A 55,127-nucleotide genomic window follows, 5' to 3' on the forward strand; every position below is an offset into this window, starting at 1 on the left:
CGGCCGATCCCGAAGAGAAGCAAGGACCCGCGAAAGACGTCAAACACCCGCAGAGCGGAAAGCTCGAAAGCGCTTGACCTCAACACGCCGAATAGAGAAGAACCAAACTGTCTTGCCGGCCACGCGCGTCCTCTGGAGCCAGATCATCGTCGTTCTCCTGATCGTGCTCGGCACGATCTGGGTCGCGACGCAATGGACGGCGTGGCGGCTTGGTTTCCAGCCGCAGCTGGGGTCACCCTGGTTCGAGCTCGCCGGCCTGCCGATCTATCCGCCGCCGGCGCTCTTCTGGTGGTGGTATCTGTATGACGCCTATGCGCCGCAGGTCTTCCTCGAAGGCGGCGCCATTGCCGCATCGGGCGGGCTGATCGCGATTGCCGCCGCTATCGCAATGTCGATCTGGCGGGCGCGCGAGGCAAAAGACGTCCACACCTACGGTTCCGCCCGCTGGGCCGAACGTGACGAGATTGAAAAGGCCGGGCTCCTTGGCGATGACGGCGTCGTGCTCGGTCGCTATGACGACGCCTATTTGCGCCATGACGGCGCCGAGCATGTTCTATGCTTTGCCCCGACCCGATCCGGCAAGGGCGTTGGTCTCGTAGTGCCGACGCTTCTGACCTGGCCGGGTTCGGCCATCGTCCATGACATCAAAGGCGAGAACTGGGAACTGACCGCTGGCTTCCGCGCGAGGCATGGCCGGGTGCTAGTCTTCGATCCAACGAACCCCAATTCCGCCGCCTATAATCCGTTGCTGGAGGTCCGAAAAGGCGAGTGGGAGGTGAGGGACGTCCAGAATGTCGCCGATGTCCTGGTCGATCCCGAGGGCTCTCTCGAAAAGCGGAACCATTGGGAGAAGACCTCCCATTCGCTTCTGGTCGGCGCGATCCTGCATGTCCTCTATGCCGAGAAGGACAAAACGCTCGCTGGCGTTGCCGCCTTCCTCTCCGATCCGCAACGCCCGATTGAAACCGCCTTGTCAGCGATGATGACGACGCCGCATCTCGGAGAGAAGGGGCCGCATCCGGTCATTGCCAGTGCGGCGCGCGAACTGCTCAACAAGTCCGACAATGAGCGCTCCGGTGTGCTGTCCACAGCCATGTCGTTCCTCGGGCTCTATCGCGATCCGATCGTCGCAACCGTCACCCGCAAGTGCACTTGGCGGATTGCCGACATTGTCGGAGGGAAGCTGCCGGCGACGCTCTATCTGGTCGTGCCACCCTCAGATATCTCCAGGACTAAACCGTTGATCCGTCTCGTTCTCAATCAGATCGGTCGGCGCCTGACCGAAGACCTCCACGCGCGCGATCGACGCCACCGCATGCTGATGATGCTCGATGAGTTCCCGGCGCTCGGCCGTCTTGACTTCTTCGAAAGCGCGCTCGCCTTCATGGCGGGCTACGGCATCAAAGCCTTCCTGATCGCGCAGAGCCTCAATCAGATCGAGAAGGCCTATGGTCCGAACAATTCGATCCTCGACAATTGCCATGTCCGGGTAAGCTTCGCCACCAATGACGAGCGCACCGCAAAGCGCGTGTCCGACTCGCTTGGAACAGCGACCGAGATGAGGGCCATGCAAAACTATGCCGGCCATCGACTGGCGCCATGGCTCTCTCATCTGATGGTCTCCCGCTCCGAGACCGCGCGACCGCTGCTGACGCCGGGCGAGGTGATGCAGCTTCCACCGGACGACGAGATCGTCATGGTGGCTGGCATTCCTCCGATCCGGACAAAGAAGGCGCGGTATTATGAGGATGCGCGGCTGAAGGCAAGATTGTTGTCACCGCCGGCGGACGGCAGGCCCGGCAATGAAATGCCTGCGGCGGACGATTGGTCGGATCTGGTCCCGCCAGAAACGAAACAAATTGATGATCATCGCGCTGCCGATGTGGAAGGTATCCAGTCAGTCGCTATCGAGGAAAGCGACGATGAAGCCAATGCTGGCCTTCGCCGAGAACCTGGCCTCGAGACGCACAAGGAGATCGCTCCCGAACCGGCAACCGCTTCACTCAACGAGTTCGATCTGGATGGGGAAGAGCTCGAGCGGGATGCTGTCTCCGCACGCGCACTGACGCGCCGCATGCGTCAGGTCGCCCGGCAAGCTTCCATGGATCGAAATGACGGTGTGGAGCTCTGACTTGATCGTAAATTCGGAAAAGAAGCAACGATTGTCCGTATACCTTGAGCCCGATCTAAAGCGGCGGATTGCAGACTTTGCTGATCGACGCGAGCAGTCCACTTCCCTTATTGCGGAAGCTGCCATCGCGTCCTTTCTCTCGCCGGATCCCGATGAACGGAAGGAAGCGACGATCGTCAAGCGGCTTGATCGCATTGATCGCAGTCTTCAGCGGATGGAACGAGATTTGGAGATCACGAGCGAGACGTTGGCGCTATTCGTACGCTACTGGCTCAACGCGACGACACAATTGCCGGAAGAAGGGCAGGCGGCAGCCCGCGCGAGAGGGGCCGAGCGGTATGATCAATTTGTTGCGGCTCTTGGTCGGCGATTGTCCCAAGGATCACTCTCATATGACAGATAACTAAGGAGAAATTCGAGCTGGGGGCGTTGCCAATTGCGCGCTTCAGGGCCTAACCCTATGAACAGAGGCTGTAGTTACACGCAAGCGTGCAGGAACCTTGAGAGGACCCCATGACTAACGCATCCGACAGGCGACGCCTAATGGTCGAGCGTGCCCGCAAAACCGGCTACGTTTCCTCGAGGGCGATTGAGGATGAATTTGGCGTCGATAGCTCGACGATCAGAAGAGATCTCGCGCGCCTGGAAGCTGATGGGCTGATCATGCGGACGCAGGGAGGCTTTCTTCCGATCGAAAACAAGGAAAGCTTCGACTACCCTTACGGGCCCCGGCGACAGTTCCGCTCATCGGCCAAAAGCAAACTGGGGCAATATGCAGCCACGCTGGTCAAAGACGGCCAGACTGTACTGGTCGACAGCGGCTCTACCACCTGGCATGTGGCAAACAGCCTGAAGTCCAAACAGAACCTGACCGTTATCACAAACGATCTCCAAATTGCACTGCTGCTGTCGGAATGTAGAAATATCAATCTTCATGTGACAGGGGGCGTACAAGTGGACACGGTCTACACGCTCGTGGGCCCGAACACCGTCGATTACATTAGCAAGATCCACGTCGACATCGCGTTTATTGGTGCGGAGGCTGTTGATGCGGAGTTTGGAGTGACCAACGTGAATGTCATCGAAGTTCCCGTAAAGCAAGCGATGGTCCGGGCGGCCGACCGTGCGGTGCTGGTCGCTGACAGTTCGAAGTTTGGGAAAAGGTCTTTCGCCAGGGTGTGCGGCATTGAGGAGCTTTCCGAAGTTGTTACCGACAGCCGTTTTGGAGCGGAGCAACGCAAAGCATTCGGAAAAAAGCTCAAGATTGTTGACGTTTAACGCGCTGTCTTTCATTACTTTTGACTGTTAGTCTTGGTAAATGGGCGACGTGAACGCCTGGCTTCAAGTCAGCTCTCTAGTCCATAGCACGCACTTATCTGTGCACGCGGGGCAACCGTCCTCCTCAAGCCCTCTGGAAGCTTCTGCCAAGTCAGCCTGCGGCCGCGCACCCGTTGTTGCCCGCAGCCCCCTTTTTCGCTGCGTGTAATGCACGATTTCGTGCATTTTGTACTTGACTGCACGATACCGTGCGTGCTTCATAACCTCACACAATTTCGATCCATCGTTTCGGAGAGCGAAGTGACAAAAGAAAAATTGAGACTCGGGGTAATCGGCTGCGGGCGCATCGCTCAGGCGGCGCATTTTCCTGCCGTACAGAAGGCGAAGAACGTCGAACTGGCCGCCGTTTTTGACCCTAGCCCGCTATTGGCAGAAGGCGCGGGTCTGCGGCTGGGCGTGCAGGCCTATACCGACCAGCAGGAGTTTCTGAATGCCGAAATCGATGCGGTGCTGATCGCGATTCCCGACCGCTTTCACGTCCCCGTGTCAATCGCCGCCCTCCAGGCCGGCAAACATGTTCTCGTCGAAAAGCCGGTCGCTGTGACCGCGGCGGAAGCAGAGACGCTGATCGAAATCCTCCAGAGAAGCGGGCTGCAGTTGCAGGTCGGCAGCATGAAGCGCTTTGATCCCGGCATCGCCCGCGCTCAGCGCGTAATCGCTGAGGGCGGGATCGGCCGGATCCTTAGTGCGCGATGCTGGTATCGGGTCATGTCGGAACTTCGGCCGCCGGTCGAAGCGACGCTGTTTCCTGCCATGCTCGTGGATCAGGATGTGCGGAACCGGGAGACGGCGCTCAAGGCGGCCAACCGCAAAACCCACCTTCTTGCGACACATGGCATTCACACATTCGATCTGATGCGCTTCCTGCTCGGGGATATCACGGTCTCCGCTGCGACTATGGCCGTTGACGGCGTCGATCATTCTTGGCACGGCATTGCGACCACGGAAGGGGGAGCAGCGGCATCCTTCGAAATCACGGCGAGCGTTCACGCCGAATGGACCGAAGGCTTCCAGGTCTACGGCAGCAAGGGGCACATCAGCGCCGAAATTCCGTTCCCGTTCTCCCGAGCGGCGAGCCGGGTGCGCATTTTCCGGGTCGACGAGTCCAGCTACGAGGAGCCGATTTTCGGCGACACAGATGCTTACAAACTTCAGGTCGAAGCCTTCGCAGCTGCAATCCTCGGGGGCCGACCGGTCGAACCGAACGCGGGGGATGGCCTAAAGGCGCTGGAGATCGTCGAGGCCGTCAATTTGCTCACCGCTCGCGAAGAGCTCGATCAGCGCAAGACTGCGTGAACGACAATGGGGAGCACGAAGGCAATCGCCGTCATCGGAAACGTCCAGGCCGATCTTGTGCTGCGGCCTGTGGCGGCCTTGCCTCCTCCTGGAGAGGAAAGGTTTGTCGATGATGTCAGCTTCCGTCCAGGCGGAAGTGGCGGCGTAACCGGGATGGTGCTCGCGGCAGCCGGAGCCCCCGTCCGCTTGTTCGGCACGCTTGGCGGGGACCGGATAGGCTCGCTAATCCGATCGATGCTCGCCGATGTCGGAGTTCCGACATCGGATATTCGCGCCGTCGACTTGCCGACGAGCATTACCGTCGCGCTTGAAGCGGCGGAACGGGAGCGTTGCTTCCTCACATCGCGCGGACATATGGATGCCTTTTCGAAGGACGATCTCGCGGATGAGGCGCTCACTGCGCCCATCACGCTTTTGACCGGCTTTTTCACGACGCCTGCACTTCAAGCCGATGTACCGGCACTTGCCGCCGGCGCACGCGCAAATGGCAGCATCGTGCTCTTCGATCCAGGATCCGACCAGTTCGGCTGGTCGGATCGGGTTCGCGAGACAATCTTCTCGATAATCATGGAATGTGACTGCTTCCTCCCGAACGAGGCGGAACTCCTAGCACTCACAGGCAGCCGCAACGTGGCCGATGCCTTGGCAAGACTGCGGCAGCGTTTCGAGGGTGTGCTCGTCGTGAAGATGGGCGCGAAAGGCTGTCTCATTTCGGAAAGCGCGATCAGCGCCCCGTTGGAAATTCGACCGGTTCCTGTCGAGGCGCCGGATACGACCGGCGCCGGCGATAGTTTCAACGCGGGGTTTGCTCTCGGACTGTCCCGCGGCCTCGATTGGCTCGAATCGGCGGATCTTGCGAGTGCGCTTGCTTCGGAGATCCTGAGGCAGCCGGCTTGGCGCCGCTACCTCATGCCTGCGGATCTAGAAAAGCTTGCTCCTCACCTGGTTAGGATTGCCCGGGCGGCTGATGAAGCGGTGCGGGCGTCGAGCATGTAACGCGGACTGCCCTTGCGGTCCGCCCTCCCGGGGGGATGGCGCTTCACCTGTTGCGCCATCCCTTCGCAAGACTCAGAACGTGGAGCTCGACTAGGGTTGGGCTGAAACTTGAATACCGCCTGGATACCGCGGCAAGCCAAGTTCCTGTCGTGTCCTGATTTCCTCAAGAGGCTTCTCGACCACGCGATCTTCACTGTGGCTTCGTGAGCGCCGAGATTGTCCTTGGGATTTTAACCGCGCTCCTGGTGCAGCAACGCTTTGTCGGTCCCACGTTGTAGTAGGCACTGATGATCCTGCTGACGGTGCTCAACGCGACGTTGTGGCGGTTGGTCTATATCCCAAAAACTGCGATGGCTCTGACACAAATCGGCCCGTTGGAAAGCTATCATCGGAGCTTGTTCAACCGTCTTCGAGGTCGGACATATAGGTTCAGTTCGGCGCGAAAGCGGCCTCACCGTGCTGGAAGACGCGGCGCATGGCATCTTCCAGCGGTATTCGCACGCATTCGGATTGGCCTTGCAGTCCTTGGTCGAGGCCGCCATGAAGTCCCGTGCCTTGAGGCCGCCGTCACTCGTTGGCGTCAGCACCAAAAGTGAGCCTGATAGCCACCCCTCATTCAAAACATGACCACGGTTCTGACGCCTTCACCCTTCCGCATGGCGGCAAAGCCTTCATTGATCCGCTCCAGCGGCAGTGTTGCAGTGATCATCGGGTCGACCTGGATCTTTCCGTCGAGATACCAGTCGACTAGTCGCGGCACATCTGTTCGTCCCTTCGCCCCGCCAAACGCGGTTCCAAGCCAATGCCTGCCCGTGACGAGTTGGAAAGGGCGAGTGGAGATCTCCTTGCCGGCACCAGCCACCCCGATGACCACGGATTTCCCCCAACCTCTATGCGATGCCTCAAGAGCCGCACGCATAACGTCGGTGTTTCCGGTGCAGTCGAAGGTGTAGTCGGCGCCGCCAATCATGTCGTCGCCGCGTTTGGTAAGTTCCACGAGGTGGGGTACCAGGTCATCCCGGTGATCGGCTGGATTCACGAAGTGGGTCATGCCAAAGCGCTCGCCCCAAATTCTCTTTTCGACATTTAGATCAACGCCGATAATCATATCCGCGCCCGCCAAGCGCAGCCCTTGGACAACATTTAGACCAATGCCGCCAAGACCAAATACGATAGCAGTGGATGCTGGCTCGACCTTTGCGGTATTGAGAACGGCGCCGACGCCGGTCGTAACACCACAACCTAGGTAAAAGACGGTTTCGAATTTTGCTCGCTTATCGATTTTGGCGAGTGCTATTTCTGGAAGAACCGTGAAGTTAGCGAAGGTTGAGCAACCCATATAGTGATGGATAATCTTTCCATCCTTGGAAAAACGCGACGTTCCGTCGGGCATGAGGCCGCGGCCTTGGGTGCCGCGGATCGCGGTACACAAATTAGTCTTGCGTGACCGGCAAGAATAACAAGAACCGCATTCCGGGGTGTAAAGGGGGATCACGTGGTCCCCTTTTGTCACGGAGGTCACCCCTGGTCCGGTGTCGATCACAACGCCAGCGCCTTCGTGTCCCAGGATTGCAGGGAAAAGACCCTCGGGATCGGCACCCGAGAGCGTGAAGTCGTCGGTATGGCAGATCCCGGTCGCCTTGATTTCAACGAGTACTTCGCCGGCTTTCGGCCCTTCCAGTTGAACAGTCGTGACTTCAAGGGGGTTACCGGGCTCAAAGGCCACTGCAGCACGGACGTCCATTTATTCTTCTCCCTGTTCAACTGCCGATCGGTTCCAAACTTCGGCGACCCGTTCCCGAAGCAAAAGCGCTTCGTTCCATCTGTCAGTTGTGTCCTCACCGTCTCTGCCGGTTATCGCATATGGCTTTGGCCCCAACTCACATGTAAAGGCTAAGGTATCATCCGGTGCAGCCCGTCGACGCCAACTTCGGAACCCGTACTCCCACCATCGTAGGAACTGATCGAGCCACATCTGGTGTTGTGGAAAGCTAATCTCGATCTGCACTTGTTCGCGACTGGCGACACGGCCGTGGAAGGCCCAGCAACTGTCTAGAATCTGTCGGATATATCCATGGTTTTCGTCACTGATTGGCCAAGCAAATTCCCTGCCGACCAAATAGTGAGAAATGTCACCGACCAGCCTGAGGCTGGGCATTGCTTCCAACAGATCTAAGGTGAAATAGAGATCCGTCGTCATCCGATCTCGGTGCGTTTCAAAGTAGACGGGGAAATCAACTTCCTCGGCTAGGCGCTGCCATCCCTCTAACAGGGTGATGCAGTCCTTGAGCTTTCGAGGCTTTGCGTTCGGCTGAATATTCAAGTGATGGATCTTGAATTCGGTAGCATTCTCAAGCACCGGTTTCAGGTCATCCACAGTGTCGGGATAGCATTGACCTTCGGCAGTGAGACCCTTCGCTTTCAAAAAGTTGTAAACGCGTCGGGCGTCGTCGCGATTGTCCCAATCTGCAGAGGCACCATCGTATCCTGCCGAGGCTATCAGTTCGATGTTCTCTTCAAGCGAGCGTTCCGGATGCATAGCGCTACGTAGCTCCATCGCCCAAAGCGATTGGAAGAATAGGATGTTATTCAAGTTACCTCCTACATCATGGTCGAAAAGTTGCGGCTCAAGCGCCCAGGCATCTCGGGTGGATTGGATGGATGCATCCAGATGACGCCGCGTGACAATCCACAGCAGCTAGCGCTACTCAGCGGCCAAAAGCGCTCGCTTTCCCGGCGCCTTTTTAGCCCCTCAGAAGGTGCTTAATGTTGAAATTAGGGTCGGCAAGTGCAGATTCATCTAAAGCTACGCCTTTTGCGATGAGCATTTCAGCAAGCCGAATGTCTTTGGCAACAGCATTGTCGGTGCCGATGCCTGCGGCGGACACGAGAACGCCATCTCCGTTGAGTTCGAACAAAATTAAGGTGCCCTTTCCGTTATCGCGCCGAACCGTTCGGCCAGTACCAGGGAGTCCGGCAACCTGGAGGGTCAAGTCATACTGGTCCGACCAGAACCAAGGCACGGCACCATAGGGGTCAGCGCAACCAAGCATCGCACCTGCAACATGGTTGGCATGATCATACGCCGCCCGCCAGCTTTCGAGACGCACACTTCGGCCGTGATATGGAAAGCTGCAGCAGTCTCCGGCGGCAAAGATGTGAGCATTTGAGGTTGCAAAGCAGCTGTCAACGACAATCCCGTTATTTACAGCAAGACCTGCTCTCTCGGCCAGAACTGTGTTTGGCGTAACGCCAACTCCGGCAATAACAAAGTCACCGCTTATCACTTGGCCGTTAGACAGAATTACCTTGCTTCCTGTCGCGTGGGCGACCCCGCAGCCAAGAATGAAGGACACACCTTTTTCACGATGTTTCGCTTCAGCGATGTTGGCAATTTCCTTAGGCACCGCTCGTGCCATCAACCGGTCGGCAGCTTCGATCACTGTTACCTCCGCTCCGGCAGCGCGCGCCGCAGCTGCGAGTTCAAGTCCGATGAAGCCGCCCCCGATGATGATTATATGCGCGCTGGGGACAAGCCGACTGTGTACGGCTTGTCCATCTTCCAGGGCGCGGAAAGTCTGCACGCCTTCCATACCAGGAAACAATCTTGGAGATGCCCCAGTTGCGAGAAGAAGCTTGTCGTACGGAATGATCCTTCCATCTTCCAACTCGGCTACCCGATTTTTCGAGTCTATTTTGCTGACCGATATTCCTCGGATGAATTCTATCCGGGCATCCTGGAACGCCTGCGCCGCAGCGACGAACTTGAGGTCGATTTTTACCGACTTCGACAGCGGAGGTCGTTCATAGGGGAAATGCGGCTCCTGGCCGATTAACGTAACACTCTCCATATAGCCGCCTTCACGCACAGCGAACGCCGCCCGCGTACCACATTCGCCCGCGCCAACAATGACAATGCCCGGGGTAGTCATCACTTGACCCGCACAAAGACAGTGCCATTCTCGACCCGTGTCGGATAGACATTTAGGTTTACGCAAGCTGGTGCGCGCTTAGCCACGCCCGTGCGGTAGTCGAACTGGCCGTTGTGCCTCGGGCACTCGATCACGTAGTCCATTACCAACCCGTCCGCTAGACCTACATGTTCGTGCGTGCAGGACCCGTCGGTGCAATAAAACTCGTTGTCGGGCGAGCGGAAGATCGCAAAGCTGCGACTGGCGTACTCCCAACTCACAACATCCTCAAGCTCAATGTCATCGGTGGCGCAGGCGGCAATCCAAGGGGCGTCATCGTCATGTGATCCGGGCGTTGACTTAACTTTTCCAATCATACGAGTGTCCTTTCCGGAATAGACAGGTGCAGATCCTCACGGTAGGGCTGCGCGGTGGGCGGCAGCTCGCGACGGAAATAGTATCCGGGCTCGCGGCGCTGTCGCATAACCGCACGGAACATTTCGCGGTACGCGTTCCAGATTGAGGAATTAGCCGGAGGAAGATCGTGCTTGATGGCCTCGTGCAGCCGTGGCAGTGCGTGATAGGGAACCATCGGAAAGAGATGGTGCTCAACGTGGTAGTTCATGTTGCAGTATAAGAACCGGCTAATCGGGTTCATGTAGACTGTGCGTGAATTCAGACGATGGTCGAGAACATTCTCCGCCAGACCACCATGTTGCAGCAGCCCAGTCATTACACCGTGCCAACAGCCGTAGACCCGCGGGCCGCCAATCAAGAGCAGCGGAATTGCTGCCTTCCAGCCCATGCCGGCGAACAACATAGCAAGCGATGTCACGATCATTGCAACATAGATTGTGATGTGCAGGCGAGCCCAGAACACGACCTTTGGCCAATCGCTCTCGAGCGTGTAGTCCTTCTCGTCGGCTGTAAGTGTGCCACCGCCCTGGCGGATCAGCGTCTTGAGATTGAAATAAACATCGACAATGCCGACGAACATCAGCGTCTTCAGCAGCAGCTTGATGGGGTGCTGCCAATCAATTTCTGGGTCACGGCCAACAATGATCGTATCCGTGTGATGGCGGACGTGGCTCCATCGCCAGCTTATCGGGTTCCACATCACCTGGAATGACGCGATGTGATAAACGAGATCGTTCATCCAGCGCGTGCGGAACATGGTTCCGTGGCCGCATTCATGCCAACGCGAATCGCAACCTGAGCCATAAATCAGGCCATAAGCGAACCAGAAAGGAACCGCCCACCAAGTTCCCCAAAACCAAATTCCGCCGAAAGCGAAAGCAAGGTGGAGCGAGAGCCACAGCAATGTATGGCGAATTGCGGGCTGATCACTCCGCTGCATCAACTCCTTCATGAGCTTTCGCGGAATTTCAGGATGATACCAGTCGGCGGCTACAAGGCCAGCTTCGATAGCCTGTCGGGCTGAACGGCCAGTAAGGCTGTAATCGGGCAAGCTTAAGTCAGCGGTGGCATTTTCGATACGATTTGTCTCGACACTCATAGGGTTTGTTTCCTTGCCCCTACGGCACGCGTCTCCCTTTCCTACTCGGAACCCATTGAGCCTATCCAGCTCGGCTGAAGTTGGAATGGACAAGCGCCGCGTGGGTGACTGCGTGTTAGGATTATTTCAGTCAACCTGACGCGCAATCCCCTAGGCAGAGGTCCAGTGAAGCGATGAGAACAAAGCCTTCATGACGTCTTACTTTCTAATGGCGAAGTCGAGCTTCTTGGCTAGCGCCGTTGCGACACCGTCCAGCACAACCGTGTCCGAACGATGTCGCCGAAGTCATCCAACCGCCTCTACCCGATCCATCGAAACGTGTTCACCTGTGATGATATCCTCAACATCCTGTATCGAACACGTCGACGGGCTAAGATTATCAGCAACAACTGTGCCGCGCCTCATTACAACCATGCGGTCCACAACCTGGATTACGTGATGCATATTGTGTGCAATGAAGATACAGGAGTGTCCGGTGTCCCTGGCCTCTCTGATGAAGCGGAGCACTCCCTGCGTTTCCGCTACGCCCAGGTTGTTTGTGGGTTCGTCAAGAATGATCAGGTCACTATCGAAGTGCATTGCACGGGCGATCGCTACCGCCTGCCGTTCGCCTCCCGAAAGCGATGCTATTGGGGTTGTTGGAGGGATGTTCTTCGAGATGCCTACGCGCTTCAGAAGATTACTAGCGACGCTGTTCATCCGATCGTGGTCCAAGCGATCTAAGAAAGCTGAGCCCTTTCTCAACTCGCGCCCTAGAAACAAGTTTCGGGCGATAGAAAGCTGAGGTACCAGCGCAGAGTCCTGGTAGATAGTCTCGATACCGCAGCTGATGGCGTCGTTGGTACTTTTCAGAACAACATTGCGGCCCTTTATTAATATCTCACCTGAAGTGTAGGGAATTGCGCCGGACAGAACCTTAATCAAGGTGGACTTTCCAGCCCCGTTGTCTCCGAGCAAGCCAACAATTTCACCTTTTCGGATGGTCAGATTAACATCACGAAGCGCATGAATGTGCCCGTAAGACTTCTCAATGTGCCGCATCTGTACGAGGATTTCTGCACTAGTCATTGGTTAAACCCCCGTGTTGTGGCGACGTTCCAGGCCGGCGTGAAGAGCCATCATCGCCAAGATAATCGCACCGATGAATATGTTGTACGCCAGTCCAGGCACACCGATCATGACGATGCCGTTTCGCATCAGTCGCAAAATCAGGACGCCGATCACTGTTCCAAGAATGGTGCCGCGGCCACCAGTGAGCACGGTTCCCCCGATTACAACCATGGCAATGACCTCCAGTTCATAGCCCATGCCAGCGTTTGGATTTGCCGCCGAAACTCGTATCGACGAAATTACACCGGCAAACGATGCCAGAGCCGACGAAAGCATGAAAAGGCTCACCTTCACGCGTCGCGTGGGAACTCCTCGATTGCGTGCCGCGCTGGGGTTGCCGCCGGTCGCCTGAATCCAGTTACCAAAACGTGTCTGATTCAATAAATAGTGCAGGGCAAAGGCAAGCAAGATGAACCAAATCAGGCTCATGAACACGCGCAAGCCGCCAATATAAAAATCGCCTACCAAGACCGTAGCCAGCCACTGGCTGCCCGCCTCCCAGGTGCGTTGAGGGAATCCCGCAGTCATGGACAATGCGGCACCCCGCACGACCAACATGGTGCCTAGCGTCACAAGGAAGGAAGGTATAGCAAGGCGCGTGACGAAGATACCGTTGAACCATCCGACGGCCAAGGCGACTGCGATCGCCGCCAAGAAAGCCAAGGGGAGTGGCAACCACCCGGCATTGAATAGACTCCACATCACAACTGGCGCAAACCCGAAGACAGATCCTATGGATAGATCGAATTCGCCAGAAGTCATCAAGAGCGTCATGGCAAGCGCCATCAGGCCAAGTTCAACTGTGAAGGTAAGCGCGTTGCCGACGTTGGCGAGCGACATGAATGCTGGATTGATTGCGGTGAATACAACAAGCATTACAACCAAAAGGATCATCGGTCCGAATTCGGGCTTACCTACGAAGGATCGCAGTAAATTGGTTTTTCTCGAAGGCCTTGTCAGAGCTTCTGTGTTGGAAGTTATCATTGTGCTCGCTTGCTCCTAAATTTGAACCGGCGCCCGCGGCCCCAAGACCGCCGGCGCCATACAGGACCTTATTTGCCACCCATAATCTTGGCATAGAAAGGTGCCTGGCCCGCCTCAAAGAGAGCACCGGTAGTGATGTCAAAGTTGATTGGAATGCCGCTCGACTCGGCCATCAGCGCGGACAGACACATGTACGAGGTTGCTTGCGGATCTTGCCACATGGCTGCATTTACGTAGCCCTGAACCATTTCCCGGGTCGTATCGAGCGAGTTGCCCCAGCCCACCACCGCAATTTCGCCTGGCTTCACCCCGGCCTGATCCCAAACGCGCTTCACTGATCCCGTCACCATGTCGCCCAAACCGATCACAGCTTTGATTTTCTGACGGTTCGCCGTTAGGTAGTCTGTCATCCGATTGATGACCTCTGCTTGGTCATAGGACGCGTCCTGGATTTCCCACGTGATACCTAGGGGCTTGAATACTTCGTCGACCCCCTCCGCAGCCTGTTCGCCATATCCAGCTCCCGGGACTTCCAGAGGCATCCAGACGAAATCGCCTTTCTTCACTAGGTTATGATCGACCAAATACTTTGCCCAAATACGGCCAACGACTTTGTAATCGACGCCCACATAGGATTTCCAAGCCGGCTTGGCATCTTTCGTGTCAAAGTTGATGATCGGAATATGTGCTGCCTGAGCCTCACTCACGACATCCACGAGCGCCCCCGGGCCCGGACTTGATGTGCAAATGCCGTCCGCACCGGCAGCGATAGCGGCGCGAATTGCTTCCAGCTGGCCGGGCACATCGTTTGAGTGAAATGAGGTGTTAATCTTGACGCCGGTGTCTTTGCCAAACTGCTGCGCTCCCTGCAGCGAGTAGGTCCAGACCGGATCGCTAGGTGAACCGTTGGAGATCCAGTAGAACGTCTTTTCTTTGGCACTTTGCGCCGTAGCGGCCGTCGACAACAAGATCGCCATCAAGCTGGCCGCAATGAATGATCCTCTACGCATAAGTTCTTCTCCTCTGAGGTTTAGGCCATTAGCAGCCTTATTATTGTATCCATTTTCCATAGATGCACATTTTCGTGCAGTCAAGAGCAATATGCGCGAATTCGCGCATATTGCTCTGAAATACGTCAGCGGGACAAAGGCGGCTACCAGGTCCACGGAAAGCGTGCTTTTCGCCAAAAGCCTTGCGGCGGCTTCAATCCGAACCCGAGCGTTAACGGAACAAACAGATGCACGTTATCGTGCATTCGCTGCGAGATGGTGAGCCGGCGGCGCGACCGAACGATTCGCCCGTCAACACCGTGGAAAAGGCCTCCCGAGCCGATCTCCGCTAAAACGCGCTAGTCCTCCTGCGGCCGACGGCGCACGTCCCCGGCAATGACGAGTTCCACCTTTGCTTCCTCCAGAGCGCGAGCAAGATTTTGGGGCGGAGGCGCGTCGGTAATCATAAGGTCGAGCATCTCCAGTCCGCCCAGGCGGACAGTTGAGGTCTTGCCGAACTTGCTGCTGTCGACGAGCGCTATGACTTGATTGGATTGAGCGGCAAAGGCCTGCTTGACCTCGGTGTCTTCTATCGAAAAATCATAGAGACCAGTTTCGTCGACGGCCGAAAGACCCAGGAATATCTTGTCGAATCGGTAGTTTCCAAGCTCGCGGATCGCTCGGCCGCCAGTGATCGACATCTCGAGCGGGCGAACCTGGCCCGTCGGCACGAACACGGAAACGAGGCTATCAGCAAGTGTCATGGCGATGCGCAGGCTGTTCGTCGCCGCACGGAGATTGGGAAAGCCGATGATCTCCTTCGCGAGCATCAATGTGGTGGTGCCAACATCCAGCCCGATCATTTCGTGCTGCCGGATGAAGCCAGCGGCGGCTCTTACGATTTTCCGCTTTTCATCAAGATTTTTTACCTGCCGGTCCCGGAAGGGTTGTTCGGCGCCGAGGGGTTCGGCCTCCGGCAGAACTGCGCCGCCATGAGCACGCTCAAGGCTACCATCCTTATCCAGCGCTTTGAGATCACGCCGGATGGTCATCTCCGACACGCCGAAATGCGCTGCCATTTCGGCGACGGTTATGAAGTCACGCGACTTCACCATCGCAACCAACGCCCTCTGGCGTGCGGTTTGAAGCTGCCGGCCGCTGGAGTGCTCTGTGCCTTGGTCCTGCGCCTCGGTCTCGGCCATGTTTTCACCGTGTTCGTTCATGTTTGCTCTTGTCATATAATGTTCGATCGTGTTAGTGCTTGTCAAGTGGTCGTTTGGCTACAGCTAAGAAAGGCTCTGCGAGCCTCGTCCCCATTGGCAAGCCATTCGACGAGCACTCGCCTACACAAACATCGGAAATTTGCAGCCCGACCCCCGCGGTTCTTCAGCAGGCGGTCTTCTGAACGGACGAAAAAATTGATCCAACTGGGTATCTTCGCCAAGACATTCGAGCGCAACACGAGCGCTAAGCTCGCCGACGCCATCGCGCTGGCCGGTTATGAATGCACACAATTCAACATGGCAAGCATCGGTCTCGAAACGTTGCCTGCGAGCTTGGACCATTCCCGCCTAAGCACCGTCAGGCGCGACTTCGAGGCCAGCCGCGTGGCAATTCCGGTCATTTCTGGCACCTACAACATGATTGCTCCGGATCCGAAGGTGGTCGAGTTGGGCAGGAACGGGTTCCGGGTGCTGGCAGAGGCCAGTCAATCACTCGGGTACTCGACTATTACGCTGTGTACCGGGACACGAAATGCCGAGGATAAATGGCAACCTCACCCAGATAATGCCGGTGAGGAAGCGTGGCGGGATTTCCGGGCTGAACTCGATCGGCTGATCGAAATTGCCGAATCTTGCGACGTGACGCTTGGCGTTGAACCTGAGCCGTCCAATGTCATCTCGTCACCACAGGCCGCACGCAGGTTGTTGGACGAGGTTGGCAGCGAGCGCGTGAAAATTGTCTTTGATCCCTTCAATCTGGTCGATTGGCACAAGCGGGATCATGCCTCCGAAACTCTGCTTCGGGCCTACGATCTCCTGGCGGACTCAACCTCGATTATCCATGCGCAGGATATGCGCAATGATGGAAAGCCCTGCGCGCCAGGCGCTGGCTTCATCAACTTTGAGCGGCTGCTGAACCTGTTTTTCCGGGGAGGCTTCTCAGGCCCGATCATCGCGCATGGCTTCGCGGAGACCGAAGCCGCCTCCACCGCCCATTTTCTGCGTGACCTTCTTCCGACATCGAAGGCGACGCCCTGATGGCCAAACCAGGCTCACGTCACCTTTTCCTTTCGCCGCATCTCGACGATGTGCCGTTCAGCTGCGCCGGTCTCATCAAGAAACTGACGCTCGCGGGTGACGATGTCGTTTTCTCCACTTTTGTTACCGGAGACGCGGATGGGCCCCTCACGCCTCTCGGTCAGCGATTCCACGGGGTCTGGAACCGCGGTGATCGCCCTTATGATACCCGGCGTGAAGAGGATCGGCGGGTCGCCGATTTCCTGGGCGCGCGTCTCCGGCACGAGGGATTTCTCGACGCCATTTACCGCAAGGATGAACACGGAGATGCGATCTACAGGGATATTCCAGAGTTGTTCGCCGGCTTGAAACCGGAGGATCGAGCCAATGTCGCAGCCATCGCCGCCAGGCTCGCCGAGATAGTCGCCGAGGAGCAGCCCGATGTCGTCTATGCCCCGATCGGTATTGGTCGGCACGCCGATCATCTCAGTCTTGTTGAGGCAGCCCAGGAGGTTTGCCTCGGGAAAATGCCCCTGCGCCTTTACGAGGAATTTCCTTATGCGTTGGGCGAATTCCCAGCCGAGCGTCCCATAACGGTGAAACTCGGTTTGGAACTCTCCGGCTGGAAAGAGGCAGTATCCGAATTCATCGATGTCGACCTGGCGGTACGGATTGGCGCCGCACGCCTCTACCCGAGCCAGGTGCCACAAATCTTTGGCAGCAATGCGGGGATGATCGAAGCGATGCAGCGGCATGCGAAGCAGTATGAAGCGCATTCAGGGAGGGAGAGACTATGGACACCAATCGCAACGCATTGAGTGACGCTTCAACCCAGCGGGATAAGAGCAAGAACGCAACTGCCCTGAGAGTTCTGGCGGTCGGCGTGGGACACATGGGGATTTCTCATGCCCGGGCAATTACTCATATCGATGGATTCGAGCTGGTCGGCATCTGCAGCCGCTCCGTGCTGGGTATGGAGCTGCCGCCAGAGCTATCCTCTATCGCCCGGTTTAACGACTTCGATCAAGCCCTTGGGGCGCTCAAGCCGGATGCAGTCATTGTCAGCACCTATCCTGACACCCATGCCGAATTCGCGATTAAGACGATGCGGGCCGGGGCTCATGTCTTCGTCGAAAAGCCGATGGCCCGAAGCGTGGAGGAAGCCGAGCGGATGGTTGCGGTCGCAAAAGAGACTCAGCGTACCCTGTACATCGGCTATATCCTCAGGGTCCATCCGTCCTGGCGCGAACTCATCCGCCGCGGAAAGCAACTCGGCAAGCCGCTGGTGATGCGCATGAACATCAATCAGCAGTCGATTGGCGACGCCTGGACGTGGCACAAGAACCTGATGATGTCACTGCCCCCCCTCGTCGACTGCGGGGTCCATTATATCGACGTCATGTGCGAGCTGACGGGAGCAAAGCCGGTTCGCGTCCATGGTATCGGCGCCCGCCTCTCCAACGAGATTGCCGAAGATCAATACAACTACGGCCAGCTTCAGGTGATGTTCGATGATGGCTCGATCGGCTGGTATGAGGTCGGCTGGGGCCCAATGATGAGCGAAGTTGCCTATTTCGTGAAGGACGTTGTCGGACCGAAGGGCGCCGTGAGCATCACCATGAGCGAACAGGGCGATGCCGCCGGAGAAGGCGCATCTACGACCGCGTCCTCGGACATTCTCAATCACGTCAAGACAAGTGCGCTGCGGATCCATCATTCCGAACTCAATCCGGACAACTCCCTGAAGCATGCCGACGAGATCGTCAAGATGGCAGATGAGCCTGATCACGACGCGCTCTGTGAGCTCGAGCAGCGCGCCTTCCTAGAGGCTATTCGCTCCGGCGACGTCGATACGCCAGATCTCGCGGCGGCGGTGGACAGCCTCCGCGTTGTGCTTGCCGCGGACCAAAGCATTCGCACCCGCCGTCACATCGATCTCTAGGCGCAGCTGAGAAAGGTTACACAAGTTGGCGACCGAACACTTTATCCCCTCCGCGACAGGCGGTGCGCGCCTCAGCGTTACCCTGCGGGGCAGTAGCGGACTTCCCGTGTTGTTTCAGCACGGCCTAGGTGGAGATGCGCAGCAGGTTGCTCGGATCTTTCCGCAGAGCGACAGGTTCAACTTAACCACGATCGAGTGCGCAGGCCACGGCGGCTCGACCGACCCCGAGCCCCGCGCATTTTCGCTGGAGTCGTTTTACCGAGACTTAGACATCTATACGGCCGAACATTTCCCTCGCGGTTTCGTTGCTGGAGGCATCTCCATGGGGGCAGCGCTGGCCCTCACTCTTGCGATCCGAAAGCCCGCCAGCATTCGCGCGCTCATTCTGGTTCGGCCGGCATGGTTCCTCAGTAAGTCTCCCGCCAACCTCGAGCCCATACGCCTCGTCGGCGAACTGCTGCAACGCTATACGCGGAAAGAGGCGTTAGGAATGTTTCTTGAGAGTGATCTCTGCAGCCAAATTAAGGAGTCGAGCCCAGACAACCACGGCACGCTCATTGACTATCTCGGGGACCATCAGCCGAAATGGCTGGGGAAACTGCTGACGGACATTACAGGTGATGGATTTGAGCTGTCCGCGACGCAGCTCGAAGACATCAACGTCCCGACATTCATCATCGGTGTTGAGGCAGATGAAATTCACCCTCTCGCACTCGCCGAACAGTTCCATCGCCTTATCCCTGGCTCGCGGTTTGCGAAGGTCCCGAGGAAAGACGATGTGCTGGCCCGTCCCAACTATTACGATCGGACTGCCGAGCTTATTTCTGAATTCCTTTCCGAAATTGCAGAGCAATCGGTGGGCGGGGCCGAAGATGCCCCGGGCGAATGCCCGACCTGATCAATGAACTTTACGAGGCTAGCGAGATTGCTGGCTCCGGCCGCGGCAAGCCTCTAACGGCCAACCCTGTGACTACTTACCCCACAACAGCACGAAAAGGATAGATCGATGCAATGGCTCAAAGAAACCTTCAACGTTGACAAGCCGATCATTGCCATGTGCCACTTCCAGGCGCTACCTGGCGATCCTAGCTATGACACTGGCGGCGGCATGAAAAAGGTCATCGACAAGGCCCTTGCCGACCTGACGCACCTTCAGGACGGTGGCGTCGATGCAGTCATGTTCTCTAATGAATTCAGCCTCCCGTACCTTACAAAGGTGCGTCCGGAAACCACGGCCGCGATGGCTCGCGTCATCGGTGAGCTCATGCCGTCGATCAAGGTGCCATTTGGGGTCAACGTCCTTTGGGATCCGATCGCCTCCATCGATCTCGCGGCCGCAACGGGAGCCCTGTTCATTCGAGAGATCATAAGTGGCGTCTATGCGAGCGACTTCGGGCTGTGGAACACAAATGTTGGTGAGACGGTGCGCCATAAGATGCGCCTCGCTCCGAATTTGAAGCTGCTCTACAATATCGTTCCTGAAGCAGCTTCCTATCTCGGCAACCGCAACATCATCGACATTGCGAAATCAACAGTGTTCAACAATCGTCCTGATGCGCTCTGCGTTTCGGGTCTAACCGCTGGCGCCGAGACCGACACGCAGATACTTTCCAGTGTGAAGACGGCTGTTCCCGACACGGTAGTACTTTGCAATACAGGTTGCCGCCTCGAAAATGTCGAGCGGCAGCTCTCCGTCTCGGACGGAGCGGTTGTTGGCTCCACGTTCAAGGTCGACGGCGTGTTCGAGAATGCGGTTGATCCGGCCCGTGTGAAGGCCTTCATGGACAAGGTTCGGTCGATCCGCCTCAATACCACGAATCCCGCATAGGCGCGGAGGGATCCTGCCATTAGCCCGATCATGCTGTGGTTGTCGCCACGGCTGATCGGTGTTGCGCCGGACAGTTCGCGCAGGTCACCTGCCCTCATGACTATCTCAGATATTCGCCCTGAGTGTACCTCGTCAGGATGACTTGCCGAACATCTCTAGAAACCGCGTGGAGGACTGATGGATCTTCGCCATCTTCGATATGTCGTCGCGGCCGCGCGGAACGGGAGTTTCAGCGCCGCGGGCCATGAGCTGAATGTCCGTCAGCCGATTATCAGCAAGAGAATCCGCGAGTTGGAAGACGAGCTTGGCGTCTTTCTCTTCGACCGCGCGACGTCGGGAGCACGGCTAACGCCTACGGGCGAGGAGTTCGTGGTCGGGGCGCGTAGGATAATCGACGCGTTCCAACCGCTTTCCGAACGAGCCAAGGCGAGCGGTGCCGGCAGGACGGGACGCCTGGTGATAGGCTTCTACAGGTCGATGTCCTCCGGTTGCTTTCGCGCTGCCCTGAGCACCTTCAGGGGCAAGTTCCCCGGTGTGGATGTAGAACTGTTGGAGGCCTCCTACATCGAGCTCAAGGCAGGCGTCATGTCCGGCACGATCGACCTCGCCATCGTGGTCGGAGACACGGGCAAGACGGAACTCCTTGACTCCATGCCGCTCTGGTCGGCGCAATTGATGGTGGCTCTACCGGAAGACCATGCGCTCGCCGAAAAGGCAACCATCTACTGGCCCGAGCTCAAGGGGGAACGGTTCCTGGTCAGTCATGACGACCCAGGCGCCGACATTCGAAATGTTATCCTTCGTCACCTGGCTGCGCCGTCCGACCACCCGGAAATCGCCATGCGCCAATTGAGCCGTGAAAGCATCCTGGCGGAGGTCGCAAGCGGGCAGGGGATCAGCCTGCTATGCGAAGGCGCACAACTTGTGCCAGGGCAGGGCGTCGTCTTGCGGCCCGTCCACGACGGCAATGGCGGCATCAGGCTCGGCTATATTGCCTGCTCGCGGCCGGACAATTCCAATCCCGTCCTCAAGAACTTCTTCGACATGTTTCCGCGCTGATTGATTCTCGCGCAGCGATATCCACCGCATCTCGATGGCCGGATAGGGGCCACAACGGAGCAAGTATTTTTACACCTCTCCACGCTCCGCTACGACCCGCGTTATTATCTTGTTGCTGACCGCATATTTCTGCCTTTCTTGATTGTCCCCGTCGCGATCCGCCGCTCGGCCGATCGCCGGAAGCGGGGACCATATGCCAGGACATCACCACCAGAACCAGGAAGCGATCTCGCGTGGCGCGCGCATGCTGCGCACGGCACTGGGACCGGCCATCGCACGGCACCTTGAAGACCCCGCCGTCGTCGAGGTCATGCTCAACCCGGGTGGCCGGCTCTGGATCGACCGGCTGAGAGAAGGGCTCGCGGACACCGGCGAGACATTGCTCGCGGCAGACGGCGAGCGCATCGTCCGTCTCGTCGCCCATCACGTCGGCGCCGAAGTTCATCCCGGCAGTCCGCGTGTCTCTGCTGAGCTTCCGGAAACCGGTGAGCGCTTCGAGGGCCTGCTTCCTCCCGTGGTGACTGCCGCCACCTTCGCCATTCGCAAACCCGCCGTCGCTGTCTTCACGCTCTCCGACTATGTCGCTGCCGGCATCATGACCGAGACCCAGGCCGACGTGTTGCGGCTGGCTGTCGAGCGTCGCAAGAACATCCTAGTTGCTGGCGGCACCTCCACAGGCAAGACCACGCTCACCAATGCTCTGCTGGCTGAAGTGGCCAAGACATCTGATCGCGTCGTGTTGATTGAGGATACGCGCGAGCTGCAATGCGCCGCGCCCAATCTCGTGGCGTTGCGCACCAAGGACGGTGTTGCCTCGCTCTCCGATCTCGTCAAGTCGTCACTGCGCCTCAGACCCGACCGCATCCCGATCGGTGAGGTGCGCGGCGCAGAAGCCCTCGATCTCCTCAAAGCCTGGGGAACGGGTCACCCGGGCGGCGTCGGCACTATTCACGCCAATTCCGCAATCGGCGCGCTCCGGCGACTGGAGCAGCTTGTGCAGGAGGCCGTGGTCACCGTGCCTCGGGCGCTGATCGCCGACACGATCGATCTCATTGCCGTGCTTTCCGGCCGGGGCACGGCCCGCCGGCTGGCCGAAATCGCTCTCATCGACGGGCTGGATCCGGAAACCGGCGATTACCGCACCCTCAATGCTCAGCTTCCAACCGACCGCCAACCGCTCCCGAAAGGAGAACAGGAATGACTATGTCCGCCATCTCGCTGTTTCGACACTCGCACCGTCAGATCATGCGGGCAACAGCGCTGCTTTCCATTTCCCTCATGACGGCGCTGCCAGCGCACGCCTCCGGCTCGTCCATGCCGTGGGAAGAGCCGCTGGAAAAGATCCTCGAAAGCATCGAGGGGCCGGTCGCCAAGATCGTTGCCGTGATCATCATCATCAGTACCGGTCTGGCACTCGCGTTCGGTGATACCTCGGGCGGCTTTCGCCGGCTGATCCAGATCGTCTTTGGCCTGTCGATCGCCTTTGCCGCCTCGAGCTTCTTCCTTTCCTTCTTTTCGTTCGGCGGCGGAGCAATGGTCTGATGGCGGCGTTCGGCTCTGAACACGACGAAATCCGCGGTTTCTATGCCCCGGTCCGACGGGCGCTGACCGAGCAGATCCTGCTCGGCGGCGCCCCGCGTGCGGTGGCGATCGTCAACGGCACGCTCGCCGGCGCCGTTGGGCTCGGTCTCCGTCTCTGGCTCGCAGGGCTGGCCATCTGGGCGATCGGCCATTTCACGGCGGTCTGGGCGGCGAGGCGCGACGCGCAGTTCGTCGATGTCGGTCGCCGGCACCTGCGCTATCCCGCGCATATGAGCGTGTGAGGGTCGACTATGCTGAACCTTGCCGAATATCGGAAGAAGAATGCCAGCCTCGCCGATTTCCTGCCCTGGGCAGCGCTCATCGCCCCCGGCGTCGTTCTCAACAAGGACGGGTCGTTCCAACGGACGGCGCGGTTTCGCGGGCCGGACCTCGACAGCGCCACGCCGCCCGAGCTCGTGGCAGTCACCGCGCGTCTGAATAATGCACTACGACGTCTTGGCTCCGGCTGGGCTGTCTTTGTCGAAGCACAGCGCAATCCCGCCAATGACTATCCGGAGAGTGCGTTTGCCGATGCGGCATCCGCCCTGGTCGATGTCGAGCGCCGCGAGCAGTTCGAGGAAAGCGGCCTCCTGTTCGAGAGCAGCTATTTCCTGACCTTCGTCTGGCTGCCCCCGGCCGAAGAGGCCTCGCGCATGGAGGGCTGGCTCTATGAAGGACGCGAACATTCCGGAGTCAACCCGTGGGAGCTCCTGAAGGGCTTCATCGATCGCATCGACCGTGTGCTGCATCTCTTCGAAGGTTTCGTTCCGGAAGCCGGCTGGCTCGATGATGTGGAGACGCTCACCTATCTGCATTCGACTGTTTCCGTGACACGCCAGGGCGTCCGCTTTCCGGAAACCCCGATGCATCTCGATGCGCTTCTCGCCGATCAGCCGCTTGCCGGCGGGCTGGAGCCGCGGCTCGGGGATTTCCATCTGCGCACGCTGACGGTGATCGGCTTTCCGACCGTCACCTTCCCCGGCATCCTCGACGATCTCAACCGGCTTGCCTTTTCCTATCGCTGGTCGACGCGCGCGATCATGCTCGACAAGACGGATGCGACGCGGCTCGTCACAAAAATCCGCCGGCAGTGGTTTGCCAAGCGCAAGTCGATCGCGGCGATCCTGAAAGAAGTGCTGACCAACGAACAGTCGGTACTGGTCGATTCCGATGCCGCCAACAAGGCGACCGAGGCCGATGCCGCGCTTCAGGACCTCGGTTCCGACCAGATCGGCGAAGCCTACGTCACCGCAACCGTGACCGTCTGGGATGCTGATCCCCGCATTGCCGACGAAAAGCTGCGGCTCGTCGAGAAGATCATCCAGGCCCGAGACTTCACCTGCATTGCGGAAACCGTCAACTCGATCGAGGCCTGGCTTGGCAGCCTTCCCGGCCATGTCTATGCCAATGTCCGCCAGCCGCCGATCTCGACCCTAAACCTTGCTCATATGATCCCGATCTCGGCCGTTTGGGCCGGACCGGAGCGGGACGAGCATCTCGATGCGCCGCCGCTCTTCTACGCGAGGACCGAAGGGGCGACACCGTTTCGCTTTTCGTTGCATGTCGGCGATGTCGGCCACACGATGGTCGTCGGTCCGACAGGGGCGGGCAAGTCGGTGCTGCTGGCGCTGATGGCGCTGCAGTTCCGTCGCTACGAGCGCTCCCAGGTCTTCGCCTTCGATTTCGGCGGTTCGATCCGCGCCGCGACGCTTGCCATGGGCGGCGATTGGCAGGATCTCGGCGGGTCGATCTCGGATGCCACGTCTTTCCTCAACATGGTGGCGCTGCAGCCGCTGGCCGACATCCACGACACGCCGGAGCGTGCCTGGGCTGCCGATTGGCTCGTAGACATCCTCACTCGCGAGGGAGTGGAGATCACGCCTGGTGTCAAGGAACATCTCTGGACGGCGCTGACATCGCTTGCATCCGCGCCAGTTCCGGAACGCACGATCACCGGGCTGACGGTGCTTTTGCAGTCGACCGCGCTGAAGCAGGCGCTTCGGCCCTACTGCATCGGTGGTCCCTATGGACGCCTCCTGGACGCGGAACTGGAATGGCTCGGACATGCCTCGGTCCAGGCTTTCGAAACCGAAGGTCTGATCGGAACCGGGGCCGCGCCTGCCGTGCTCGCCTATCTCTTTCACCGGATCGAGGCGCGCTTCGACGGCCGTCCCTCGCTGCTTATCATCGACGAGGGCTGGCGAGCGTTGGATGACGGCGGCTTTGCCCAGAAGATCAAGGAGTGGCTGAAGACGCTGCGCAAGAAGAATGTCAGTGTCGTCTTCTCCTCCCAGTCTCTCGCCGACATCGAAGCCTCGCCGATCGCACCCGTGCTCGTCGAAAGCTGCCCGACCCGGATCTTTCTCGCCAATGAACGCGCCGTCGAGCCGCAGATCGCCAGCATCTACCGGCAGTTCGGCCTCAATGACCGCCAGATCGAGATCGTCGCCCGCGCCACACCGAAGCGCGACTATTACTGCCAGTCCCGGCGCGGCAATCGGCTCTTCGAACTCGGCCTCGGAGAGGTGGCGCTTGCGCTCTGCGCCGCATCGGACAAGGCCGCCCATGCCGCGATGAACGCCCTGGTCGAAGAGGGCGAGCGGCCGCGCTTCCTCGAAACTTGGCTTGCCGCCCGTGGCCTCAACTGGGCCGCCGATCTCATTCCGGTCCTCACCAACCTTGCTGTCCCGACGCCCTACGCGGTCAGCAATGGATCTTCCCATCCCACGTCACCCGACGAGGAGATCAATCCATGATCCGTTCCGTTTCCCGCTCCGGCCATGCCGGCCGCGCGCTTGCTCTTGCACTTGGCGCCACCACGCTGTTGCCGATCGCCGCCATTGTACTCGTGCCGAGGCCAGCCCATGCGCTGATCGTCTTCGACCCGAAAAACTATACAGAAAACCTGCTTTCCGCCGCCCGCGCGCTGGAGCAGATCAACAACCAGATCACCTCGCTTCAGAACGAAGCGCAGATGCTGATCAACCAGGCGCGCAATCTCACCAGCCTGCCGACGTCGATGCTCTCCGATATCGAGGGGAACTTCTCCGAGATGAAGAGCCTGCTCGATCAGGCCGAGCAGCTTGCCTACAATGTCCAGACTATCGACCAGCAGTTCAGCAGTACCTACGAAACCTTTGCCACCGGCAAAAGCAACGACCAGCTTGTGACGGCCGCACGCGATCGCTGGCAGCAGTCTGTCTCGGCCTTCGAAGACTCACTGAAGACTGGCGCGGTCGCGGTTGATGGCATTGCCAGCACGCAAGCGCAGACGTCCACGCTCGTCAGCGCCAGCCAGTCGGCCGTCGGCGTGCTGCAGGCCGCCCAGGCCGGTAACCAGCTGCTCGCCGTGCAGGCGAAGCAAATGTCGGATCTCACCGCCATGCTCGCAGCCCAGGGTCGAGCAGAATCGCTCGAGAAGGCGCGCCAGGCTTCGGCCGAGGTGCAGGCGCGCGAACAGTTCAGCCGCTTCATGACCGGTACGGCCTACAGTCCGTCCAGCGTCCGCATGTTCCACCAGTAGGAGCGCGGGACCGATGGACCTCAAGATCGCCGCCCGGATGACCGCTGTGCTTGCCATTGGAGCAGGACTGACCGCGACGCTCATGGCCTTCAGCCAGCGACAGGGTCCGGAAGAGACCCCCATCTTCCGGTCGCTCGATTCGGGCGGCGACCCCGCACGAAAGGAACTGGTCCGCTGCCTTGATCTCGGCGCGCAGGCGCTGAAGGATAAGGACTGCCTGAAAGCCTGGCTGGAAAGCCGCCGGCGCTTCCTCAAGCCTTCGCAGTCCGACCGCCCGGTCGCGCCAGCATCAGGCGCCGAGGTCACGGTGAAGCCATGAACAATACCGGCATCATCGATCGCTTCCTCGAGACCTTCACCTCCTACATCGATTCCGGCTTCGGCCTACTAGGCAGCGAGGTCGCGTTTCTGTCCTCGACACTGATTGCGATCGATATCGCGCTGGCCGGTCTTTTCTGGGCGTGGGGCGCCGACGAGGATGTCATCCAACGTCTCGTCAAGAAGACGCTTTATATCGGCTTCTTCGCCTTCATCGTCGGCAACTTCAACAATCTCGCCCGGATCGTCTTCGAGAGCTTCTCCGGCCTTGGCCTGAAAGCCGCAGGATCCTCGCTGTCGAGCACCGAGCTTTTGCAGCCTGGTCGTGTCGCTCAAGTCGGCATCGATGCCGGCAATCCGATCCTGCAGGCCGCCGGCGATCTGATGGGCTATGTCAGCTTCTTCGAAAACTTCGTGCAGATCTTCGTGCTGATGACCGCCTGGGTTATCGTGCTCGTCGCCTTCTTCATCCTGGCGATCCAGATTTTTATCACCCTGATCGAGTTCAAGCTGACGACGCTGGCCGGTTTCGTGCTGATCCCGTTCGCCTTCTTCAACAAGACCGCTTTCCTCGCCGAAAAGGTGCTCGGCAATATCGTCGCCTCCGGTGTGAAGATTTTGGTGCTCGCCGTGATCGTCGGCATCGGGTCAGGTCTCTTCGGCGAGTTTACCGCCGGCTTCTCCGATCAGCCGACGATTTCCGAAGCGCTGTCGCTCGTGCTCGGCGCGCTTGCGCTGATGGGCCTGTCGATCTTCGGTCCCGGCATTGCCACCGGCCTCGTCTCCGGCGCACCGCAGCTTGGCGCGGGCGCCGCTGTCGGGACAGGTCTCGCGGCCGCCGGTCTCGGCGCGGCTGGCTTTGTCGGTGCCCGCGCTGGGATCGGCGCGGCTGCCGGCGCCATGGGCGGAGCGATGCGGGGAGGGGCTGCTGTCGCCGGTGGCGCCAGCACCGCCTACGGCCTTGCCAGTGCCTCCTCCGATGCCGGCAGCACTGGGCGTGCCGCGGCAGGTTTGGCCGGCATGGCCAAAGCCGGCGTCGGCTTTGTGATGAACAAGGCGAAAGAGGCGGCTGGCGGGTCGAGCGAAACGCTCCGCTCCAGCTTCGGGGCAGGGCAGTCCGCCGCCTGGAAAGCCTCGGGCGGTGGAAACGATGTCGGCGCCAGTGCGCCCGGCACGGCCGGCGAGACCTCTGGCGGAACGTCGCAATCCTCTTCGCCGCCGCGATGGGCCGAGCGCATGCAGCGCAAGACCGCCTTCCAGCACGGTGTCAGCACCGCCGCCCATTCCGTCCGTTCCGGTGATCATGGCGGCGGCTCCATGTCCGTTTCCCTCAATCAGGATGACCGCAGATGAACCCCTTCAAACGCGCCTCCGTGCGCTATGCCCGAACGCCCGAGCCGGAAACCCCTTACCAGAAAGCCGCTCAGGCCTGGGACGAGCGGCTCGGCTCCGCCCGTGTCCAGGCGAGGAACTGGCGGCTGATGGCGTTCGGCTCGCTGATTCTCGCCGGTGGCTTTGCCTCCGCGCTCATCTGGCAATCGACCCAAGGCACGGTGGTGCCCTGGGTGGTGCAGATCGACAAGATCGGCGAAGCCCAGGCGATCGCGCCGGCGACCGCCGACTACAGGCCGACCGATCCGCAGATCGCCTGCATCTTGCCCGCTTCATCGAAAACGTCCGCTCGATCCCGGCCGACGCAGTGATCGTCCGCCAGAACTGGCTGAGCGCCTACGAGTTCATGACCGATCGCGGCGCGGTGGCGCTCAACGACTATGCCCGCGCCAATGACCCCTTCACCAAGGTCGGCAAGGTGCAGGTGGCGGTCGATGTCTCATCCGTCATCCGCGCCTCGCCCGACAGCTTCCGCGTCGCCTGGTCTGAGCGCCGCTACGAGGACGGGCAACTCTCATCCACCGAGCGATGGACCGCCATTCTTACCGTCGTGACCGAGCAGCCGCGCAGCGCCGATAAGCTGCGCGCCAATCCGCTCGGGGTCTTTGTCAACGCCATCAACTGGTCGAAGGAGCTTTCGCAATGAAGGGGGCAATAGGAACATCCATGAACAGGACCCGATCGGGCAGAGCCGCTGTGCTTGCGGCGGCCTTGCTCGCGGCGACGGCGTTGGCAGGCTGCGCCAGAAAATATATCCCGCCGGAAATCGACTATGACGATGCCGCGCCCGCGGTGAAGCTTGCTGATCCAGTCGGGCCGGTGAAAGTGGTCGAGGTATCGAAGCCGCTTCCGCTGCCCGGCCAGTTGAAGCCGATCGACGAAGGCAAGAAGAAGCCTGAACCGTCCGATCCGAAGGCGCGGATCGCCGCCGCCAATGAGGCGGCACGCATGCAGCCGGTCCGCGACGGCTTCATCAATGCCGTCCAGGTCTATCCCTTCGCGATCGGCGCCCTCTACCAGGTCTATGCAGCACCCGGGCAGGTGACCGACGTCGCCCTCCAGCCGGGCGAGCAGCTGGTTGGCTCAGGCCCCGTCGCAGCCGGCGACACGGTGCGCTGGATCGTCGGTGATACCGAGAGCGGCACGGGCGCAGCAAAACAGGTGCATATCCTGGTGAAGCCAACACGCTCTGAGCTGCAGACCAATCTCGTCATCAATACCAATCTCCGCACTTATCATCTCGAACTGCGATCGACGGAAAAGACCTATATGGCGTCGGTCTCCTGGCAGTATCCGAGCGACCAGCTGATTGCGCTCAGGCGCCAGAACACCAGGGCAACTGAGACGCAGGCCGTGGCAAGCGGTGTCGATCTTCAGAGCCTCAATTTCCGCTACCGGATCGAGGGCGACAGCGCGCCCTGGCGGCCGTTGCGCGCCTTCGACGACGGCGCCAAAGTCTACATCGAATTCCCATCCGGCATCGCCCAGGGCGAAATGCCGCCGCTCTTCGTCATCGGCGCATCGGGCAATTCCGAGCTCGTCAATTACCGCGCCCAGCAGAACTACTATGTCGTCGATCGCCTGTTTGCCGCGGCAGAACTCCGCCTCGGCGACAAGGACAGCCAGCGCCGCGTGCGCATCGTCCGCACCGATGGCCGCCGGGTTGGAAACCGCCCCGCGCTGTTCTCCTCGGAGAGAAGCCGATGACCGGTCCCTCCGATTTCAAGGCGGAGTTCCGGCTGCGGCCGGAACCGCCACGCGTCACGCGCCTGTCGCGCAAGGTGCTGATCGGTCTCGGCGGAGTATCCGGCCTTGCCATCGCCGCGGCCTTGTTTTTTGCGCTCGATACCAGCCGGCACAATGCCCAGGCACCGGGCGAGCTCTACAACACCGAAAACCGCACGCCGGCGGACGGTCTCGCAAGCCTGCCAAAAGACTATACCGGCATCCCGAAACTTGGTCCCGCGCTTCCCGGCGATCTCGGCCGACCGATCCTGAAGGCGCAGGAGGAGGGCAAGCCTGTTATCGTCCCGACCATCCAGACGCCGCGCGCCGATCCAGAGGAGCAACGGCGCCTAGCGGAGATCGAGGCCGCTCGCGTCGCCAAGCTCTTCACTGACAGCCGCGGCGAGCGCACTGACACCAACCAAGTCTCCAACACGCGAACGAGCACTGCCGATCCCAATGCGCTGAGCCAGCCCGACACGGTGCCGCCGCTCGACGCCGGCGCGTCGCAGAACATGCAGGACCGCAAGCTGGCCTTTGTCAATGCCGAGGCGGATCGGCGCACGGTGAGCGCCGATCGCGTCGAGGAAAAGGCCTCGCCCTATGTCCTTCAGGCGGGTTCCGTGATCTCAGCGGCGCTCATCACTGGCATCAAGTCCGATCTGCCGGGCTCGATCACCGCGCAGGTGACGGAAAACGTCTACGACAGCCCGACTGGCGCGCATCTCCTCATCCCGCAGGGTTCGCGGCTCATCGGCCAGTATGACAGTCAGGTAGCCTTTGGTCAGTCCCGCGTGCTCCTGGTCTGGAACCGGGTGGTCATGCCGGACGGCACGTCCATCGTGCTCGAGCGCCTGCAGGGCACGGATCCGCAGGGCTTCTCCGGCCTTGAGGACGACGTCGATTACCATTGGGGTCAGCTCTTCAAGGCGGCTGCGCTGTCGACGTTGCTTGGTGTTGGTACGCAGATCGGCAGCGACAGTGAGGAAAGCGAGATCGCCCAGGCCATTCGGGAAAGCGCGCAGGGCACGGCTTCCAATGTCGGCCAGCAGATCGTCGGCCGCCAGCTTAACATTCAGCCGACGCTTACGATCCGGCCGGGATTCCCGGTTCGCATCATCGTCAATCGGGATCTGGTTATGCAGCCTTACGGAGCCGCCAAGGAGCCAACATGACCAAGCTGAAGCTCTCCGCCATTCCGGACGACAAGCCCGTGAAGATCACCGTCGAACTGCCGGCTGCGGTGTTTCGGGATTTGCAGGCTTATGCGGCTATATTGGCGAAGGCGAACGGGGAGGCAGCATCACCGGAGCCGGGCAAGCTGATCGTGCCTATGATCCAGAGGTTCATGGCCAGCGACCGGGCGTTTAGCAAGACCAAGCGACAGGAAAACGCTCCTGTCCAACGGTGAGGCGTCCCCGCGGACAATCCAGCTTAGGGCTAGTCGGCCATAGCGGCAGCGTCGAGTCCCAGTTTCATTGCGAGGCGTAAGACGCGAGTTAAGAGTCGCTTTCGGGAAGCATGAGCCGTTTTTGCGCTTCTCGAATGGCCTTGACTATGCGTGCGAGAGACGTTCGACTGACGCAAGATGTCTATGTCGCAACTGTCGTCGAAATCGGTAAACATGCTCCAAAGTATTTGTATCGACGTTGTATAAACGGCTGACGCAAGCTTTTGCGTGTACGGGGACTGATATAGACGATAATAGGGTCGGGGCGTTGCCCCGGCCGAGGGGAAGCGGTCGGCTGGCTTTGGGGGGATGATGGCGACACATGAAGATGGTCAAAAACCGCGTCTGCCCCTGCGGCATCTCTCTGTACGGGTGCCGTGGCACGATGCGGGGTGGGATGGAACTGTCTGTCGACATCCGAGAGAGAACTCGAGCTGCCTTGCGTTAAACCGGATCGGCGCAGTCAGAAACGATGTTTTGGAAACGAAGCATGCGGGAAAGTATTTGCATGACATCCCGTTTGATGAAACACCGCCGTGCTTTGCTGAGCGCGTGAATTTTCTGTCGCCCAAGGCGCAGCGTCGCCTGACGCGGCACGCTTACTCTCAAACCAGTGAACATCACCGGCATATCGCCGATACACAGTTTATCCACCCGGCGTTCTCGGTGGCTGCGACGCCGTTTGGTTGGCTCCTCAAGGAACGGGCGTGGGGTGAGAAGTGGAAAAAGGGCGAGATTGATCCGCAGTCGATCGCCGAGCGCTATGGAATCGACGCGCGTCCGGGCTACGAACCGTCTGAGCCGGATTGGCTGAGCGAGCGTCCCTGGATACAGGGCGAGGCCAATCAAAAGGCACTGCTCGATGCCTTTTTCGGCGCACTTCAACCGCAGCGCAGCCTAGTGTTCGTCTATGCCAAGCGGACGCCGTTGCTCGACGATGACCAGTGGATGATTGTTGGTGTCGGCCGCGTCACGTCCATTGGCAAGTTGCAGGAGTGGGACTATGACGCTTCGCCCGCTGGTGAACTGCGCTCCTATCTCTGGGAGCGCTCGGTTTGTCACAGCATCCGCCCCGATGGCGACGACGGCGTGCTGCTTCCTTACCATGATCTCCTGAGCCGCTGCGACGCTGACGCCAGCCTAGATCCGCGCGACTGCATTGCCTTCGTGCCAGAGGAATATCGGGGCGAGTTCTCCTACGCCAGCGAGCATGTCGCTCCTGGAAGCGCGATCGCCGCGCTGTTGTCGGTGAAGCAGGCCCTCGGCACCTATGCCGAGCGTTTCGGGGGAAGCTGGAGTTCCCAACTGCGATGGATCGATCACCGATTGGGCGAGCTGTGGAGTCTGCGAGGTCCATATCCAGGCCTCGGCTCGATCCTAAGCGCCATGGGTGTCGAGCACGGCTATCAACTCGCTCACTATTGCTGGGAAAAGGCGGGAGAGAATGCCGATCCCTGGCCTGTGTTGGCGGCGCTCGTCCGCGATCCGAAGGGGCTCGCGGGTGACCTCAAGGCGCAGATCAGGGGCTTCGCGCAGACTTGGAACTACTATGCGAGTGACCGGGGCAAGAAGCGGTTGGAATTCGTGAAACTGCTTGCGCGCTTCGACCTCACTTTCGATCAGGCCACACGCTGGTGGGATCAGGCGGCGCGCAATGAGGCAGGCGTTCGTGTGGGTGGTGAGGAGATCTCCGACGCGGCGATTTTGAAGAATCCTTATGCGATCTACGAATGCGACCGGCTTCAGCCGGAGCCGATCGCTTTTCGCACCATCGACCAGGGGGCATTTCCCGAGCGGCAGATTGCGAACACGCACCCGGTTCCAGCACCTTCGGGGATGTCTGGTCCCGTGGACGGACGTCGTCTACGGGCGGCGGCGACGGCGGTACTCGAAGTTGCCGCGGCGGACGGACATACATTGGTCGCGCGTGAAGACCTGATATCGCGCCTCCGGAAGCTCAACCTAAGCCCGGTGCTGCCGGCGACCGAGGATCAGTTCGAAATTCACGGTGAGCGCATGGCGCCGGTCCTGTCGGCCTGCGCGCTCGAGAGCGGCAAGCCTGCTTTTCAATTGGACCGGCTAGCGGTCACTCGTGAGCTGATCGCCGATACGGTCCAGAAGCGTGTTGACAGGGGTAAGCGACACGTCGTCGAGATCGATTGGCGCGCTGCGCTGGATCGCGAATTCAAGGCCACGCCCGCGCCGAAGAACTCGTTGGAGGATCGTGGCCGTCGCGAGAAGGCGGCGGCGTTGGATGAGCTGGCGTCCAGTCGGTTCTCAGTTCTCATTGGTGCGGCCGGAACCGGCAAGACCACTCTATTGAGGTTCCTCTGTAATGCGGCGCCAATCAAACAGCGCGGTGTGCTGCTTCTTGCTCCGACCGGCAAGGCGCGTGTGCGCCTGCAGCAGGCGACCGGTGTTGAGGCGCGGACGCTGGCGCAGTTTCTACGTCCCGCGCGATACGACGAGCGGACACAAGCGTATCGCGTCATCGGCGATGTGGAGCGAGCTTCGAGCCACAAGACGGTGATCGTCGATGAAGCGTCGATGCTGACTGAGGAGCAATTCGCTGCGCTGTTGGATGCCTTGAGTGGCGTCGATCGTATCATCCTCGTCGGAGATCCCAGTCAGCTTCCCCCGATTGGTGCAGGAAAACCATTCGTTGACGTCGTTGAGTTGCTGGCGCCCGAGACGTTTCCCGCCAACAAGCCGCGCGTGGCACGCGGATATGCTGAGCTGACGATCGGCAGCCGACAGAAGGGCGATCACCGCCAGGACCTGGAACTTGCCGAGTTGTTCAGCGGACGGCCGACTGGTCCGGCGGGGGACGAAATCATTTCTAAGCTGGGCGGCGGCGACTGTGGAGCGCATCTGCGGATTTGCTCCTGGTCCTCTCCGTCGCAGTTAGCATCGTTGCTGCCGGCGGTTCTCGCTGAGGAGCTGGGAATTGATGCTGGTGATGTCGAGAAGTCATTCGCGGTGCAGGCGCTCGGCGGGAACGAAAGCAACGGGTACGTCTATTTCAACTTCTGGTCTTCCGGTCCCGCGGCGGATCGTTGGCAGGTGCTTTCGCCGCTGAAGGGGGAAGCTGCGGGCACGACGATTCTGAACCGGCTCATTCAGTCGGGGTTTCGCGGAGAGACGCGGAAGCGAGCGCTGAACGATGATCGTCGGTACGCTAAGGTCGCCGCGCCGATGGGAAGCGATGGGATCATCTATGGCGACAAGGTCATCAATGTCGGCAATCACCGGCGCCGTTGGGTTTATCCCGATCCAGACAAGGATGGGAATGTGGCGCTGAAATATGTGGCGAACGGCGAGATCGGTATCGTCACCGGCCCGTTCCGGAAAAAGGATAGCAGGGTTAGCCTGGACCAATTGAAGGTGTCGCTCTCGTCGCAGCCGGGATTCGAGTACACATTCTGGCCGAGTGATCTGGATGAGGACGGGCGTCTTCTTGAGCTTGCCTATGCGCTCACTGTGCATAAGGCGCAGGGAAGCGAGTTCGACACGGTTTTTGTCGTCCTCCCGAATCCCTGTCGCATCTTATCACGGGAGTTGCTCTACACTGCGCTGACGCGGCAAAGCTCGCGCTTGGTGCTGTTCTGCCAAGGCGATCCGCTCAAGCTGCTCGACTATCGCTTTAGGTCGGATACTGCCCGAAGGCTGACCAACATTTTCAGGCCGCCCGAGCCGATCCAGGTGAGCGACCGTGTCTACGACAAGAAGCATATTCATCGCTCGAACCGTGGAGAGTTGATGATCTCCAAGTCTGAGGTGATTATCGCGGACAATCTGGCGATGGCTGGCATTAGCTATGTGTACGAACAGTCGTTCATCGGGAGTGATGGGTCGCGGCGCTATCCGGACTTTACAATCGAAGATGCGGACACCGGCGAGACGTGGTTCTGGGAGCATTTGGGCATGCTTGGCGATGTCGAATACGATCGGAAATGGATCGCAAAGCTCGCCTGGTATCGCAACAATGGCGTCCTGCCGGACGAAGAAGGTGGCGGGCCGGCCGGTACGTTGCTGACCACGACTGAGATCGAGGGCATTGACCGCGCGCAGATCGCGCGTCACATCAAGAAGATAAAGAGCGGTGGCTGACGGTCAGACGTTGGTTGCGGATGGATAAAATTCTGATAGCCAGGCCCGCTTGATCTGGGCAAAGGTGTCATGGGGTGCGTTGCCCTGTCTCCAGTCGTTCGGCAAGAAGGTCGCGAGGATTTCCCCCGACCTGGATGGCGAGTCGTCCCATCTCGGAAAGCACGGCCTTCAGTGCTGTTGTCTCAACGAACGGGCCTATGACGGCATCGCCCTCCTTTTGCGGGCGCATCATCCATGCCGATTTCATCGTGGGATGGCCGGCGAGTTCCGAGAACAGCTCGTACATTTCGAACCGCTTCATCGACGTGAAGCCGTCGCGAGCGTCGAGCGCCTCGCGAACCTTCACCGGTCCGAATTCCTTGATCCGGGCTTTCTTGTCCGCGAGGCGCCAGCGCAGGATCAGGGTCCGATCGCCGCGGAAGAGATCGAGGAGAAAGACGGTTTCCAGGATGTCGCGCATCACGAGTGCGCTGTTCTGGCCATAGCCGGAAAGAGCCAGCTTGAGGCTGGCGCCGAAGGCATTGAAGGTCCGCATGCCGAGGATCTGCGTAACCTTTGTATCCTCGTCTGCGGTATCGAAATGACGGAATACATCTGCGACGTCCATGGCCGCCTCAATGGTGGCCAGGTGCAGTTGCAGGTGGGGATCACCGGCAATGACGGCCAGAGCCCTGGTGCGCAGTCGTTCTTCGCCGTCGTGCAAGCGCGCGAGGTTGTCGGGAATAATGTGCTTGGGCTCCGGCATGGCGATCACGTTATTTCCAAAGCGCGCCGTTGCGGTTCTTCACGACGGTGAACGTGCCGAAGGCTGGCCGCGCCTTGAACGATAGGACGCTGGCCTGCAAGTTGCCCAGCGCGGCCGCGAGTTCCGCGCGGGTTATGGTGGCTTGATCTCCAACTATAACCTCGGCGAGCTTCAGGGTGTCAGAGAATGGCTCGAAATAGTGGTCGCCCTCGCGGATGTTGTCCTGGAGGCGGCAGAAGCAGCGAAATTCCGATTCATAACGCCATGCGGTGAACTTGGTCAGCAGCAAGTCGTCGACGTCGGCGCCGATAAGGTCTCGGCCGGAGGGCAACGGCAGCCGCGTTCGGCGATATTTAACCGGGCTATAGAGTCCGTGGTCGGGGACGTCGAATCCCAACGCCATGCCCTGGTGCTTGTCGGCGTAGTGTCCCCACAAAAGCGGGTTAGACCATTTCCTGCTGAAGCACAGAATCCCGTACTCGGCGGTCCGCTCGGCTTTCCATCGCTTCAACCTTGCGCGGGTCGCGGCGTCCTGCAGGTTCCAGCCGAGAAATTCGAAGGGGTCGTTGAGCTTGTCGATCCTGGCGATTTTGAGCCGCCGTTTTTCAAGCGCGAGTATTCCAAATCGTTGCGTCGTGAAATGATAGAGGCGCATATAGTCTGCTGACTGTTATTGGGCGTGGAGACTCAGGAGAAATGTGTTCGTCTCTTCAATACTACTATAGGAATTGCTATCTGAAAGCCCGCGTCCTCACTTTGGTAGCGTCGAGTTGGGATCGGCTCGCCTTCAGGATTTCCCTATCGGTCACGATGTGATAAAACCTCTGCTACATCCCTTGAGAATAGAGGAAACGTCACCTGCGATGCCATCAACGACCGCCCAGAGACTTCGAGCGCTCGACCTCCTGAAAGCCCGGGGAATGCTCCGGCTGAAGGATTTCGTCACCGAAGGCATTGGCCCGGAAACGCTCGCCCGTCTTGTCAGGGACGCAGCGGTTATCCGCGCGGCGCGTGGCCTCTATCAACTTCCCGACACTCACGTTGGGGCTGCCCATGCACTGGCCGAGGCGGCTATCCTCGTTCCAAAGGGTGTGGTCTGCCTGACCTCAGCGCTCCAATACCACGAACTGACGCTGCAGATGCCCTCGGCTGTGTGGATGGCGATCGACCGTGCCGCCTGGCGCCCGAAAATCGATTATCCTCCCATCCGTTTCGTACGCTTTACGGGGTGGGCGTTGACCGAAGGGGTTCAACGCCACCGCATCGAGAACGTGGACGTCCCCATCACGGATCCAGCGAGGACAATTGTCGACTGCTTCCGCTACCGGACCAAAGTTGGTCTCGACGTGGCGATGGAGGGACTGCGTGAGGGGCTCCGCCGCCGCCGGTGCACGCCTGACCAGCTCTGGCAACACGCGCGCAGGGCGAGGGTCTGGTCGATCATGCGTCCCTACGTCGAAGCAATGGTCTCCGATGTCGCGTGAGCCCCGTAACATCGCCGCGTCAGTGCGGGCGCGGCTCCTCGATCGGGCGCGTGCTGAACGATCAGATTTCCAGATTCTACTGACCCGTTATGCGCTCGAACGCCTGCTCTACCGGCTCAGTGTGTCACCGCATCGGGACCGCTTCATCCTCAAAGGGGCGATGCTCTTCGTCACCTGGGTCGCCGACCCATTCCGGCCCACTCGCGACCTGGACTTGCTTGGTCATGGTGACAGCGATGCCGTGAGTATAGCCGAAACCTTCCGAGTGATCTGTGCGCAGCCTGTCGCCGATGACGGAGTGACGTTTGAAATCGCCGCGCTGACAGCGGCACCGATCAGGGAGGACGTGGAGTATGGCGGCGTACGGGTCCGTACGACGGCAACCATTGCCGGGGCACGAATTCCGATTCAGGTCGACATCGGCTTTGGTGACGCAGTGACGCCAGAGGCCGTGGAAATCGACTATCCCGCGTTGCTTGACGCACCGGCGCCACATCTTCGCGCCTACCCCGTCGAAACCGTTGTGGCCGAAAAATTCGAGGCGATGGTCACGCTTGGTATCGCCAATAGTCGACTTAAGGACTTCTACGACCTCTGGCTTATCGCGCAGACTTTCGAGTTTCGGCGATCGACCCTGATTGAAGCTGTAAGGCGCACGTTCGAACGGAGGGAGACGGCACTTCCCGCCGGTATTCCGATTGGGCTGAGTGATGAATTCACGGCGGCCTGGAGCGCTCAATGGCAGGCCTTTCTCCGTCGCGACCGCATGGCCGCCGCGCCGGAGCCGTTCGCTGCCGTTATCGTCGATCTCCGTCTGTTTCTACTGCCGCTTGTTGATGTTGAAAATGATGAGCAGAGCTGGTTGCCGGGCGGGCCTTGGTCTAAAGAAAGAGAAAATGCTCTGTAAGTCCAGGCATGAGATTTGGGGGAGGCAGTAAGTCCGTGGACGTATTTTCGCTAAATAATAGTCTATTGGCTCAATATACCGGATTTGCCCGATCCTTTACGCGGATACGTTCGTCAGAAATTTTGGGGAAGGTAACCGATCTCTACGCCGGGCGTCGCTTCTGGCCTGAACCAATGCTTCAACTGAACCCGCACTATGAAGGTGGCGGCTCGGTCCAAAGCCTTGTTGGCCCAAAAGGGCTGATCGATGATTGCGCTCAGATATTCCGGGACTCACGCGCCGCTGCCGAGGCCTCCGACAAGACTCTAAGGTTACGTCGCCATCAGGAGCAGGCAATCGGCCTTGCCCTGGACGGAAAGAGCTTCGTCGTCACGACCGGCACCGGGTCGGGTAAGTCCCTTTGTTTCTTTATTCCGATTGTTGATGCCGTTGTAAAGGCGAAGCGGGCTGGCGAGGCTGCGCGGACCCGAGCGGTAATCATCTATCCGATGAATGCCTTGGCGAATAGCCAGCTTGAGGAATTGAAGAAATTTCTCGCAGATCAGAACCATGCGGTGCCCGTGACTTTCGCACGATACACCGGTCAGGAGAATTCCGAGGAACGCGAGCGGATAAAGAACAATCCGCCAGACATTTTGCTCACCAATTTTATGATGCTCGAGCTTTTGATGACGCGGCAGTCAGATCTTGACCGCCGCGTCGTGGAAAATTGTAGCGGCCTTCGGTTTATTGTTCTTGATGAACTACATACATATCGAGGGCGCCAAGGGGCAGATGTTGCGATGCTGATGCGCCGTCTGCGGGCGCGCGTTGGCGATCCCCAGCATCCGCCGATTTGCATTGGCACCTCCGCAACAATGGCCAGCGAAGGCGGCGAAGAAGATCGCAATCAGGTTGTTGCTGATGTCGCGTCCCGCTTATTTGGAACGAACATCAGCCGAGATGCGATCGTTACAGAAACCCTGCGCCGCGCGACGGATCCAGATCGATCCGCTGACAGAGGGCTATCTCGACTGAGTGACGCTGTGGTCAGCGCGGCTTCAGGTACGCCTTATGACGGGAAATCAAATGGTGAGATCGCTCGTGATGATCTTGCCATCTGGGTAGAGACCAGGCTCGGCCTTCGAGATGTAGACCAGAAGCCGCGGCGGGCGCGCTCACTGTCGCTGAAGACAGCGGCGGTCCTACTATCTGATGAATCTGGCGAGGCGGTCGAGACGTGCGAGCTGGCATTAAAAAACGCGCTACTGGCGTTTAGCTTACCGGAGAAACTCCGAGGCTATAGCGGCGGCGGTGACGAGCCTCTTTTCGCGTTTAAGCTACATCAATTTATTTCAGGCGCGGGTCGTCTATACACAACCCTTGATCCTTCGGGTTCGCGCACGGTCACATTTGATGGACAAATCTTCGATCCGGAAAATCCGGCAAAAAGGCTATATAGCGCTCATTTTTGCCGGCGGTGTGGGCAGGAAAACCACCCCGTCACGCTGGTCGATGACAATGGCGTAAAGTCATTTGAGAAGCGTGAGATTGATGACGTCCCTCTCAATGACGACGAAGAGCCTGACGGCATCGTTGAACGCTGGGGCTTCCTTATGCCCGAGCCCGTCGATGGTGAGTTCACGTTCCAGGGGCGGGACGAGGACTATCCCGAGGCTTGGCTGGAAGAAACAAAATCGGGGGAACTGCGGTTAAAAGCGACATATCGCAAGACGAGGGCTGAGCTTGTATCAGTGCTTCCGGACGGCACGTGCGGTAATGGTGGCCAACGAGCCTGGTTCATGCCGGGTAAGTTTAAATTTTGCCCGGCATGCGGTGAGCACCACAGCGATTCAACTCGTGACATTAACCGGCTCGCCGCCTTGAGCGCCGAGGGGCGCAGTTCGGCGACAACAATTATTATTGCGGCCATCCTGCGTTGGATGAGTGATACGGAAAACTCCATCTCGGCGACGACCCGCAAGCTTCTGGCTTTCACGGACAACCGACAGGATGCAGCCCTTCAGGCCGGGCATTTCAACGACTTTCTATTCGTCACGCTGCTTCGAGGCGCAGTCCTGGCCGCAGTTTCGGAAGCCGGTGACGAAGGGTTGCAAGAGGACGAGGTCGGGAAGGCGATCCAGCGCATGTTGGGCTTCGTGGCATCCAATGTCTCTCGGCGAACCGAGTGGTTGGTGGAGCCGGACCTTAAGGGGGCCAATCTGCTGGCCGCCGAAAAGGTAATCCGCGAGTCGCTGACGCACCGATTCTGGATCGATCAACGGCGGGGTTGGCGTTACACGAATCCCAACCTTGAGCAGCTTGGGTTGATCGAGGCCCGCTACATTTCCCTCGATGACCTCGCACACGACGACAAGGAGTTTGAAAACTACCCGTTGTTGCGAGCGGCTTCAGCTGTCGAGCGTCAGGCGGCGCTTCGGGTGCTGCTGGACGTGATGCGCAAGGGCTTGGCGGTCGAATGTGATGCGCTGGACCGACTGAAGATCGAAAGTCTCGCCGGTCGAATGCGGAGCGTAGTCAAAGCCCCATGGATATTGGATGAGGAACGTTTCTTGGCGGCCCCGGTGTTCATGCCGAAGCCGCCAACCCGCCGCGAGATGTCCCCGAAAGACGAGGAGTTGATTCTTCGGGGCAGCCCGACCAGCACGATCGGCCGGCAATTTCGGTCGATGACCTTCGGTGGCAGACGGCCAACCGGCAAGCAGATCACGGAAATCGTCGAAGGCTTGTTGAAAGCAGCAGGTCGTTACGGGCTGGCGACACAGGTCGTCTCCCCTGTTGGTGGAGATGGTTGGCGTCTTGTGCCGTCATCGATCATTTTTGCGCTTTCAGCAAATCAAGCTCCGGATCGGGACAATCCTTTTTTCCGCGGTCTGTACGCACATATAGCGACGCTTTTGGCCGATGGCGGCGAGGCAATCTTTGGCTTCGAAGGCCGAGAGCATACGGCGCAGGTTGAGGGCGATCTACGAGAGATCCGCGAGGCTCGCTTTCGCTATGGCGTAGACGACCGGAAACTTCTGATCGACCAGGCCGAACGATTGAAGGAGCTTCGAGAAGATAGCCGTTTCCTACCGACTCTATTTTGCTCGCCAACCATGGAACTCGGTGTCGACATCTCCGCGATGAACGTCGTCTACATGCGAAATGTGCCCCCAACGCCTGCGAACTACGCTCAACGTGGTGGGCGTGCTGGCCGCAGCGGTCAGGCAGCCTTGATTGTCACCTATTGCGCGGCACAAAGCCCTCATGACCAGTACTTCTTCCAACGTCCAAGCGCGATGGTCGATGGCGTGGTACTTCCGCCGTCTATCGATCTGAAAAATCCCGAACTCGTCGAAAGCCATCTTCACGCAGAGTGGCTGGCTGCCAGCGGAGCGGCATTGTCGGCGTCGATCGCCGATAACCTCGACATGTCGGTTTCCGCTAAGCCTCTCTTGCCGCATCACTGGAACCGGGTGTCTGCTGACGAGGCAAAGAGTGCCGGTGCAAAGCGCGTGGCGGCCGTTCTGTCAGCTGTCGCTGATGACTATGGCGCCACGCCACCGGATTGGTTTGTTGGTGTTGATGCCAATACAAACCGCGTCGTTGCTGCCGCGCCTCAACGTCTTGCCGATACCTTTAACCGGTGGAGGGATTTGTTGGCCGCGGCCGAACGGCAGGTAGAAGACGCGGCGCGTACTCTAAAAGATTATTCGATCTCACCGCAGGAACGCCGTGCCGCGGAGACACGGCAAGCGGCTGGAAACACCCAGATCAAGCTTTTGCTACGAGGGGCCGAGGGCCAAGGCTCTGATTTCTACGTGTACCGGTATCTGGCAACGGAAGGCTTCCTGCCTGGCTATAACTTTCCACGTCTCCCCATTATGGCGTTCGTGCCAGGTGATCAAGGCGGAAAAGGGCAGCGGTATATTCAGCGTGCACGCTTTCTGGCGATCGCCGAGTTCGGGCCAGGCAGCCTTGTCTATCACGAGGGGCGTGCTTATCGGGTCGATCGCGCCCTGTTAAAGGAGGTTGGTGGCGGGCAAGATGGATTGCTCCCGACATTCAGCACGGCAATTTGCCCGGCTTGCGGTGCCGCCCATGACGGAGAGCCGCCAGAACGCTGCCACGTATGTAACAGCGCTCTGACTACATCGAACATAACGAAGCAGCTTCATCGGATCGAGAATGTTGGTACGCGCCAGGTGGAGCGGATAACCGCCAATGACGAAGAGCGTCGTCGCCAAGGCTACGAACTTCAGACGACCTTCTCGTTTCGAGACGCGAGCGACGTCAGATCCCGAGTGTTTGAAGATTCAGAGGGCCATATACTCTCGGCGGAATTTGCACCTGCGGCACAGGTCCGTCGTATCAATCGGGGACTCCGACGCCGCAAGGACATCAGCAAAATCGGCTTCTTGATCGATCCGAAGAGTGGCTATTGGGCAAGTGACAACCGAGCGAAGGACGCGGAAGAAGGATCGCCGATCAACAGTCGGCAACCCATCACCCCGGTAGTCGAGGACCGGAAAAACGCGCTGCTCATCCGGTTTCCTGCTGCTTGGTTGGCTGCTGCTGGAGACGAGGCGGAGGCAATGGTCGCTACGATCCAGCATGCTTTTGCGCGTGGCATCGAGGCCATTTACCAACTGGAAGAGGGCGAAATCCAGGGAGAGCCGACACCCTCAAGAAAGGATCGCCGAGCACTGTTGTTTTACGAGGCCGCGGAGGGTGGCGCCGGGGTCTTGTCCAGGTTGGTTGAGGATGGCAGTGCCTTTCGCGCCGTTGCGAAGGAGGCGCTGGAGATAATGCACTATGCTCCGGGAAGCCTCTCAGCCGCTGTGGTTAGTGGACCCAAGGCACTTGAAAATGTTGAGGGCTCTCACTGCGTAGCGGGCTGCTATCGCTGCCTGTTGTCCTATTTCAATCAGCCCGATCATGAATTGATCGATCGTCGGCGTGAACCTGTTCTGCAGATGCTCATCCGGCTTTCTTTCGCGGAAATGCGCCATTCCACCCCCACATCACAATCTCAAACGCCTCTGGAAGGCTGCCCCCCGCCAGACGCAGAACCCATCGAGATTGGCGGCTACCAGCTCACATTGATCTGGCGCGCCGCGAGAATCGCCGCTGCCGAGCAGGTGAGCGCGCCCGCCACACTGGGCGACAATCTTGCCGGAAAAGGGATCGAACTCATCCTTCTGCCGGCCGACATCACCGCTCGCCAGGAATCAATTTCCAAGCTTGCCATTGCGCTATTAGGAGGCAAGCCGTCATGAGTACCGCAACCAATTTCTCGCCAGGTGAACTGGTCCATGCGCGGGGGCGAGAATGGATTGTCTTGAGCAGCGGTGACTCATTGCGGATCCGCCCGCTCACAGGGTCGGAACACGAGGCTGAGACGATAATCCCGGAGCTTGAGGCGGAGCCGATCCGGTACGCATCTTTCGACGCCCCGGAAATTGGGCACGTGGGCGGACGCGAAGCAGCGCAGCTCATGCGGGACGCTCTCCGACTCTCGCTGCGTCGAGGGGCAGGGCCGTTTCGTGGCGCTGGGCGGATCAACTTCGAACCGCGAGCCTATCAGCTAGCGCCGTTGATGATGGCGCTGCGACAGGAGACGGCGCGCCTCCTGATCGCCGATGATGTTGGCGTCGGCAAGACCATAGAGGCCGGCCTTATTCTTCGCGAATATATTGATCGGGGTGAGATTGACCGGTTTTCAATTCTCTGCCCTCCGCACCTTGTCGATCAGTGGACTACAGAGCTTGAGACCAAGTTCGCACTCTCCGTGACGGCAGTGACCGCAGCGGCGGCGGCTCGGCTCGAACGTGATCTGCCCAACACGATCAGCGTCTTTGAAGCTTACCCGTTCACGGTGGTCAGCTTGGATTTCATTAAGAGCCAACGCCGCTTCAATGACTTTCTGCGGGCTTGTCCCGAAATGGTCGTCGTCGATGAAGCGCATGCCGCGGTAACCGGGAACAAAGCGCGCCATCAGCGATTTGAGCTGCTTCAGAAGCTTGCCGCCGACAAGTCCCGGCACCTCTTGCTGCTCACCGCCACGCCCCATTCTGGCGACGAAGACGCGTTTCATAACCTTCTTGGGCTGCTCGACGCCGATTTCGCACGACTGGGCGACGTGACAGTCGACGAGTCTCGGGTCCTCCGTGAGCGACTGGCGGGCTATTTCATCCAGCGCCGGCGACGTGACATCGACGCGTGGCGCGAGCCAGGTCTTTTCCCGCAACGCGAGGTTACTGAGCTCAAGTATCGCCTGTCTGGCGCCTACGAGCGCTTCTATGGCGCTATCCTCGACTATTGCGCTGAAGTGGTAGCGGCCGAAGAAGGCGAACTGCGGCAGCGGCTCGCGTTTTGGGGAACGCTTGCGTTGATGCGTTGCGTGGGATCCAGCCCATCGGCAGCGGCCCGAGCACTTCGGACGCGTGCTGTCCTTGATGCCGACGAGGCAGAAGCCGATTTGATCACGGCGCGGGCCATCGACGACGAAGACGTGAGCGAGGATGATTTAGAACCCGGTGCGGCCATCGAGGACAATCGCCTTCTCGATCTTATTTCTCAAGCGGACAGGCTGGCGGCGAATCCGCTGCGAGACCCGAAGTTCTTGATTTTAAAGTCGGCGGTCCAGAGCCTCATAAAAGATGGATTCTCGCCGGTCGTATTTTGCCGTTTTATCGCGACTGCAGAAGCAGTCGGGACGGCATTGGCGACCGCCTTCAAGGATCATACCGTCGAGGTCGTCACGGGTTCCCTCCCGCCCGAAGAGCGTGAAGACCGCGTCGGAGCTCTTGGCGAGTTTGAGAAGCGCCTACTGGTCGCCACCGACTGCCTCTCAGAGGGCATCAACCTTCAAGGGCATTTCGACGCCGTCGTCCATTACGATCTTTCCTGGAATCCCACGCGCCACCAACAACGTGAGGGCCGCGTTGACCGGTTTGGCCAAAAGCGTGAGACCGTCAGGACGATCTTGATCTACGGCGAAAACAATCCCGTCGATGGGGCCGTTCTCGACGTAATCCTGCGGAAGGCACGCGCCATCGAGAAGCAGACGGGTGTCCGGGTCCCCATGCCGGACGAAGGCGGAAGTCTCACCAAGGCACTGATGTCTGCGGTTCTACTGCGCGCGCGCGAACGCAGCCAGTTATCGTTCGATTTTGACATGACGAACACTCAGGAGGCGCAAGATATCGATATCGCTTGGTCAAATGCGTCGGAGAAGGAGAGAAAATCCCGCACCATTTTCGCGCAGAACAGCCTTAAGCCGGAAGAGGTCGCGTCAGAATGGGAGGCAACTCAACGTGCGCTGGGCGGCTTCGCGGACGCTGAGCGTTTTGTGTCGCGAGCTATGATGCGTCTCGGCGCTCCCTTGGTGCCCCAGCCCCGCGGTGGATTCTCCGCGCCCCTGCATTTGGCGCCCGACGCCCTGAAGGAGCGGTTCCAAACGGAAGGGCTGCTCGACGATTCGACCTCACCAAAGCCGCTAAGGATTGTTTTTGAAGCTCGTCCTCGATCGGGATTTCTCTCTGTTCATCGCGCGCATCCTTTGCCTGGTGTGCTTGCGGAGAGCTTCCTTGAGAAGGCGCTAGACAACCGGGGCTTACTGGACGACCCATCAACTCTGCCCCGTTGCGGGGTCTGGGAATCTGAAACCGTCGAAAGCGTTGTCACGCTGTTGCTCCTTCGCATTCGGCACCGCATCGATTCTCGCGGACGACTGGGGCCGCAATTCGCGATGGCTGAAGAGGCCGCCTCCATCGCGTTCGATGCGCTGACAGGCATCCGTGTCAGTGCTGGAGAGGAGGCATTCGCGCTTCTTGAGGCAGCAAGCGCGAACGTGCGAGATCGCGTGCGTGACGCACAGCTCCAGCGAGCCAAGCTCCAATTGACATCACTCGAACCGGCACTCAAGGCGTATGCATCGGAACGCGCTACGGCACTCGCGGCCGACCATAGTCGCGTTCGGCAGGCGCTGGGCTCAAGAGCGGGTGTCCGGGTCGAGGCGGTGACGCCGGTCGACATCATCGGCCTCTATGTTTTGATGCCCCGGATCTGAGGACAGATGATGGCTCGCAAAATCACCCGCACTCACCAGTCCCGTCGTGCCGCACGGCATGAATTCGCCGGAATAGAAGTCGTCGGCGCACTGTTGACGCCTGACATGTTAGGTCGCATTGCTGCTTTCGATGCGAACGATCAGTCCGAAGATGGCTACGGAATTCCAGCCGGACTCAAGCTTCGCGACGAGATTGCTCGTTATTATCGCATTGGCGAGGCGCTGTGGTCTCGCTTTGCCGCAGCCCGAAGTCACAGCGTTGGGGCGTCGGAGCGGTTTGTCCTGGAATTGCTTCGCCAGTGCTTCGGTTTCGATTCGATCAAGCCGCAAGCGACGACTTTAATCGGCGAACGTGAATTCCCAGTTCGGCATGTCGCGCTGAGTGGCCGAGTGCCGATCGTGATAGCCCCTGCTCCTGTGGACGGGGCTCGACGTTCCGGGTTGGAAGAAAGTCTCGCCCAGCTCGGTGACGGATCGAGACGGCGGTCCGCGACGCTTCTTCTCCAAGAATATCTCAATTCGATGGAGGACGCCTGCTGGGGGCTGGCTAGCGACGGTGTCAGCCTGCGCCTCCTGCGGGACAATATCAGCCTCACGCGCCCGGCTTGGATTGAGGCGAACTTCGCAAAGATCTTCGCGGAAGGGCTGTTCCCCGATTTCTCCGCACTGTGGATGTTGATTCATCAGAGCCGATTCGGAAACAACCAATCCGCCGTTGTGGATTGCTCCCTGGAGCGCTGGCGCGACCGTGGACGCATCGAGGGCGTGGCGGCTCGTGACAAACTTCGTCAAGGTGTCGAAGCGGCTTTGCTCGAACTCGGCAAAGGCTTCATCGAAAATCCGCAGAATGACTTTCTCCGGCAAGCGTTGCGTGACGGATCGTTGACCCGGCAGAGCTTCTTCGAGGAGCTCTTACGCCTTGTCTACCGTCTGATTTTCTTGTTTGCGGCAGAAGATCGGGAACTACTTCATACTCCCGACGCAACCCGCGAAGCCAAACGATTCTATGTCGAAGGTTATTCGCTCGGTCGGCTGCGGGAGCGCTGCATGCGACGGGTTGCCTGGGATCGCCACGTCGATGCATGGGAAGGCTTGAAGGTGACGTTCGCGGCTCTTTCTCGCGGTGAGGCAAGGCTTGGCCTACCTGCACTCGGAGGACTATTTGCCGGCGGGGTGCTCGCGAACCTCGATGGAGCCCGGATCGACAACCGGCGCTTTCTGGCAGCAGTATGGCGGCTCGCATGGTTACGCCCCGAAGGACAACCACTAACCCGAGTCAATTGGCGCGACATGGAGACCGAGGAGCTGGGATCGGTCTACGAGAGTCTTCTGGAACTTACTCCACTTGCCAGCGCAGACGCGCGCACCTTCGAGTTCGCAGAAGGGGATGAGACCAAGGGCAACGCTCGTAAAATATCGGGCAGTTACTACACGCCGGATCCGCTGGTGAAGCTGCTTCTCGACTTGACGCTCGATCCAATTCTGGCCGCCGCCGAGGCGCGGGGCGGCGACGATCCAGCAGGCGAAATTCTGAAGCTCTCGATTATTGACCCTGCTTGCGGCTCCGGGCACTTCCTTCTTGGCGCTGCGCGCCGCGCCGCAGCAAGGATCGCCAAGCTGAGAAGTCCTGGCGCACCCAGCCAGAATGAGTTCCAGCATGCTTTGCGCGAAGTTGTCTCGAACTGCATCTACGGCGTTGATCGCAATCCCATGGCGGTTGAGCTCTGCAAGGTCGCGCTGTGGATCGAGGCGCTCGAACCCGGAAAGCCGCTGACCTTCCTGGATGCACAAATTCGCTGCGGCGATAGTCTAATCGGCGTGTTCGACCGTTCGATGCTGGAGCGCGGCATTCCGGATGAGGCGTATAAGCCGCTCACTGGCGACGACAAGGAGATGGCAAAAACATATGCGCGCTACAACAAGCAGCAGCGTGACGGAAAAGGTGCGACAGGTTTTCTCGCTGAATTGCGACCGCCAGAGAGCCTAACGCGCGCGGATCGTCTGCTGGCGGAGATGCCGCAGGAGACACTCGAACAAGTAAGCGAGAAGACCCGAATCTTTGACGATATCCGCAAACAGGATGAATGGGTTCGCCTCAAGTCCGCGAGCGATCTTTATGTTTCCGCCTATTTGTATACAGCGGCATTCTTTTCGCCCAAACCGGCACCTCACGCGGTTCCCGGCTTCGACGACTCAAAAATGCCGCTGACGGAGCATGTGTGGAAGGCCGCTGGTGGGAATGCGGTTCCGCTGAACCTGCTCGATGGGGCCAAGAGAACGTCCGATGCTGTTGCAGCCTTTCATTGGCATATCGAATTCCCCCGCATATTCGACTCCGGTGGCTTTGACGTCGTGATCGGTAATCCGCCTTGGGAGCGGATCAAACTTCAGGAACAAGAGTTTTTCGCTACGCGTTCGCCGATGATTGCCACGGCTGCCAACAAAGCCGAACGGGCAAAACTGATCAAAGCGCTGGAGAAAGCCGAACTAGACAGCCCTGACGGGCGGCTATGGAGTGAATTTCAATTCGCCAAACGCACCGCTGAGGCGGCAAGTGAATTTGTCCGTAGCTCGGGGCGCTACCCGTTGACTGCGAAAGGAGATGTAAATACTTACGCGCTGTTTGCAGAGCATTTCGCCAGACTAACAAAACTAGAAGGTCGTGCCGGCGTCATCGTACCCACCGGAATTGCAACGGATAGCTCAACGTCGAGCTTTTTTGGGGACTTAATATCCCGAAAATTTATCCGCAAGTTGTATAGCTTTTACGAGATCCGGCGATGGTTCAAAGCAACTGATGATCGAAAAGCCTTTTGCATTCTATGTATGGGGCAGGCAGATTCCCCATCTGAATTCTGCTTCGACATAGATACAATTGATGACTTAAAAAACTCAGAGCGCCGGTTTGATCTGACAGCAGCCGAGATAGCCAGAATTAATCCGAACACCCTGACGGCACCTGTGTTCCGGTCGCGTGCAGATGCGGAGCTAACAGCCAAGCTATACGCGGGTGCCCCGGTGCTAATCGAGGAGCGCCCGCAAGAAGATGGCGGCGTTGTGAATCCATGGGGCATTAAGTTCCAAACGATGTTCCATATGTCCGGCGCTTCTGGCTTGTTCCGTACTCAAGAACAACTGGAAGCTGAGAGCTGGACGCGTGATGGGACCGATTGGCACCGTGAGACCGGCAATGGCTTGGAGCGCCGCGTCCCCCTGTTCGAAGCTAAGATGATCCATCATTTCGATCATCGCTGGGCGACGTTTGATACAGGATCGTCCAACGATGAAGAAGGCGCTCGTGACAGCGTCCTGTTGGAAAAGCAAAACCCAGCCTTCGAACCTTCGCCTCGCTATTGGGTGCCAGAATCTGAGCTGGCCATGCGGGCCGCGCGCGTGCCCGCAAGTTTGAAGCGGGCCGTGCGTGAGGAGTCCGCCGAACGTGTCCTCAAGAGTCTCGCTGAATGGCTTGTCGGCTTTTTCGCTTGCGAGGGCGGCGTAATGCGAGAGAGCGATCTTACCCGCATCCTCAATGGGGATCATCCATGGCGGTCGGTACTCGGTACATCGCCTGATCGTTTCCTGCTCGATAGCAAAACGCGCGCGACAGGCGCGGTAATGCAGCGAGAAACGCCGCTTGTTGCTGATGATATCAATCTTCTAATCGGCGAGTCTAACGACCCACTCACTTTGGCCAATTCCCTTATCGAACGAAAGCAGCCTCGCTGGCTTATGGGTTGGCGTAGAAATGCGAGGACCACCGACGAGAGAACTTTGATCGCAAGTGTGCTCCCTAAAGTGGGTATCGGCGATAGTGTCTTTCTGTGGACATGCGCGGATGTCAGTGCCCAGCACTCCGCAGCTTTCATAGGCCTATTCTCATCGCTCGTCGCTGACTTCGCTGCAAGACAGAAGATTGGGGGTACAAATTTGAGCTTCTATTTCATTGAGCAGTTCCCAGTGCCTCCGCCCTCTACTTTTCTTTCTTCTGATCTCGCCTTCATTGTGCCACGTGTGCTGGAGCTAAGTTATACTAGCCATGCCATGCGGCTTTGGGCGGAGGACCTCGGCTATCACGGTGCACCCTACGCATGGGATGAGGTTCGGCGTGCGGTGCTCCGCGCCGAACTAGATGCCTTCTTTGCGAGAAAATATGGGTTGAACCTCGACGAGTTGCGCTACGTCCTCGACCCAGCAGATTCAAAGGGGCTAGATTACCCCTCCGAGACGTTCCGTGTGCTGAAGAACAAAGAACAGGCCCGTTACCACGAGTATCGCACGGGGAAGTTGGTTCTTGCCGCATGGGATCGGCTTGCCGCAACTAATATTGGCACAACGTCTACCGAGGTGCGCGCTCAAAGAATCGCGCCGGCAATGCTGAGGGACGGCGCTTGGGCGCGTCCGTTGCCTGCCGGCCAAGGCGATGCCGGCGCCATGCTTGCTGCGATCCTCAAAGTAATGGATGCGCCGTTGCCGGCGCGTCAGGTGCGCCTTGCGGCAATATTAGGACTCGAACCAAGACTGTTGCTGCCCCACCTAAATGGCAGCCAGGCAGTTGAATGGCAAAGACTTGTTGGCACAGAAGCAACTCCCCTCACGGGCAATGCTTCGTCATTCGCACCACGCGTCGATCGGAACTGGGGCGCGGCAGTAATAGCTCATCGTGGCAACGGACGATTGGTCGAAAACCTGACGGTCGGCACATGGGCACCAGGCACAGGCCTAAGCCTAATCGATACTGCGGGTTGGCCGGATGGACGTGCTGGATTGGTGATGGGCGTACTGGCACAGATCTCCACGGACACCGTAATCGCGGCCATGCCGGAGGAAACCAGGGGGTGGGTTGATGCCGCAGCAGCCTGATCTTCTTGGACCTCCGTCACTTTCAGTGCAGCCCTCGCAAGGGCACAGCGGTCCTCGCCTCTGGGTCAAACGTCTGGCGATATGGGATGAGCCCGGTGGAGAAACAATTCGAGATATTGCGTTTCGTCCGGGACTTAACATCATCTGGTCCCCCGATAGCGGAGATGCGCTCTCTTCGGAGTCGCCGGCCGGCGCGATTGGACATGGCAGTGGGAAGACACTATTCTGTCGGCTCCTACGATATTGTCTCGGAGAGGATAGGTATGCATCCGAAAACCAGCGTGAACGTGTTGGTGTCGCATTCCTGAATGGAATCGTGGGCGCAGAGATCATGTTGGATGGGGTATGCTGGGCGATTGTCCGACCACTGGGAATTCGCCGTCGCCACATGGCAGTGGCTGGTGGTAATCTCGATGAAATCGCGGCAGGCGAAGGGACATCGACTGGGCTCGAGCCTTTTCTCGACGCGGTCGAGCAGGGCATTCTGACCACGGGGCTGGCGGCACTTATCTCAGGGCAGCATTCTGACCGTCGAAGCTGGCCGATTGCATTGGCGTGGCTCACGCGAGATCAAGAATGCCGGTTCGACGACGTGCTGGATTGGCGCTCCACAGTGTCGGACTCCGACTCGCCGGTGCGAGGTATGACGCAAACGGAAAAGCTTGATGCGCTCCGCGCGTTTGTTGTCGCGATTACACCGGAGGAACACGCCAAACGCTCTGAAGTTGCCAGCCTCGACGATCGGCGTCGAACAATGGACCAGGAGTTCGGCCACCGGCGCTGGGAAATTGAGAGGAGCCAAAATCGGCTGATTGTGGCGCTCGGCTTAACCGCTGAGGAGGTGACCGCTGGGCCTTTTGCCATCGAGCAAATGCGTAAGATAGCGCAAGATCACCTCGCAACGGCAGCAAAACTTCCGCTGGGTCAGTCCGGGGCAGGTGTCGAAATCACTCGACAGGAATATGAAAAAGCCCAAGCAGAATGGACGCGCCTGGACGGGGAGCGCATTCGCATCCAGGCGACAATACCGCTTGTAGAGAAGATTCAGAGCCAACTTCAGGGCGAACTGCCGGGAATTTCCTTCTCCAAGAGTGAGGCGGAAAGTCCGGTTTGCCCGATTTGCGAGGTGCCTATCGACCGCACGTTGGCCGAAGGCTGTGGGCTTTCCCATAAGCTGCCCGACCTAGAGGCATGTGTGCAGCGCTGGGAACAGCGCAAGAAGAGTTTCGATGATGAGACTGAGAAGCTTGTCGGGCTGCGATCTGAGCAAACGCAAACACTGCAAAAGCTTGCGCTGGCCAAACAGCATGCAGATCAATTGGGCGATCGCGTCGCGGCTCTTGAGCAAGCCCGCGACACCCGTGAAGGAGCTTGGTATGCGGCGCAGCGCCTCGTTGATGACGTCGAGCTTTTTGCGGAGTTGTTTGAGGCACAAGAAAACACGACGAAGGCGGTGCGAGAACTCGTTTTGAAGCTTGAGACAGAAAGAAGCCTGCTTGGCGTTTTCCGCGACAAGCAGGCTCGCGTCTTCGGTCGGATAAGCGAGAAGTTTGATCCTATTGTCCGGCGTCTGGTCGGAGCCGATGCCAAGGGACAGGTTAAGCTGAGTGGCAACGGGCTTGAGCCCAATGTGAATATGGGTGGGGATCGAACGACCGCGGCAATCGATTCACTGAAGGTATTGGCCTTCGATCTAGCCGTATTGTGCCTGAGCATTGAGGGCGCAACACGTGTCCCCGCGTTTCTCGTTCATGACAGCCCGCGCGAAGCCGACTTGGGGCTAAGCATCTACCATCGGCTGTTTCGGCTGGTGACCGAAATCGAAGCGTTTGGCGAGGCGCCGCAGTTTCAATACATTATAACAACGACGACGCGCCCGCCCGAGGATTTGGCTGTTGAGCCCTGGCTGCGCATGACGCTGCGAGGATTACCAGGAACCGAGCGACTCCTGCGCCGTAATTTGTGAGGGGTGAGTTCGTGTCGCTATCTCAAATCGAAAGGATTCGTCTTGACAAGGCCGCTGTGGATGAAGGCTTCGGCCTCCGACGGGCCGATGAAGGCGATTGGGTCTGCTATGACAGCCTGGGCGCCCCAGCCTCATTACGCTTGACGTATTCGGACGGAGAATATGTTGTTGCGGTCAACCATGCAGGTGTTGCCGCTGACTTAGATGCGCGATGGGAAAGGTGGCAAGGACTCAATGGTTCTCCGCCGCTAGGCTTCGCGGCGTTCTGTGTCTCGGACACGGCGCCACTGCATCGATTGGTACGTGAGATGTGGCAATTGGCGCGCGCGCTGCCCATTGAGCCGTTACGCGTGTTTGAGGCAGAAACTCGCAATCTTCCTCGGACTACTGAGATTGAACGCCTTGTGGTTCAACGTGTCGGCCAGAATATCTTTCGCGACGCACTGTTTGCATATTGGGGCGGTCTCTGCGCCGTGACCGGCGTATCGGAGCCACGCCTTCTTCGTGCCAGTCACATAAAGCCTTGGGCGCGATGCGAAACGGATAGCGAGCGCTTGGACGTCCACAATGGGCTGCTGCTGAGTGCTCACTTGGATGCTGCCTTCGACGCAGGTCTGATTGCGTTCAAAGACAACGGGGAGATACTGATCTCAGATAATTTAACCGAAGGCGATCGACGGGCCATGAATATCCATAGCGGTCTGGTCCTTCGTCAGGTGGCAATTAGCCATTGCGAAAACCTCGCTTGGCACCGCCGAAATCTATTTTCTTGAAGAACTCAAAACTGGTTGTTCTTATCGTTGTCTCGTTTGAAATCCTGTCGTCCCAAATAGTATTTGGGGGGGATTACCGGCGAATGGTTGACCGCCTCCCCGCCAAGCTAAAGCGTGTCGCGATTAATTGGCCTCATATCCTGCCGCTTTGAAGAAGTTTCTGCATTCGGCTGGCTCGAACAGGTGGCAGATGTCGCCGAGTGCCTCGCAAAGTGTGTCGAAGGTTCTGGCCGCCTTCTTTCGCAGTCGCGCCTTGAGTTTTGAGTAGGCCATCTCGACCGGGTTGAGATCGGGCGAGTATGTACTCGACGGGCTTTTCGATCAGGACACGGTCCTCGATATCCAAGAGCACTTCACCGACACCGGCGGCGCCAGCGATCACGTCTTCGGATTGTTCGCCTTGATCGGCAAACGCTTCGCACCTCGGTTACGCAATCTCAAAGATCGGAAGTTCCACACGTTCGAGAAGGGCGACGCATACCCAGCACTGTCGAACCACATCGGAGCCCCGATCAACGCCACGCTCATTCTCGACCACTGGGACGATCTGCTTCACCTGGCAGCGTCGATCACGACGCGATCCGTCGTGCCGTCGACCATCCTGAAGAAGCTCTCGGCATCGCCAAAGGAGAGCCAACTCGCCAGGGCGCTCCGGGAACTCTGTCGCATCGAGCGGTCCCTCTTCATGATCGAATGGTACTCAAGTCCGGCATTGCGTCGGCGTTGCCAAGCCGGTCTCAACAAAGGCGAGGCGGAACACAAGCTCAAGCGTGCCGTCTTCTTCCATGAGCGCGGCGAAATCCGCGATCGGTCGTTCGAAAGCCAGGCGTTTCGCGCATCAGGCTTGAACCTCGTCGTCAGCGCGATCGTGCATTGGAATACAGTTTACATAGAGCG

Annotated in this window: 40 protein-coding genes and 3 pseudogenes; 31 read left to right on the forward strand and 12 right to left on the reverse strand. The window is 59.0% G+C overall.

What is annotated here, in order from left to right; genetic code table 11:
- Positions 1 to 112 precede the first annotated feature (112 nt).
- The 5 genes from ACFFNA_RS36535 to ACFFNA_RS36555 all read left to right on the forward strand — a co-directional run bounded on the left by ACFFNA_RS36535 (position 113) and on the right by ACFFNA_RS36555 (position 5,761).
- A complete protein-coding gene (locus ACFFNA_RS36535; RefSeq protein WP_378924853.1) occupies positions 113 to 2,131 on the forward strand; it encodes a conjugal transfer protein TraG in 2,019 nt (672 codons plus the stop codon).
- Positions 2,132 to 2,135: 4 nt separating this feature from the next.
- Positions 2,136 to 2,534: a CopG family transcriptional regulator gene (locus ACFFNA_RS36540; protein WP_378924931.1), complete on the forward strand. Its 399-nt coding sequence runs from the start codon at positions 2,136 to 2,138 to the stop codon at positions 2,532 to 2,534.
- A 140-nt stretch (positions 2,535 to 2,674) separates the two neighbouring features.
- A complete protein-coding gene (locus ACFFNA_RS36545) occupies positions 2,675 to 3,409 on the forward strand; it encodes a DeoR/GlpR family DNA-binding transcription regulator (protein WP_378924855.1) in 735 nt (244 codons plus the stop codon).
- Between the two features lie 300 nt (positions 3,410 to 3,709).
- Complete coding sequence (locus ACFFNA_RS36550) at positions 3,710 to 4,765, forward strand: Gfo/Idh/MocA family protein (RefSeq protein ID WP_378924857.1); 1,056 nt, start codon at positions 3,710 to 3,712, stop codon at positions 4,763 to 4,765.
- 6 nt (positions 4,766 to 4,771) lie between these two features.
- Positions 4,772 to 5,761 (forward strand): carbohydrate kinase family protein, encoded by a 990-nt coding sequence (locus tag ACFFNA_RS36555; RefSeq protein ID WP_378924859.1) that lies wholly within the window; start codon positions 4,772 to 4,774, stop codon positions 5,759 to 5,761.
- Between the two features lie 616 nt (positions 5,762 to 6,377).
- Here ACFFNA_RS36555 and ACFFNA_RS36560 read toward each other — a convergent pair.
- From ACFFNA_RS36560 to ACFFNA_RS36600, 9 genes are all read right to left on the reverse strand, one after another.
- Positions 6,378 to 7,505 carry an S-(hydroxymethyl)glutathione dehydrogenase/class III alcohol dehydrogenase gene (locus tag ACFFNA_RS36560; RefSeq protein WP_378924861.1) on the reverse strand — a complete coding sequence of 376 codons (1,128 nt, stop codon included), beginning with the start codon at positions 7,503 to 7,505 and terminating at the stop codon, positions 6,378 to 6,380.
- Positions 7,506 to 8,354 carry a sugar phosphate isomerase/epimerase family protein gene (locus tag ACFFNA_RS36565; RefSeq protein WP_378924863.1) on the reverse strand — a complete coding sequence of 283 codons (849 nt, stop codon included), beginning with the start codon at positions 8,352 to 8,354 and terminating at the stop codon, positions 7,506 to 7,508.
- Between the two features lie 151 nt (positions 8,355 to 8,505).
- Positions 8,506 to 9,693 (reverse strand): NAD(P)/FAD-dependent oxidoreductase, encoded by a 1,188-nt coding sequence (locus ACFFNA_RS36570; protein ID WP_378924865.1) that lies wholly within the window; start codon positions 9,691 to 9,693, stop codon positions 8,506 to 8,508.
- The gene (locus tag ACFFNA_RS36575) at positions 9,693 to 10,049 is read right to left on the reverse strand and encodes a MocE family 2Fe-2S type ferredoxin (RefSeq protein WP_378924867.1); all 357 of its coding nucleotides are present in this window, start codon (positions 10,047 to 10,049) and stop codon (positions 9,693 to 9,695) included. Before ACFFNA_RS36575 ends, ACFFNA_RS36570 begins: the two co-directional genes overlap by 1 nt.
- Positions 10,046 to 11,188 (reverse strand): fatty acid desaturase, encoded by a 1,143-nt coding sequence (locus ACFFNA_RS36580; RefSeq protein WP_378924869.1) that lies wholly within the window; start codon positions 11,186 to 11,188, stop codon positions 10,046 to 10,048. The genes ACFFNA_RS36575 and ACFFNA_RS36580 overlap by 4 nt, the downstream gene beginning before the upstream one ends.
- A 285-nt stretch (positions 11,189 to 11,473) precedes the next feature.
- Complete coding sequence (locus tag ACFFNA_RS36585) at positions 11,474 to 12,256, reverse strand: ATP-binding cassette domain-containing protein (RefSeq protein ID WP_378924871.1); 783 nt, start codon at positions 12,254 to 12,256, stop codon at positions 11,474 to 11,476.
- Positions 12,257 to 12,259: 3 nt separating this feature from the next.
- On the reverse strand, positions 12,260 to 13,282 hold the full coding sequence (locus ACFFNA_RS36590) for an ABC transporter permease (protein ID WP_378924873.1): 1,023 nt from the start codon (positions 13,280 to 13,282) through the stop codon (positions 12,260 to 12,262).
- Between the two features lie 68 nt (positions 13,283 to 13,350).
- Positions 13,351 to 14,292 carry a substrate-binding domain-containing protein gene (locus ACFFNA_RS36595; protein ID WP_378924875.1) on the reverse strand — a complete coding sequence of 314 codons (942 nt, stop codon included), beginning with the start codon at positions 14,290 to 14,292 and terminating at the stop codon, positions 13,351 to 13,353.
- Between the two features lie 338 nt (positions 14,293 to 14,630).
- Positions 14,631 to 15,494 (reverse strand): DeoR/GlpR family DNA-binding transcription regulator, encoded by an 864-nt coding sequence (locus ACFFNA_RS36600; RefSeq protein WP_378924877.1) that lies wholly within the window; start codon positions 15,492 to 15,494, stop codon positions 14,631 to 14,633.
- Positions 15,495 to 15,689: 195 nt separating this feature from the next.
- Between ACFFNA_RS36600 and ACFFNA_RS36605 the strand changes: the two genes are divergently transcribed.
- The 18 genes and pseudogenes from ACFFNA_RS36605 to ACFFNA_RS36690 all read left to right on the forward strand — a co-directional run bounded on the left by ACFFNA_RS36605 (position 15,690) and on the right by ACFFNA_RS36690 (position 35,439).
- The gene (locus ACFFNA_RS36605; protein ID WP_378924879.1) at positions 15,690 to 16,532 is read left to right on the forward strand and encodes a sugar phosphate isomerase/epimerase family protein; all 843 of its coding nucleotides are present in this window, start codon (positions 15,690 to 15,692) and stop codon (positions 16,530 to 16,532) included.
- Positions 16,532 to 17,329 carry a PIG-L deacetylase family protein gene (locus ACFFNA_RS36610; protein WP_378924881.1) on the forward strand — a complete coding sequence of 266 codons (798 nt, stop codon included), beginning with the start codon at positions 16,532 to 16,534 and terminating at the stop codon, positions 17,327 to 17,329. The genes ACFFNA_RS36605 and ACFFNA_RS36610 overlap by 1 nt, the downstream gene beginning before the upstream one ends.
- Positions 17,305 to 18,453 carry a Gfo/Idh/MocA family protein gene (locus ACFFNA_RS36615; protein ID WP_378924883.1) on the forward strand — a complete coding sequence of 383 codons (1,149 nt, stop codon included), beginning with the start codon at positions 17,305 to 17,307 and terminating at the stop codon, positions 18,451 to 18,453. Before ACFFNA_RS36610 ends, ACFFNA_RS36615 begins: the two co-directional genes overlap by 25 nt.
- Positions 18,454 to 18,478: 25 nt before the next feature.
- Positions 18,479 to 19,351 (forward strand): alpha/beta fold hydrolase, encoded by an 873-nt coding sequence (locus tag ACFFNA_RS36620; RefSeq protein ID WP_378924885.1) that lies wholly within the window; start codon positions 18,479 to 18,481, stop codon positions 19,349 to 19,351.
- A 108-nt stretch (positions 19,352 to 19,459) separates the two neighbouring features.
- Positions 19,460 to 20,281, forward strand: a complete 822-nt coding sequence (locus ACFFNA_RS36625; protein ID WP_378924887.1) for a BtpA/SgcQ family protein — start codon at positions 19,460 to 19,462, stop codon at positions 20,279 to 20,281.
- A gap of 177 nt (positions 20,282 to 20,458) precedes the next feature.
- Entirely contained in the window at positions 20,459 to 21,340 is an 882-nt protein-coding gene (locus tag ACFFNA_RS36630) for a LysR family transcriptional regulator (RefSeq protein WP_378924889.1), read from the forward strand.
- A gap of 193 nt (positions 21,341 to 21,533) precedes the next feature.
- Complete coding sequence (gene trbB, locus ACFFNA_RS36635) at positions 21,534 to 22,541, forward strand: P-type conjugative transfer ATPase TrbB (protein WP_378924891.1); 1,008 nt, start codon at positions 21,534 to 21,536, stop codon at positions 22,539 to 22,541.
- A 44-nt stretch (positions 22,542 to 22,585) separates the two neighbouring features.
- Positions 22,586 to 22,882, forward strand: a complete 297-nt coding sequence (locus ACFFNA_RS36640; RefSeq protein ID WP_378924933.1) for a TrbC/VirB2 family type IV secretion system protein — start codon at positions 22,586 to 22,588, stop codon at positions 22,880 to 22,882.
- Positions 22,882 to 23,163, forward strand: coding sequence for a VirB3 family type IV secretion system protein (locus ACFFNA_RS36645; RefSeq protein ID WP_378924893.1), 282 nt, complete (start codon positions 22,882 to 22,884; stop codon positions 23,161 to 23,163). Before ACFFNA_RS36640 ends, ACFFNA_RS36645 begins: the two co-directional genes overlap by 1 nt.
- Positions 23,164 to 23,172: 9 nt before the next feature.
- The gene (gene trbE / locus ACFFNA_RS36650; RefSeq protein ID WP_378924895.1) at positions 23,173 to 25,677 is read left to right on the forward strand and encodes a conjugal transfer protein TrbE; all 2,505 of its coding nucleotides are present in this window, start codon (positions 23,173 to 23,175) and stop codon (positions 25,675 to 25,677) included.
- The gene (gene trbJ / locus ACFFNA_RS36655; protein WP_378924897.1) at positions 25,674 to 26,444 is read left to right on the forward strand and encodes a P-type conjugative transfer protein TrbJ; all 771 of its coding nucleotides are present in this window, start codon (positions 25,674 to 25,676) and stop codon (positions 26,442 to 26,444) included. Before trbE ends, trbJ begins: the two co-directional genes overlap by 4 nt.
- A gap of 13 nt (positions 26,445 to 26,457) precedes the next feature.
- Positions 26,458 to 26,763 carry a putative entry exclusion protein TrbK-alt gene (gene trbK-alt / locus ACFFNA_RS36660; protein WP_378924899.1) on the forward strand — a complete coding sequence of 102 codons (306 nt, stop codon included), beginning with the start codon at positions 26,458 to 26,460 and terminating at the stop codon, positions 26,761 to 26,763.
- The gene (gene trbL, locus ACFFNA_RS36665) at positions 26,760 to 28,115 is read left to right on the forward strand and encodes a P-type conjugative transfer protein TrbL (RefSeq protein ID WP_378924901.1); all 1,356 of its coding nucleotides are present in this window, start codon (positions 26,760 to 26,762) and stop codon (positions 28,113 to 28,115) included. Before trbK-alt ends, trbL begins: the two co-directional genes overlap by 4 nt.
- Positions 28,112 to 28,800 (forward strand): annotated as a pseudogene (gene trbF, locus ACFFNA_RS36670) (conjugal transfer protein TrbF). The gene trbL and the pseudogene trbF overlap by 4 nt, the downstream one beginning before the upstream one ends.
- Before the next feature lie 20 nt (positions 28,801 to 28,820).
- A complete protein-coding gene (gene trbG / locus ACFFNA_RS36675; RefSeq protein WP_378924903.1) occupies positions 28,821 to 29,861 on the forward strand; it encodes a P-type conjugative transfer protein TrbG in 1,041 nt (346 codons plus the stop codon).
- Complete coding sequence (locus tag ACFFNA_RS36680) at positions 29,858 to 31,054, forward strand: TraB/TrbI/VirB10 family type IV secretion system protein (protein ID WP_378924905.1); 1,197 nt, start codon at positions 29,858 to 29,860, stop codon at positions 31,052 to 31,054. The genes trbG and ACFFNA_RS36680 overlap by 4 nt, the downstream gene beginning before the upstream one ends.
- Positions 31,051 to 31,290, forward strand: coding sequence for a DUF2274 domain-containing protein (locus ACFFNA_RS36685; protein ID WP_378924907.1), 240 nt, complete (start codon positions 31,051 to 31,053; stop codon positions 31,288 to 31,290). Before ACFFNA_RS36680 ends, ACFFNA_RS36685 begins: the two co-directional genes overlap by 4 nt.
- Positions 31,291 to 31,833: 543 nt before the next feature.
- The gene (locus ACFFNA_RS36690) at positions 31,834 to 35,439 is read left to right on the forward strand and encodes an AAA family ATPase (RefSeq protein ID WP_378924909.1); all 3,606 of its coding nucleotides are present in this window, start codon (positions 31,834 to 31,836) and stop codon (positions 35,437 to 35,439) included.
- A gap of 67 nt (positions 35,440 to 35,506) precedes the next feature.
- On the opposite strand, the gene ACFFNA_RS36695 is transcribed toward ACFFNA_RS36690, so the two are convergent.
- Entirely contained in the window at positions 35,507 to 36,193 is a 687-nt protein-coding gene (locus ACFFNA_RS36695; RefSeq protein ID WP_378924911.1) for a hypothetical protein, read from the reverse strand.
- 1 nt (position 36,194) lies between these two features.
- Positions 36,195 to 36,839, reverse strand: a complete 645-nt coding sequence (locus tag ACFFNA_RS36700; protein WP_378924913.1) for a DUF2971 domain-containing protein — start codon at positions 36,837 to 36,839, stop codon at positions 36,195 to 36,197.
- A gap of 208 nt (positions 36,840 to 37,047) precedes the next feature.
- Between ACFFNA_RS36700 and ACFFNA_RS36705 the strand changes: the two genes are divergently transcribed.
- The 7 genes from ACFFNA_RS36705 (at position 37,048) to ACFFNA_RS36735 (ending at position 54,230) form a co-directional block, all read left to right on the forward strand.
- Entirely contained in the window at positions 37,048 to 37,668 is a 621-nt protein-coding gene (locus tag ACFFNA_RS36705; protein WP_378924915.1) for a type IV toxin-antitoxin system AbiEi family antitoxin domain-containing protein, read from the forward strand.
- The gene (locus ACFFNA_RS36710) at positions 37,658 to 38,575 is read left to right on the forward strand and encodes a nucleotidyl transferase AbiEii/AbiGii toxin family protein (protein ID WP_378924917.1); all 918 of its coding nucleotides are present in this window, start codon (positions 37,658 to 37,660) and stop codon (positions 38,573 to 38,575) included. Before ACFFNA_RS36705 ends, ACFFNA_RS36710 begins: the two co-directional genes overlap by 11 nt.
- 35 nt (positions 38,576 to 38,610) lie before the next feature.
- Positions 38,611 to 43,836, forward strand: coding sequence for a DEAD/DEAH box helicase family protein (locus ACFFNA_RS36715; protein WP_378924919.1), 5,226 nt, complete (start codon positions 38,611 to 38,613; stop codon positions 43,834 to 43,836).
- Positions 43,833 to 46,631 carry a DUF8741 domain-containing protein gene (locus ACFFNA_RS36720; RefSeq protein WP_378924921.1) on the forward strand — a complete coding sequence of 933 codons (2,799 nt, stop codon included), beginning with the start codon at positions 43,833 to 43,835 and terminating at the stop codon, positions 46,629 to 46,631. The genes ACFFNA_RS36715 and ACFFNA_RS36720 overlap by 4 nt, the downstream gene beginning before the upstream one ends.
- Positions 46,632 to 46,640: 9 nt before the next feature.
- Positions 46,641 to 51,491, forward strand: a complete 4,851-nt coding sequence (locus ACFFNA_RS36725; RefSeq protein WP_378924923.1) for an Eco57I restriction-modification methylase domain-containing protein — start codon at positions 46,641 to 46,643, stop codon at positions 51,489 to 51,491.
- A gap of 316 nt (positions 51,492 to 51,807) precedes the next feature.
- Positions 51,808 to 53,457 (forward strand): chromosome segregation protein SMC, encoded by a 1,650-nt coding sequence (locus ACFFNA_RS36730; RefSeq protein ID WP_378924925.1) that lies wholly within the window; start codon positions 51,808 to 51,810, stop codon positions 53,455 to 53,457.
- Between the two features lie 11 nt (positions 53,458 to 53,468).
- The gene (locus tag ACFFNA_RS36735) at positions 53,469 to 54,230 is read left to right on the forward strand and encodes an HNH endonuclease (RefSeq protein ID WP_378924927.1); all 762 of its coding nucleotides are present in this window, start codon (positions 53,469 to 53,471) and stop codon (positions 54,228 to 54,230) included.
- A 123-nt stretch (positions 54,231 to 54,353) separates the two neighbouring features.
- Here the strand turns inward: ACFFNA_RS36735 and ACFFNA_RS36740 are convergent.
- Positions 54,354 to 54,530: pseudogene (locus ACFFNA_RS36740) on the reverse strand (IS630 family transposase); the annotation flags it as partial.
- Between ACFFNA_RS36740 and ACFFNA_RS36745 the strand changes: the two are divergent.
- A pseudogene (locus tag ACFFNA_RS36745) lies at positions 54,529 to 55,127 on the forward strand (Tn3 family transposase); the annotation flags it as partial. The pseudogenes ACFFNA_RS36740 and ACFFNA_RS36745 sit on opposite strands and share 2 nt — an antisense overlap.

Source organism: Mesorhizobium kowhaii, assembly GCF_042431665.1.
Taxonomy (GTDB): Bacteria; Pseudomonadota; Alphaproteobacteria; order Rhizobiales; family Rhizobiaceae; genus Mesorhizobium; species Mesorhizobium kowhaii.

Bases quoted from the DNA above. Each gene is read 5' to 3' on its own strand.
- ACFFNA_RS36545 (WP_378924855.1), top strand. From the start codon at position 2,675: ATGGTCGAGCGTGCCCGCAAAACCGGCTACGTTTCCTCGAGGGCGATT.
- ACFFNA_RS36555 (WP_378924859.1), top strand. From the start codon at position 4,772: ATGGGGAGCACGAAGGCAATCGCCGTCATCGGAAACGTCCAGGCCGAT.
- ACFFNA_RS36560 (WP_378924861.1), bottom strand. From the start codon at position 7,505: ATGGACGTCCGTGCTGCAGTGGCCTTTGAGCCCGGTAACCCCCTTGAA.
- ACFFNA_RS36570 (WP_378924865.1), bottom strand. From the start codon at position 9,693: ATGACTACCCCGGGCATTGTCATTGTTGGCGCGGGCGAATGTGGTACG.
- ACFFNA_RS36575 (WP_378924867.1), bottom strand. From the start codon at position 10,049: ATGATTGGAAAAGTTAAGTCAACGCCCGGATCACATGACGATGACGCC.
- ACFFNA_RS36580 (WP_378924869.1), bottom strand. From the start codon at position 11,188: ATGAGTGTCGAGACAAATCGTATCGAAAATGCCACCGCTGACTTAAGC.
- ACFFNA_RS36585 (WP_378924871.1), bottom strand. From the start codon at position 12,256: ATGACTAGTGCAGAAATCCTCGTACAGATGCGGCACATTGAGAAGTCT.
- ACFFNA_RS36590 (WP_378924873.1), bottom strand. From the start codon at position 13,282: ATGATAACTTCCAACACAGAAGCTCTGACAAGGCCTTCGAGAAAAACC.
- ACFFNA_RS36595 (WP_378924875.1), bottom strand. From the start codon at position 14,292: ATGCGTAGAGGATCATTCATTGCGGCCAGCTTGATGGCGATCTTGTTG.
- ACFFNA_RS36600 (WP_378924877.1), bottom strand. From the start codon at position 15,494: ATGAACGAACACGGTGAAAACATGGCCGAGACCGAGGCGCAGGACCAA.
- ACFFNA_RS36610 (WP_378924881.1), top strand. From the start codon at position 16,532: ATGGCCAAACCAGGCTCACGTCACCTTTTCCTTTCGCCGCATCTCGAC.
- ACFFNA_RS36615 (WP_378924883.1), top strand. From the start codon at position 17,305: ATGGACACCAATCGCAACGCATTGAGTGACGCTTCAACCCAGCGGGAT.
- ACFFNA_RS36625 (WP_378924887.1), top strand. From the start codon at position 19,460: ATGCAATGGCTCAAAGAAACCTTCAACGTTGACAAGCCGATCATTGCC.
- ACFFNA_RS36630 (WP_378924889.1), top strand. From the start codon at position 20,459: ATGGATCTTCGCCATCTTCGATATGTCGTCGCGGCCGCGCGGAACGGG.
- trbB (WP_378924891.1), top strand. From the start codon at position 21,534: ATGCCAGGACATCACCACCAGAACCAGGAAGCGATCTCGCGTGGCGCG.
- ACFFNA_RS36640 (WP_378924933.1), top strand. From the start codon at position 22,586: ATGCGGGCAACAGCGCTGCTTTCCATTTCCCTCATGACGGCGCTGCCA.
- ACFFNA_RS36645 (WP_378924893.1), top strand. From the start codon at position 22,882: ATGGCGGCGTTCGGCTCTGAACACGACGAAATCCGCGGTTTCTATGCC.
- trbE (WP_378924895.1), top strand. From the start codon at position 23,173: ATGCTGAACCTTGCCGAATATCGGAAGAAGAATGCCAGCCTCGCCGAT.
- trbJ (WP_378924897.1), top strand. From the start codon at position 25,674: ATGATCCGTTCCGTTTCCCGCTCCGGCCATGCCGGCCGCGCGCTTGCT.
- trbK-alt (WP_378924899.1), top strand. From the start codon at position 26,458: ATGGACCTCAAGATCGCCGCCCGGATGACCGCTGTGCTTGCCATTGGA.
- trbL (WP_378924901.1), top strand. From the start codon at position 26,760: ATGAACAATACCGGCATCATCGATCGCTTCCTCGAGACCTTCACCTCC.
- trbG (WP_378924903.1), top strand. From the start codon at position 28,821: ATGAACAGGACCCGATCGGGCAGAGCCGCTGTGCTTGCGGCGGCCTTG.
- ACFFNA_RS36680 (WP_378924905.1), top strand. From the start codon at position 29,858: ATGACCGGTCCCTCCGATTTCAAGGCGGAGTTCCGGCTGCGGCCGGAA.
- ACFFNA_RS36685 (WP_378924907.1), top strand. From the start codon at position 31,051: ATGACCAAGCTGAAGCTCTCCGCCATTCCGGACGACAAGCCCGTGAAG.
- ACFFNA_RS36700 (WP_378924913.1), bottom strand. From the start codon at position 36,839: ATGCGCCTCTATCATTTCACGACGCAACGATTTGGAATACTCGCGCTT.
- ACFFNA_RS36705 (WP_378924915.1), top strand. From the start codon at position 37,048: ATGCCATCAACGACCGCCCAGAGACTTCGAGCGCTCGACCTCCTGAAA.
- ACFFNA_RS36710 (WP_378924917.1), top strand. From the start codon at position 37,658: ATGTCGCGTGAGCCCCGTAACATCGCCGCGTCAGTGCGGGCGCGGCTC.
- ACFFNA_RS36720 (WP_378924921.1), top strand. From the start codon at position 43,833: ATGAGTACCGCAACCAATTTCTCGCCAGGTGAACTGGTCCATGCGCGG.
- ACFFNA_RS36725 (WP_378924923.1), top strand. From the start codon at position 46,641: ATGGCTCGCAAAATCACCCGCACTCACCAGTCCCGTCGTGCCGCACGG.